Here is a 57,671-nt window from a genome sequence, read left to right on the forward strand (position 1 = left end):
GACCACTCGCTGCGGCTGCTGGCCCCTGGGCCTTGGCCGGACCCCTCGCCGCGATCGGGCGCCGTGCCGCGGCGGGGCGCCTGGGTGGTGGCGGGGCCCTCGCCGTGGCTGGGTGCTTGGCTGGTGGCGGGGCCTTCGTCGGTGGGTGTCTGGTTGGTGGCGGGGCCTTCGTCGGTGGGTGTCTGCCTGGTGGCGGGGCCCTCGCCGTCGGGTGTCTGGCTGGTGGCGGGTTCTTCGCCGTGGGGTGCCTGGTTGTCGCTGGGCCGCTCGTGGTGGGGTGCTGGGTTGTCGCTGGGCCTCTCGCGGCCGGACCTCTTGCCGAGGCCGGGTCCTTCGCTGCTGGGCGTCTGGCTGTTGCCGGGGCTCTCATCGCCGGGTGCCTGGCTGGTGGCGGGGCCCTCGCCTCGGCGGGGCGTCTCGCTGTCGTCGGGGTGCTCTCCGTCGTGGAGTGGGCCACCTACGCCGTGGGGAGCCCCGCCCCCGTCGCCGTCGTGGAGCGACCCGCTGTTCCGGGGGCGGTGCCGCGCCGGTATGTCCGTCCTCGCTATCTCGGCCCCAGCGTCGCGTACTTCGGCCGGGGAGTCCTGCTTGCCGTGCTCCGGGCGGACATACCGGCACGTCCCCTCGCGTGCGTCGCGCGGCTGCGGGGGAGTGGGGGCCGGCGCGTCGTCGGGGGGTGTGAGCTTTACTCCCACCGTGCGGACCGTGTGGAGGTAGCGAGGGGCCTGGGCCGTCTCGCCGAGTTTTCTGCGGAGCCAGGAGAGGTGGACATCGACCGTCTTGTCGGCGCCGCCGAGGGGCTGTTGCCATACCTCGGCGAGGAGTTCGCGGCGGGAGACGACCTGGCCGGGGCGGTGGGCGAGGTAGGCGAGGAGGTCGAACTCGCGGGGGGTGAGGTCCAGGGCGCGGTCGTCCAGGGTGACGTCTCGGGAGGCAGGGTCGATGGCCAGGCCCCCGACACGCAGCGGCTCCTCCGTCATCTCGACAGCGCCGAGGCGACGCAGGACGGCCTTGATGCGGGCGTCCAGCTGGGCGGCGCCGAACGGCTTGACGATGTAGTCGTCGGCCCCGTCCTCCAGGATCGTCACCATCTCCGGTTCGTCGTCGCGCGCGGTCGCGACGATGACGGGTACGTCGCTGACGGCGCGGAGCATACGGAGGATCTGGGCGCCGTCGACGTCCGGCAGCCCCAGGTCGAGCACGACGAGGTCGGGGCGGTGGGTGACCGCCGCGTCCAGTCCTGCCATGCCGCTGGGCGCGGTGGCGACGGCGTGCCCCTTGTCGCGGAGAGCCCGGACCAGGGCACCGCGCAGCTGGGGGTCGTCCTCCACGACGAGAAGATGGGCCATACATCCACCGTAGTCAGGTGCTTTGGTCGGCCCTTAACCGGGCGTTAGGAAACTGTGCGGCACAGTGGCCGGATGAGGAAGTGGCGGAGCGCGGTCGTGACCGCGGCATGGGTGGGGGTGGGAACGGCTGCCGGGGCGCTGGGCGCCTGGCAGTTGGCCACGTCGGACAGCGGGGGCGGCGCGGCGCACAGCCGTCCCCTGGACGAGGGCGCGGTGGAGAGGGCCTTGGCGGCGACGTCGGCCTCGCCGCAGACCTCCAGGCCCGCGTCACCGTCCCCGTCTCCGTCCGCGACGCCCTCGAAGACACCCCCCGAACGTTCCACTCTCCGGTTCACGGGCGGGACGGCGACGGTCGAATGCAGGGACGACGGGACGGTCTACCTCGTCTCGTGGAGCCCGGCGGACGGCTTCCACATCGACGACGACGTGGAACGGGGCCCGGCGGCGGTGGCCCGCCTTGAGGCGGAACCGAGCGATGACGACGACGGGCGGGACGATCTGCCGTACGAGATCAGGTGCGGGGAGGACGGGAAGCCGCGGGCGGGGGTCGTGGCGGATACGGACGACTGAGGGGGCGCCGGCCCGTCCGGCGTCTGGCTGTTCAGCCCGTCCGGCGTCTGACTGTTCAGCCCGTCCGGCGTCTGAGGACGAACTCGGCGGAGCCGGTGACGACGGCGACCAAGGCCCCCGGCCAGACGCCGCACCCCGACACACTGTCCAGTACCCCCCACCCCCGCGAAACAGGACGCCCATGTCGAGTCCACACCCTGGACACTTACCCTCGCCCACATGACCCCTCAGCCGAACCCGAACCCCCAGGTCGGCGCCGCCGTGAAGGCGGCGGACCGCGCGCACGTGTTCCACTCCTGGTCCGCACAGGAGCTGATCGACCCCCTCGCCGTAGCCGGCGCCGAGGGCTCGTACTTCTGGGACTACGACGGAAACCGCTACCTCGACTTCACCAGCGGCCTCGTCTACACGAACATCGGATACCAGCACCCGAAGGTCGTCGCCGCGATTCAGGAGCAGGCGGCGACGATGACGACCTTCGCGCCCGCCTTCGCCGTGGAAGCACGCTCCGAGGCCGCACGCCTCATCGCCGAGCGGACCCCCGGTGACCTGGACAAGATCTTCTTCACCAACGGCGGCGCGGAAGCCGTGGAGAACGCGACCCGCATGGCACGCCTCCACACCGGCCGCCCCAAGGCCCTCTCCGCCTACCGCTCGTACCACGGCGGCACCGCCACGGCGATCAACCTCACCGGCGACCCCCGCCGCTGGGCCTCCGACACGGGCTCGGCAGGCGTCGTCCACTTCTGGGCACCGTTCCTCTACCGCAGCCCCTTCTACGCCGAGAACGAGCAGCAGGAGTGCGAGCGCGCCCTCCAGCACCTCGAGGCCACCATCGCCTTCGAGGGCCCGCAGACCATCGCCGCCATCATCCTGGAGTCCGTCCCGGGCACGGCCGGCATCATGATCCCGCCGCCGGGCTACCTCAAGGGCGTACGCGAGATCTGCGACCGGCACGGCATCGTCTTCATCCTCGACGAGGTGATGGCGGGCTTCGGCAGGACCGGCAAGTGGTTCGCCGCCGATCACTTCGACGGCGGCATCGTGCCCGATCTCCTCACCTTCGCGAAGGGCGTGAACTCCGGTTACGTACCGCTCGGCGGTGTCGCGATCTCCTCCGCGATCGCCGAGACGTTCGCCCGCAGGCCCTACCCGGGCGGTCTCACGTACTCGGGGCACCCGCTGGCCTGCGCCGCGGCTGTCGCGACGATCAACGTCATGGAGGACGAGGGAGTGATCGAGAACGCGGCCCGCGTCGGCTCGGAGGTCATCGCCCCCGCCCTCGCGGACCTCGCGGAGCGGCACCCGAGCGTCGGCGAGGTCCGCGGCCTCGGCATGTTCTGGGCCCTGGAGCTGGTCAAGGACAAGGAGACCCGCGAGCCGCTCGTGCCGTACAACGCCACGGGTGAGGCGAACGCCCCGATGGCCGCGTTCGGCGCCGCCGCGAAGAAGCAGGGCCTGTGGCCGTTCATCAACATGAACCGCACCCACGTGGTCCCCCCGTGCAACATCACGGACACGGAAGCCAAGGAGGGCCTCGCGGCGCTGGACGCCGCGCTGAGCGTGGCGGACGAGCACGTGGCCTGACCCGGGGGTCCAACACTCACCCTGCGGCAACGGTCAGCCACCTCGCCGATCACCCCCCGCCCGCCCACCCATGACCCCCCGGGGCAATCGGATGGGCGGGCGGGAAAGAGCCTCCGCGCAGCGGCGGCACAGGCGCAGACGGCGCCGCACCCGAAAGCGTCCCCCGGCCCCCGGGAACCCCGACCGCGTAGTCTGACGTGCTCGTAAGCGAACGACGACCGCCAAGACGACTCCGCGAGGGAACCCAGATGCCCGGCACCGACGGCTCCGCCGTCATCCGCAGCACTCTGCGCCAGCAGATCGCCGACGCGCTGCGCGACGAGATCCTCGGCGGCCGTCTGGAGCCGGGCCAGGAGTTCACGGTCAAGGAGATCGCCGAGCAGTACGGCGTCTCCGCGACCCCGGTCCGCGAGGCGCTGGTGAACCTCGCCGCGCAGGGCCTCCTCGACGCCGACCAGCACCGCGGCTACCGCGTCCGCGAGCACTCCCTCGCCGACTACCGCGGCATGCTGGAGGCCCGCGGCCTCGTCGCCGACGGAATCTTCCGTGACCTCGTGAAGAAGGGCACTCCGCTCGGGCCCAAGGGCCAGCAGGAAGCCTCCGCCGCCCTCGTCTCCGTACGCCGCCGCGGCGAGGAAGCCGCACGCGCCGCCTGCGCGGGCGACCTGAACGTCCTCATCGGCTACGACCTGCGTTTCTGGCGCGAGCTCAGCGCCCTCTTCGGCAACCCCTACCTCTCGGACTTCCTGCACCGCATCCGCGTCCAGTCCTGGGTCTGTGCCGTCACCTACCTCCGCCGCGCCGTCGAACGCGGCGACGGCGACCTGCGCGGCACCCTCTGGGCCCGGCACACCGAGCTCGTCGACGCCCTCGCGCACCGCGATCCCAAGGCCGCGCACGCGATCGTCGAGGAGTACAACGCCCACTCCCTCGCCCTCATCGAGCGGCTGGCCGCTGCATGAGCGTGGATCTGACCGTCGTCGTCCCCGCCTACAACGAGGAGCGGCGCCTGGCCCCCACGCTCGCCGCGATACGGGCGTATCTGGAGGACGGAGCGCAGGGCGGCACGCAGGACGGGGCCGAAGGACGCGACCGCGGCACCCGGTGGGAGCTGATCGTCGTGGACGACGGCTCCACCGACGGCACCCTGGACATCGCCGCCGACGCCGAGGCCGCCGACCCCCGCGTCCGGCTCATCCACTCCGCCCGCAACCTCGGCAAGGGCCATGCCCTGCGGATGGGTGTCCTCGCCTCACACGGCGACCGCGTCCTGATCACCGACGCCGATCTGGCCACCCCCATCGAGGAGCTGGAGTGCCTCGACAAGGCGCTCACCGACGGCCACGCGGCGGCGATCGGCTCCCGCGCGGGAGCGGACGCCACGATAGAGGCGCACCAGCACCGCCTGCGCGAACTCCTCGGCCGCAGTGGCAACTTCCTGATACGAACGGTCGCCGTCCCCGGAGTCCGCGACACCCAGTGCGGCTTCAAGCTCTTCGACGGCGACCGTGCCCGTGAGGCCTTCGCCGCGTCGCGCCTGCGCGGCTGGGGGATAGACGTCGAGATACTGCAGTACTTCCGCCGCTCGGGCTGGCCGGTCGCCGAGGTGCCGGTGCGCTGGGCGCACCAGGAGGGCTCGAAGGTCCGGCCGTTGGACTACGTGAAGGTCCTGGCCGAACTGACCGCGCTCAAGGCCCGCGCCGTCCGCCCGATGGACCTGCTCGTCGCGGCACTCTTCCTGGCCATGGCGATCACCCTCTACTCGGGCCGCTGGGTGGCACCGGGCGAGCGCTATCTCCCGGACTCCCTCCAGGACCAGAACCAGTGGGAGTGGTTCTTCGCGGTGACGGCGGACAACCTCCGCCACCTCCAGAACCCCCTCTTCACGACCCTCCAGAACCAACCCGACGGCGTGAACCTCATGGCCAACACGGTCATGCTCGGCCTCTCCGTCCCCTTCGCCCCCGTGACCTGGCTCTTCGGTCCCGCGGTCGCCCTGAACGCGGCGATGACGCTGGGCCTGGCAGCGACGGCGGTCGCCTGGTACTGGCTGATCCGCAGGCGTCTCGTACGGCACCGGGGCGCGGCAGCCGTCGGCGCGGCACTGGCCGCCTTCGCGCCACCGATGATCAGCCACGCGCACGCACACCCGAACTTCATGGTCCTGTTCATGATCCCGCTGATCATCGACAGGGCGCTGCGGCTCTGCGAGGGCGATGGCACCAGGGTCGTACGCGACGGAGTCGTGCTCGGGCTCTTCACGACGTACCAGATCTTCCTCGGCGAGGAGCCGCTGCTGCTCGCGGCGGTGGGCATGCTGCTGTTCGCGGTGGCGTACGGGGTGGTGCGAAGGGACGTGGCGCGGGCGGCGATCCGCCCCCTGGCGCGCGGCCTCGGGGTGGCCGTCGCGGTGACCGTTCCGCTGGTCGCCTTCCCGCTCTACTGGCAGTTCTTCGGGCCGCAGAGCTACACGAGCGTGCTGCACGGCGACAACGCGGGCAACAGTCCGCTCGCGCTCATCTCCTTCGCCGAGCGCTCGCTCGCGGGCAACGAGGAGACGGCGAGCGCCCTCTCCCAGAACCCCACCGAGCAGAACGCGTTCTACGGCTGGCCCCTGGTCGCGCTGGCCTTCGCGATCGTCGTACGCCTCTGGGAGCGGGCGGTGGTGAAGGCGCTGGCCTTCACGGTCCTCGCGGCGGCCTTCCTCTCGCTGGGCCCGAAGTTCCGCATCCCCTTGACGGACATCGTGCTGCCCGGCCCGTGGGCGCCCCTTTCGCATGCCCCCCTCTTCGAGTCGGTCATCGAATCGCGGGTGGCGATGGTGTGCGCCCCGGCGCTCGGCATGCTGGTGGCGCTCGCGCTGGCCGGACTCGTCGCCTCAGAGCGCCGTTCTGCGCACCCTTCTCCGCACCCTCCCCCGCCCCCGACTGCGCACCGGATGACGGCCGCGCGGTACGCGGGCGTGGCCGCGGTCGTCCTCGCGCTCCTGCCGATCGTGCCGGCGCCGCTGCGGGCGGTGGAGCGGGCCGAGGCCCCGGCGTTCATCGCCGACGGGACCTGGCGGCAGTACCTGGGCGATGGCGAGTCCCTCGTACCGGTACCGCTGCCGGACCCGGCGGGCGCCGACGCTCTGCACTGGCAGACCACGGCCGACCTGGGTTTCTCCCTCCCCGGCGGCTACTTCAACGGCCCGTGGGGCCCGGATCGCGTGGGCATCTACGGAGCGCCGCCCCGCAACATGTCGAACCTCCTGCGGGATGTCCGCTCGTCGGGCCGTGCTCCGCAGATCACGGACGCCTGGCGCAGGGCGGCGCGTGCGGACCTGGCGCACTGGAACGCGGGCGTCCTGGTCCTCGCGCCGCAGGAGCACGACGCCGAACTGCGGGTGACGGTGGAGGAACTCCTTGACCGCCCCGGAAAGTGGGTAGACGGGGTGTGGATCTGGGATCTGCACAAGGGGAGCTAGGGGGCGTCCGCCCGCACTACGCTGCCTGAACGCGAGGCACATCCGACGTCCGATATGCCGTCCCGTACGAGCCTGCTTATGAGCCTGACCTGAGGAGCACCCTTGGCCTGTGACCTGTGGCTGGTCCCGCTCGTCGACGTGCTGTGCCACAGCCCCGACAATCCCTTCGCGGAGGAGATCGCGGCGTACGACAAGGCGCTGCACGAGGCAGGGCTGCCCCCCGTCCCCGTCTTCGCCTACATGCCGGGCCTCTCCGGGGACGTGGCCCCGGTCGCGGGCTTCGACTACGACGCGCTGCATTTCCTGCGCCGGGCGTATCTGCTCCAGGTCTGCGGCCTCGAGGTGACGCCGGTGGACGAACTGGGCGGGGACTACGAGCAGTTGCTGGAGATGTTCGACTCGACGGCGCAGCAGTCGCATCTGGTCTGGCACTACGACCATGCGGGGGCGTACGTCCCTGTCGACTTCCCCGCGCCGCTCTCGAACGAGGAACTTCTGTCGGGCGGTGGCCCGTTGGGCTCCTCCCAGGCGCTCCTGCGAGAACTGGAGTTCGTGGCCCCGTCGATCGGCATCGACGCCTCCAACCCACCTCGCCCGCCGACCCCGCCCGAGGCCCCGACGTCCCTGGAGGAACCGGCGGCCCCGGCTCCGCCGGATGACAGCCCCTTCGCGAGGGAACGCCACGTATGGCTGGGCCTGCACGCGGCGACGACGCGAAGCCTGGCGCAGGGCTCGATGATCATCTACAGCTAGCTTCTGGCCCCTGGGCCCTGGACCGCGGGGCCTGGCCCCTGGGCCTTGGACTGCGGGGCTGCCGGAATCTGGCCCCTGGGTCCTGAGCGCTGAGCGCTGAGCGCTGGGCCCGGGGCCGCGGGCCTGCCGGAAGCGCCCTCTTGCCCTCCGGCAGGCCCGCCCCTCTCCCACCCGCCCGCCCGGCGCCCGGCAGCAGCCCTCCCCGCGCCGAGCCCGCTGGCAGTCGAGCTGTCCCGCCGGGTCGGCCCGGTCTTCTCCCACCCGCCCGCCCGGCGCCCGGGGGGATCTTTCAGCCTCTCCGGCGGTTGAGGAGCGGGGTCTGGGGCGGAGCCCCAGTTTCGGGAAGGGGCGGGATTGGGGAGAGCCCCGCAGGGTCCCCCCCCACCCCGCAGCCGAACCCACACCTGCACCCACACCCGCACCCGCACGCGCCCCGCCCCTCAGCGAGGTTCAGGCGGCCGCTGCCGCGGCATGTTCGGCCGCGCCCCCGGCGGCAACGCGGCCCGTACGGGGGCAGCCCCCGCCTCCCCCCGGGAGGCCGGGACCATGGCCTGCATAGCCAACGGCGCGGGGCCCGACCGAAACTCCACCATCCAGTCCGCGGTCTCGGCCCGCACCAGCTCCGTCACATCCTCCGAGAACCGCCGAAGCACCCCGAGACACCGCTCGGCGGCCTCGCTGGCGGTCCCCTCGGTGGGCCCGAGGACCTCCCGCACACTCTCCGACGCCCAGTCGAACTGCAGCACCTGAAGCCGCCGCTGCACCGCCTGCGCGGTGGCCACGTCCCGCATCCACCCGGACGTCAGGCCGAAGAACCGGTCGCACGCCACGCACGCCGCCCCCGCGAGCAGCGAGACGAACCCCCAGGTGGCGACGCCCCCCACCGCCCCCGCCAGATCGAGCAGCGGAAACACCCCCGCGCCCACGGCCCCCACCGCCGCCCCCACCCGCGCGAGCCGCGCCAAGCGCCGCTTCCACGCCCGGTCGGACAGGTACCACTCCGCGGTGTTGAGCGCGCCCCGCTCCACCCACCGGTACAACTCGTCGAGCCGCTGCGCCGGCTCGCCCCAGTCCCCGAGGGGAAAGGCCCGCCCCGTCAGATCCCCGAGCCGAGAACCGCCCCCACCATCAGGCCCACCATCAGGCCCACCACCAGGCCCACCACCGGGAACGCCCTGCTGCGCACCCGCCTCGGCACCCTGCTCCTCATGGGGCACCCCCTCGGGCTGCATCTCCGGCTGGCTCACCCGGCACTCCTACCTCTACGAGATCCCTGACTGTCACCTGCGGTGTTTCCGTACGGTGCGCGCACTGTGACAGCTGGTACTGATTGGCGCTCTTGGTGCTGACGCGACTGATGTCATCTGCTCATGCGCATGCGCAGCCCCAGTCCTACCGCCCAATGGGTGGCCCTGAGCCCCTTTTCGCGGTATTTCCGCCCGGAAGTGGTGCTTGATCAGGTATAGGAGGACGGCCGATCTCACTCGAAAGAGTGCCGGGGCGAGGGCACCCCCGACCACGTAGGCTCATTCCAGGTGGAAAACCCACCGCGAATACCGTTCGAGACAGGAGCTGATCGTGATCCCCGGTGGTGGCCAGCCCGACATGCAGCAGCTGCTCCAGCAGGCCCAGAAGATGCAGCAGGACCTCGCGACCGCGCAGGAGGAGCTCGCGCGCACCGAGGTCGAAGGCCAGGCGGGCGGCGGCCTCGTCAAGGCGACGGTCACCGGCTCCGGCGAGCTGCGCGGCCTGGTGATCGACCCCAAGGCGGTCGACCCGGAGGACACCGAGACCCTCGCGGACCTGGTGGTCGCGGCGGTCCAGGCGGCGAACGAGAACGCGCAGGCGCTCCAGCAGCAGAAGCTGGGCCCGCTCGCGCAGGGCCTGGGCGGCGGAGGCATCCCGGGCCTTCCCTTCTAAGAGGGCCGCAGGCCAACTACCGTACGTACCAGAGCGTGATACTCGGCCAGAGCGAGACCGAGACCGAGAGTGAGAACAGGAAAAGGAAAGGCACCCCGTGTACGAAGGCGTGGTTCAGGACCTCATCGACGAGTTGGGCAGGCTGCCCGGCGTCGGTCCCAAGAGCGCGCAGCGGATCGCCTTCCACATCCTGCAGGCGGAGCCCACGGACGTACGCCGCCTCGCGCATGCACTCCTTGAGGTGAAGGACAAGGTCCGCTTCTGCGCGACCTGTGGGAACGTCGCGCAGGAAGAGCTCTGCAACATCTGCCGTGACCCGCGCCGCGACCTCAGCGTCATCTGCGTGGTCGAGGAGCCCAAGGATGTCGTGGCGATCGAGCGTACGCGCGAGTTCCGGGGGAAGTACCACGTACTGGGCGGAGCGATCAGCCCGATCGAAGGGGTCGGCCCGGACGACCTGCGCATACGAGAACTCCTCGCGCGCCTGGCGGACGGCACGGTCACCGAGCTGATCCTGGCCACGGACCCGAACCTGGAGGGCGAGGCGACGGCGACGTACCTCGCGCGCATGATCAAGCCCATGGGCCTGAAGGTCACCCGCCTGGCCAGCGGGCTCCCTGTCGGGGGAGATCTGGAATACGCGGACGAGGTCACCCTGGGCCGCGCCTTCGAGGGGAGACGACTCCTAGATGTCTAAGAAGCAGCAAGAGAAGTCCACGCAGCCGGGAGCGAAGGCCGCCGCCGACTCGACGAAGCCGCAAGCGACGCTCGCCCCCGAGCCGACGATGCCGCAAGCGACGCTCGCCCCCGAGCCGATCGCCGCGCCGGAGCCGCTCGTCGCCTCCGATCCGGTTCTCGTCCCCGAGCCGATCATCGCGCCTGAGGCGACGGTCCTCCTGCACGCTGCCGCCCAGGACCCGGACTCCTTCGCGGTGCAGATCTCGGACCAGATCGAGAGCTTCATCGTCGCGGTGACGGAGGTCGCGAAGGGCGACGAGCCCGACTCGGCCGTCCCCTTCCTCCTCCTGGAGGTCTCCCAACTGCTCCTGGCCGGCGGCCGCCTGGGCGCGCACGAGGACATCCTCCCCGAGGAGCGCTACGAGCCGGACCTCGGCCCGGAGCGCGACGTCGACGACCTGCGTGAGCGCTTGGCCGCCATGCTGGAGCCGATCGACGTCTACTCCGAGGTCTTCGACCCGTACGAGCCCCGCAAGGCCCCGGTGGCGGCCCGCATTTCGGACGACCTCGCAGACGTGGTCGCGGACCTCTCCCACGGCCTGGCCCACTACCGCGCGGGACGCACGACCGAGGCCCTGTGGTGGTGGCAGTTCTCGTACTTCTCCAACTGGGGCTCCACGGCCTCGGCCACCCTCCGAGCCCTCCAGTCCCTGGTGGCCCACGTCCGCCTGAACCAGCCCCTGGAAGACCTCAACGGCCTGGACACGGACGAGGACCTGGCCGAGGACGCGCTCGCGGAAGCGGCGGGCAAGGTGATGGCGGAGGAGATCGCCGGCCCTCTGGGCCTGCGCTCGGTGCAGTAGCCCCGGCAGGTCAAGTCGGGTCAGGGCAGGTCAGGTCAGACGCGGGCAGCGGCACTGAAGTCGCCGTCCACCCCGCCCACCTGTGCGGCGCGGCGCGGCGCGGCGCAACGCTGCGTACACAGCTGTGCAAGAAGGCGGTGGACGGTGGCGGACGACGCTGCTGGAGACACGCGATCGGGAGCGATGGGCCTTCACCGAAGGCCCATCGGCAAGCGAACTGACTTCTGAACCGCACCTGGCGGTCCCCGCCTCCGCCTGGTCCGCCTTCCTCCCCGCGGAGTGGTAGCCGCTAGACCGCGGTGACGTTGACCGCGCTCGGTCCCTTCTGGCCGTCCTGGATCTCGAACTCCACGGCCTGGCCCTCCGCCAACGTCTGCGCGACGCAACGGACCGATGATCTAGGCAACTTGGCCGGTTCGTAGGGGGCGTCCCGTAAAGGATTTCCGCAGTTCGGCCCGGAGCTCAAGTCCCGAGCGCCGGGCCTCGGGCCCCGAGCTGCCCCCTGGCCAAAACGGGCTACGGGAAGCGCCTCGCGGGTGACGAAGACCCGCACAGCGACGCCGATTTCGCACATCTGGGCCCCACGGCGGCGAGGTCCTTGTAGCCCATCGCGGCGCCGTCGGGGAGGTGGTCGATGAAGGTCGCGAGTTCGGCCTCGCGGGCCGCGGCCGGCCACCTCCGCTGTATCCCGAACAGGGGCTTCAGGTGCCCGCCTACCGAGCAGGGCGTGCCAGAGCGGATGAGGCCCTCGCCCCTCGCCCCCTCGCCCCCTCGACCACTTCGCGGACCAGGATGGCGAGTGGGGTGACGCTGCCGTGACGGTGTTCAGCGACCCGCACGACGGCGACTACCGGCAGCACCCCAGGTACGGCTCAAGGACTACGCCGACTGAGGCCGACGGCCACCGAAGGGCGCCGGCCGGCCCAGGTGCTGCTCAAGGCCCAGGGGCCAGATCCTGCGCCGGATTCTGTGACCCGCCCCACTTTCCGGAGTGTCCGACTCCCCGCTGGGCATGTGCCAAGCCGAGCGGTCGAAACGTACCTCCCGAGCAGCGGGGGCGTATGCCGACGGGTGATCACGTAGTGGGCGGGACATCTCACCATGTGATATTCGTGAGGCGAATTTCGGCCGCTCGTTAGACTGAGCCGACCGCAGCAGTGCGGTAAGAGACGGACTGAGCGAGGAGCGCACGTGAGCCTTGTCGTGCAGAAGTACGGAGGCTCCTCCGTAGCCGATGCCGAGGGCATCAAGCGGGTCGCCAAGCGGGTTGTCGACGCCAAGAAGAACGGCCATCAGGTCGTTGTCGTGGTGTCCGCCATGGGTGACACGACGGATGAGTTGATCGATCTTGCCGGGCAGGTATCCCCGATTCCTGCCGGGCGCGAATTCGACATGCTGCTGACCGCCGGGGAGCGGATCTCCATGGCGCTGCTTGCCATGGCGATCAAAAACCTGGGTCACGCGGCCCAGTCGTTCACGGGCAGCCAGGCCGGTGTCATCACCGACTCCGTCCACAACAAAGCGCGGATCATCGATGTCACCCCCGGGCGGATCAGGACATCGGTCGACGAGGGCAACATCGCCATCGTCGCCGGGTTCCAGGGCGTCAGCCAGGAGGGCAAGAACATCACCACGCTCGGTCGTGGTGGGTCCGACACGACCGCTGTGGCCCTCGCGGCCGCGCTCGACGCCGAGGTCTGCGAGATCTACACGGATGTCGATGGTGTCTTCACCGCCGACCCCCGTGTGGTGAAGAAGGCCCAGAAGATCGACTGGATCTCGTTCGAGGACATGCTGGAGCTCGCGAGCTCCGGGTCCAAGGTGCTGCTCCACCGCTGTGTGGAGTACGCCCGCCGATACAACATCCCGATTCACGTGCGTTCGTCCTTCAGTGGGCTGCAGGGCACGTGGGTCAGCAACGAACCGCAAGGGGACCGCAAGGTGGAGCAGGCCATCATCTCCGGTGTCGCGCACGACACCTCGGAGGCCAAGATCACGGTCGTCGGTGTGCCGGACAAGCCGGGCGAGGCCGCCTCGATCTTCCGCGCCATCGCGGACTCCGGGGTCAACATCGACATGATCGTCCAGAACGTGTCGGCCGCGTCGACCGGCCTGACGGACATTTCCTTCACGCTGCCCAAGGCCGAGGGCCGCAAGGCGATCGACGCCCTGGAGAAGACGCGGTCGGCCATCGGCTTCGACTCCCTTCGCTACGACGACCAGATCGCCAAGATCTCGCTGGTCGGCGCGGGTATGAAGACGAACCCCGGCGTCACCGCCGCCTTCTTCGAGGCGCTCAGCGACGCGGGCGTGAACATCGAGCTGATCTCGACCTCCGAGATCCGCATCTCGGTCGTGACCCGCGCCGACGACGCGAACGAGTCCGTGCGCGCCGTGCACACCGCCTTCGGCCTCGACTCCGACACGGACGAGGCCGTGGTCTATGGAGGCACCGGGCGATGACCGGAAAGCCGACGCTCGCGGTCGTCGGAGCGACCGGGGCCGTCGGCGCGGTCATGCTCCAGATCCTGTCGCAGCACGCCGACATCTGGGGCGAGATCCGACTCGTGGCCTCACCGCGCTCGGCCGGCAGGAAGCTGGCCGTGCGCGGTGAGGAGGTCGAGGTCATCGCGCTGAGCGAGGACGCTTTCGACGGCGTCGACGTGGCGATGTTCGACGTGCCCGACGAGGTCAGCGCGCAGTGGGCGCCCATCGCCGCGTCCAAGGGCGTCGTGGTGGTCGACAACTCCGCCGCTTTCCGGATGGACCCGGACGTACCGCTGGTCGTCCCGGAGGTCAATCCGCATGCCGCGCGCGTACGCCCGCGCGGCATCGTCGCCAACCCGAACTGCACGACCCTGTCGATGATCGTGGCCATCGGCGCGCTGCACGCCGAGTTCGGTCTGCGCGAGCTGATCGTCTCCTCGTACCAGGCCGTGAGCGGCGCCGGGCGGGACGGCGTGGAGACCTTGCGCCGCCAGCTGAAGCTGGTGGCCGGTTCGGAGCTGGGCACGAGCCCCGGTGACGTACGACGTGCTGTCGGTGATGACACCGGGCCCTTCCCGGAGCCCGTGGCGCTGAACGTGGTGCCGTGGGCCGGGACACTGCGGGACGACGGCTGGTCGTCCGAGGAGATGAAGGTGCGGGACGAGTCCCGCAAGATCCTCGGCCTGCCCGATCTGAAGGTCGCGGCGACCTGTGTACGCGTGCCGGTGGTGACCACCCACTCGCTGACCGTGCACGCCCGCTTCGAGGACGAGGTCACGGTGGACCGCGCGCGCGAGATCCTGGCCACCGCGCCGGGCGTCGTGCTCTTCGACAATCCGGCTGCCGGAGAGTTCCCGACCCCCGCCGACGTGGTGGGCACCGACCCCACGTGGGTCGGCCGGGTACGGCGTGCCCTCGACGATCCGACGGCCCTGGAGCTTTTCGTGTGCGGGGACAACCTGCGCAAGGGGGCCGCGCTGAACACGGCCCAGATCGCGGAGCTCGTGGCCGGGGAGCTCACCGGGCGTCATCAGTAGGTACAAAACCGGGCGTCATCAGTAGGTACAAAAGGGCGCAGAAAGGTGCAGGCGGGCGGGCAGAACAAGCTCCGAACGCCCTCGGAACGCCCTCCGAACACCCTCGGAACGCCCTCCGAACGCTCCCCGAGGCGGAAGTCTTTGAGGGGTCTGTGTAAGTTCTGTGTCCAACTTGGTGGCCAGAATCGCTTGATCTGGACCATTGCCGCGTTCGAAGATTCGCAATATTCGTCCCCGTCCACTGCAACCGGCAGCAGGGCGGGGCGCGTCTTTGCGATCGCCCTCCAGGGGGTGTGACCAGAGCGCTGCGGAAATTGGGCATAGGGGAAGAGCTGGTACGCATGGGGGCATTTGATGCATCGTCACCGACGTCGACGATGCCCGCCGCAAACGCGCCGCGCGATGCGTACAACCCTCCAGGGGGTAAGCGTGTCCAACAGGCGTGGCAGAGGTACTCGATTTCACAGCGGTTCAGGCGAGGGGCGCGGCCCTTCGCCCGCCTCGCCGTCCCCGTGCGCCCGCCGGCATGCCGGTGATCGCCCCCATGCCCACCACGAGATCGGCCCGCATTCCGACGCAGCGCGAGGGCGCTGAAGAGGCGATGAGCACGGGCACCACAGTCGACCACCTGACCGAGACCTACCGCGCCCACTACAGGTCGCTCCTCGGCCTGGCGGCGCTGCTTCTCGATGACACGGCATCCTGCGAGGACGTCGTGCAGGAGGCGTTCATCCGGGTGCACTCGGCGCGCAAACGCGTGCGGGACCCGGAGAAGACGCTCGCCTATCTGCGGCAGACCGTCGTGAACCTCTCGCGGTCCGCGCTGCGGCGCCGGATCCTCGGGCTGAAGCTCCTCTCGAAGCCGATGCCGGACATGGCGAGCGCCGAGGAGGGTGCGTACGACCTCCTTGAGCGGGACGAGTTGATCAAGGCGATGCGCGGCCTCCAGCGCCGCCAGCGCGAAGTCCTGGTCCTGCGGTATTTCGCGGACATGACCGAGGCGCAGGTCGCCGAGACCCTGGGCATATCGCTCGGGTCGGTGAAGGCGTACGGCTCGCGAGGGATCGCGGCTCTGCGGGTCGCCATGGAGGCACCGGCATGAGCAAGCACGAGTACGGGCGCGAGCATGACGAGAGCGCCGAGTTTGAGCAGCATGCTGGGGACGAAACTGTGAATCACGGCCAGGGCGAAGAGCCCACCGCGTCCGAGCGTGAAGAGCCGACCGTGGCTGAGCGTGCAGAGCCCACTGCGTCTGAGCGTGATGAGTCGGCTGCGTCCGATGAGTCGACTGCGGCCGAGCGTGACGAGGCCGTCGCGTCTGAGCGTGATGAGCCCACTGCGGCTGAGCGCGGGGGCGGCGAGGCGTCGGGCTCTGTATTCGGCGGCGAGGACGGCTCCGACGAGCTGGCGCTGCGCAGGATGATGCGTTCGGCCGTCCAGGAGATCGAGCCGGGAGACCGCGCCCTCGAGCGTCTGCGGCACGCGGTGCCCGCACGCCGCCAGCGCAAGCGCCAGGCCGTGGTCGGCATGGCCGCCGCCGCGCTCTTCATCGGCACCGCCATCCCCGCTCTCGTGCACGTCACGAACTCCAGCGGCGGGTCGGACGACCGGCCGTCGATAGCGGGCAACAGCGAGCAGACGCAGGGCGGTTCGAGTCAGGGCGGCAAGGGCCCCGACGGTGGGGAGAAGGGCAAGGACAGCGACTCCGGCCCCTCCAAGTCCAAGGACAAGAAGGACAAGAAGGGCAAGAAGGACGGCAAGGGGAAGGGTGAGGCCAGCGGCGGCGCGACCGGTGGTCCCGACCCGGCGGGCACAGAATCCGCCGACTCGCCTGCCTGCGCGGTGGACCAGCTCGGCGGGGCCAGCGGTAGTGCGGGTGCGCCGGAGGCCGACGGCAAGGTGTACGGCAGCTTCCGCATCGCCAACGTCTCCGGCAGCAGCTGTACGGTCAGCGCCCCGGGCAGCGTGAGCACGGCGACGACGGGGGCGGCCGACCCCGCGAAGATCCTCGTCACCGACCATGTGGCGGGAGACGCGGCGACGGGCCTTCCCGACCCGGCGCAGGCGGTCGGCTCGCTGGTCCTCCAGCCGGGGGCGGCGTACGAGGTGAAGTTCGCCTGGGTGCCTTCGGAAGCGTGTCCGACGGACAGCGGTGAGCCTTCCCCCGACCCGACCCCCACGGAGGGCGGCGGCGGCACGGACGGCGGCGCACCGGGTGGCGTGGAGCCCCAGATGACGCGCGAGGACGGCGGTGTCCTGGACGGCGGCGTGACGGTGTCCCTGACGGCCGCCGAGGGTTCGCCCGCGGCGGGCGCGACGATCACCAACGCGTGCGCGGGGACGGTCTACCGCACGGGGATGTTGTCGGCGTCGTAGGCGACGCGGTCGACTCCCACGACGGGCTGGAATATCCAGCCCGTCCGGCGTTCGCGGACATCGAGCAGGACAAAGCGTAAGAAGGAGTGCTCAGGGGGCTCAGGGAGTCCCGGGGCTACTCTTCCGGCAGAAGCCCCAGCGCGGCGTCCCGTGCGAACTCCCGCTCCCGCCGGAACAACCGGAACCACATGAAGACGACGAACCCCGCGAAGACGAACCACTCCCCGGTGTAGCCGAGGTTCTGGAAGGCCTTGAGGTCGAGCCCCGAGTTGGCCGGCTCGGACGCCGGCACCGCCTTCATCCCGGAGTCGCCCTTGTCCAGGGTGACCCAGGCGTCGTACACATCGCCCTGGACCAAGTTCACCAGCGAGGCCGCGCCGATGGCGCCCAGCTGCCCCTGCGGCAGCCCGCCGGCCGAGCTGACCCCGTTCGAACCAGGGCTCTCGGAGGCCTGAAGCGCGCCCGTCACGGTGACCTCACCGGAGGGCGCCGCGGGAGCCTTCGCCGCACTCGCCTTCCCGGGGAGCCAGCCGCGTACGACCGGCAGGTCCTTGCCGCTGTCGGTGTGCAGCAGCGTGAGGACGTAGTAGCCCGACTTGTCGTCCAACTCCCGGCCTGGAACCAGTAGTTGCTTGCCGTACTGTCCGGTGGCCGACACCTGTTCCCCGGATGTCTCCTTGTCCACGGGGAGCATCGAGTCCAGCGGCCGTGGCTTCTCCTGCGACCTGGCCGGTGACGCCTGCCGGTCGGCCTGTTCCTGTGCGGCGTCATGCGCCTCGACGCGGTCCTCGAACCGCCCCAGCTGCCATGACCCCATGAAGATGCAGAAGGGGATGGCCAGCAGCACGAAGACGTTGATCCCCCACCAGCGGGGCGTCAGCAGGAACCGGTACACACCCCCACGGTACGGGGCGCCCGTGGGAGGCGGGCCGCGGGGTTGGCGAAGCAAGCCACCGCCTCTGCGGTGCGGCCCACCTCCCCGCGGCCGGGCTCCGCGGCCAAGCTCCGCGGCCGGGCTCCGGCTAGCGAAGGTGGCGCTCGGCGAAGTCCAGTTCCAACCGCACCTGCTTGATCCGCTCGTCCACGACGAGCGAGCCGTGCCCCGCGTCGTACCGGTACACCTCGTGCACCGCGTCCCGCGCCTTGAGCCGGTCCACGTAGTTCTCGACCTGGCGGATCGGGCAGCGCGGGTCGTTCACGCCCGCGGAGATGTAGACCGGGGCCTTGACCGCGTCCACGTACGTCAGCGGGGACGAGGCCTTGAAGCGCTCCGGGACCTCCTCCGGCGTACCGCCGAGGAGCGTGCGGTCCATGGACTTCAGGGCCTCCATCTCGTCGTGGTACGCCGTCACGTAGTCCGCGACCGGGACGGCTGCGAGGCCCACCGCCCAGGAGTCGGGCTGAGTGCCGACGCCGAGGAGCGTGAGATACCCGCCCCAGGAGCCGCCGGCCAGGACGATGCGGTCCGGGTCCGCGAGGCCTGACGTCACGGCCCACTCCCGCACCGCCGCGATGTCCTCGAGCTCGATCAGGCCGACCCGGTGCTTGAGGGCGTCCGTCCACTCACGGCCGTACCCGGTCGAGCCGCGGTAGTTGACGCGCACCACCGCGTACCCGTGGTCCACCCAGGCCGCGGGGCCCGCCGCGAACGCGTCGCTGTCGTGCCACGTCGGGCCGCCGTGGATCTCGAAGACCGTGGGGAGGGGGCCCGTGGCGTCGGCGGGCTTCTGCACGAGGGCGTGGACCCGGCCGCCGGGGCCCTCCACCCACACGTCCTGCACCGGCACGGAGGCCGGGGCCTTCATACCGGGCGGATCGAGCACTACACCGCCCGTCGTCGAGCGCACCACCGGCGGCTCGGCGGCCGAGGACCACAGGTACTCCACGCTGCCGTCCGGCCGCGCTGTCGCCCCCGACACCGACCCCGTGGGTGTCTCGACCTCGATCAGCTCACGGGAGGCGAAGACGTACCGGAACAGCTCGCTTCGGGCCTCGAAGCTGTGCGCGATGAGCAGGGCGGAGCCGTCCGGATACCACTCGGCGCTCACGTCACCCGGCAGGTCGAGCGCCAGGTCCGTCTCCTCGCCCGACGCCACGTCCCACACCATCGGCTCCCAGCGGCCCCGCCGCTGATGCCCGACGAGCAACCGCGTGTCCCCGTCGACCGGCGCGAAGCCGAGGACCTCGAGGCCCGCCTCGACCGTGCCGCCCAAGGTGTCGTCGAGCTCGGCGACCGTGGAGCCGTCCGGCCTGATCACCCGGAGGGTGGAGTGCATCGCGTCGCCGTGCTCCGTGTGCTCGACGGCGATCAGTGTGCCGTCGTGGGAGAGGTCGCCGACGCCCGCGGACTCGCGGTGGCGGTAGATCTCGACGGGGTCCGCGCCCGGCGAAAGTACGACATGGATCGTCGAGCCCTCCTCGTCCGTCGAACGGCCGATGACGGACATGCGCCCGTCCCGCGCGAGGGCGAGGCCCGCCGGATACGACGCCTCGAGTCCCGCCACCGCGGGCTCGTCGGCGGCGCCACCCGCGAACGGCTGGCGCATCCACACGCCGAACTCGTCGCCGTCCGTGTCGCTGAACCACCAGATCCACTCGCCGTCCGGCGAGACCAGGCCGTCCGTCGTGCCGTTCGGCCGGTCCGTCACCTGGCGCTGCTCGCCGGTCGCGCGGTCCCATGCGTACAGCTCGTACGTCCCTGTCGCGTTCGACACGAACAAGGAACGGTCGGGGGCGTCCTCCGCCCAGTCGGGCAGGGAGACCCGCGGCGCACGGAACCGCTTCTCCCAGGCCGGCATCTCCGCGCCGCCGCCCGCATCGGTCGCCTTGCCCGCCGCATCGCCCGTACCCGTACCCGTACCCGTACCCAAGTCTGCACCCGCACCCAAGTCGCTCATGGACCCCATAGTGCACGTCCACGCCGACAATCCGCTGGCGAGGGTCCCCAGCCTGTGGATAACTTTCTGGACATGTACTCACCGACCCCGTCCGACTGGCGCGAGGCCAATCGAAAACGCTGGGACGAGCGCGTTCCCCTCCATCTCGCCAGCGACTACTACGACCTCGAAGCCTTCCGCTCGGGCAACGACCCGCTGCGGCCCTTCGAGCTCGCCGAGGTCGGTGACGTCACCGGGCGCTCGCTGCTCCACCTCCAGTGCCACATCGGCCTCGACACCCTCTCCTGGGTCCGGCACGGAGCCTCCCGGGTGGTCGGCCTCGACTTCTCCGAGCCCGCCGTGGACGCGGCGCGCGACCTCGCCGCCGAGCTCGGCCTCAGCCCCGACCAGGCGTCCTTCGTCGCCGCCGACGTGTACGACGCGGCGGATGCGGTGCCCGACTCCTCGTACGACATCGTCTACACCGGAGTGGGCGCCCTGTGCTGGCTCCCCGACATCCAGCGGTGGGCCGAGACCGCGGCCGCGCTCGTGGCGCCGGGCGGTTTCCTCTACCTCTCGGAGTTCCACCCGCTCGCGGACATCCTGGACGACGCGACGGGCTCACGGATCGAGTACGACTACTTCGCCCGCGACGCCTGGATCGAGGAGACCCCCGGCGGCTACGCGGACACGACCACCCCCACGGTCCACAACCGCACCGTGGAGTGGCAGCACCCGGTGGGCGAGGTCGTGTCGGCCCTGGCGGCCGCGGGTCTGCGGATCGACTTCCTCCACGAGCACGACACCACGCTCTTCGAACGCTTCGGCGCCCTCGAACTCCGCGACGGCGCCTACCAGTTCCCGGTGGACCGCCCGCGCATCCCCCTCATGTACTCCCTGCGGGCGAGCAAGGCGGGCTAGGCGGGCCAGGAGAGCCAGGAGAGCCAGGCGGGCTCGGGGCACGCGGGGTGTCGTCCGCCGCGCAGCTCTCGCCCTCAGGCAATCACCGGCCGCATCCACCCCTCCCACACGAGGCCGTCAGGCAACGCCGTCTCGCTCTCTCCCCGGCGGTGCGGCACCGGGGATCCCGGTGCGCCCGGATCGAACTCCCCGAGCTTCGTCCAGCCCCACGACCGCAGGACCTCGCGCCCCAGATCGTCGTCCCGCTTGATGACCGCGACGACCAGATCCGTGGCGTGCCGCACGAGCAGCAGCGTGCGCAGGCGCTCCGAGACGCCCTGCCGCCGGTAGGCGGGCACCACCATCAGCTCGGTCAGGACGAAGACCCGGCCCGCGGCCGTGCGTTCCTCCACCTCCGGGGGCAGGACGCCGCGGAACCCCTCCCACCAGTCGCCGGTACGCGCCGCGCGGTAGCCGTAGAGACAGCCGACCAGACCCCCGGCGTCGGCGACGACCATGTCGAAGTCGGGCCGCTGCACGGTGCTCTCGAACAGGCGCAGGAACCCCTGCCGGTCCCGGTACTCGGCCCCCGCGTCTCCTTCGTAGGCCTCGACATAGACGTCGGCGACCGCTTCCCGCTGCTGCTCCGCCTGCCACCGGGTCAGCCGCCGCAAGAACACCTCTGCCATACGTTCCTCCGCCCGCCCCCGTCGAGGGGACCCCCGACACCCCTCGATACCCCTGGACTCCGCATGGTGACACCACGGAACGATGAGCGGAACGGGGCGTGTCATGGCCGCTTGAAGTCGTCGCCTCTGGGGGCGACCTCCTCCAGGAACGGGACGACCGCATCGATGAAGTGTTCGTTCCGATCTCCGGCCACCATGTGTCCCGCGCCCGCCACATCGACGCGCCGCGCATGGGGAACCCGTGCACAGAACTGCTCGGCGATGTCTTCGCGCACCACGTCGCTCATCCCGCCGCGGACGAGCAGGATCGGCCCCTCGGTGCCGCGCGCGGCGTCCAGGAGGCGCTCCGCCATGCCGGGCGGGTCCATCCGCCCCTCGAAGCTGTCCAGCATCCGGGGGTCCCAGTGCCAGACCCAGCGATCACCCTGGCGTCGCAGGTTGTTCCGTATCCCCTCGGAGGCGGCCGGACGCGGGCGATGCGGCAGATGGGCGGAGACCGTCGCGGCCGCTTCCTCCAGGTCGACGAATCCGTCCGGCCGGCGACGCATGAACTCGACGATCCGGTGAAACCCGCGAGGGTCGGGCCGATGGGCGATGTCGACAAGTACCAGAGCGCGAATCGCCGCCCTGGGCGCCTCGCCGGCGGCGAGCAGCGAGCTCAGGCCTCCGAGCGATGCGCCGATGAGCACGGGCCGTTCGCCCAGTTCGGCCACCATCGCCCGGACGTCCTGGGCGAACAGGCCGAGGTCGTAGTCACCGTCGGCCGACCATTGGCTGTCACCGTGCCCACGCAGGTCAGGGGCGATGACCCGCCACCCCAGTGCGGCAAGGCGGGGGCCGGTCCGATCCCAGGCGTGCCGCGTCTGGCCGCCGCCGTGCAGCAGGACAAGGGGCGGCGCTGACGCCTCGCCCCACACATCGGCCGCGAGCAGGATTCCGCCGCCGCCCACGAAACTTCGGGACTGCGGCAGCGCGCTTGCCGTCATGTCGCGCCCCCGGTTCGCAGCGGCGCCAGCAGTCGCTCGCGAGAGGGGTCCGCAGCCGCGGCGGCGAGCGCGACGTCCAGCGCGAACAGAGCGCGAGCGAGGAACCGGTCGTCATCGATCAGGCCGGCGACCCACTGATGCAGCGCGCCCACGCACGAGGCGCCGACGACCGCGGCCAACGCGTCAGTGTCGATGTCGGCGCGCAGAATGCCGTGTGCCCGCGCGTCCGCCATCGCCTGCCGGAGCTGGGTGAGCGGACTGCGGTCGAACACGAGGCCGCTTTCCGCCCACTCGCGCACCATGCGACGCGACACGACAGGGTCACCGACGAACAGCTGGACCGTCGCCCTGACGACCTCCCGCGGATCGCTGGCTTCCGGGGCCGCCAGGCGGTGCTCGAGTTCGTCCATGAACCCGGCGGCGAGGGCCTCCCAGACCTTGTCGCGCGGCCCGATCAGGTTGTACACGGTGGCGGGCGCGACCTCCGCCCGCTCGGCGATCCGCTCGGTACTGATCACCGATTCCGGCCGCTCGCGCACGAGTTCGCGAGCAGCCTCCAGGATCCGTGACCGCCGCTGAGCCTTCCGCCGCTCACGCAGCCCGCCTTCGCCCGCTTGCATAGGCGCCCACTCCATCCCCAAAATTTAGAGAGCACTCTAAATTTAGAGGTGCCCCGGGGCGCGGGGCAAGGGCGCGGGGCAAGGGCGCGGCGGCGGAGTCAGAAGTGCATCATCGACATCACCTCGGGACTCCGTACGCCTGTCGACACGGCGGGGACATCCGCACCGGGCTGGATCCATCCGGCGCGTTCGGCTGCCGCGACGGCGGCCTTCTCCGCCGCGTCCGCCCGGGAGTTCAGCTCTTCGTCCGCTCCCAGGTACCTGGCTCCTGCCGCCGCTGACGCGGCCAGGGAGGCTTTGAGCGCGGCCTGGCACGCAGCCAGGGACGGTTCGGCGTCGCGGTCGACGAGCTGCCCCGTCTGGGAGGCCTGCGCGGCGGACGCGGCGGCGTTTCTGGCGCAGCGGGAGTCCGCGGCCGGATCAGGGGTGCTGCTCTCGGAGAGCACCGCGAGGGCCTGAGCCGCTACACGGGCGGCGTGCGCGGCCTTCCAGACGGCGTTCTCGTGGACTTCGGAGCCGCTCGGCTGCTCCCTGGCGCCACGCTCGATGTAATGGCTCACGGCCGCCGCCCGAGCCGCTGCGCTCTCGGCTCGCGCGGCGTGGCCTCGTCCGAGGGCCGCAGCCTCGGGCCCGCCCGTTTCCCGGTCGCTTTCGCTCATCGGCCTCTCCTCGTCTGCCAGAACGACGGTGCGCCGTACTCAAGCCGCCTACGTCGACGCCGTACTCAAGCCGCCTGCGCCGGCGTTGTCCCCGGTCGCCGGAAGGCGGACGTGCCGGGCAGGGTGGCATGCCGCGGCGCAACAGGCCAGACAAGCGCACGAGGCTTCGCGCCGCCGACTGGCGTACGCGGGCTGATCGCGTAGCTCGCCACCGGGGGCGGGGCGCCTTCGTCTCCGGCGTCCTTCGTGGTGCCTACTGGAAGATCCCCAACGCGTCATCCAGCGACCAGACTTGCCAGCTCATGGCGAAGAGGGCAACGAGGGAGATGAGAGCCATCATCAGGTTCTGACCCTGCTCGGCCCAGTCGTGGATCATCAACACGAAGTAGATGAGGTTGAGTACGAGTCCACCGATCAGCGCGATCGGCGTGAGGAAACCGAAGATGAGGCCGAGGCCCAGGGCCAGCTCCGCGTAGGCGACGATGTAGGCCATCAGTTGAGGTCGGGGCTTCACGGTCAGGTCGAAGCCGGCCCGGACGAACTGCCAGCGGTGCTTCTCGGCGATGCCCACGGCCCAGCCGATGCCCCCTCCGGTGAACCAGGTCTTCTTGTCCTTGTGGCGCCAGCTCTCCAGCCACCACAGGCCGAGACCTATCCGGAGCACGGCGAACCACTCGGCTCCGCTGAGCCACATCGTCTGCATCGAGCGCCCTCCCTCAAACGACCTGACGGTTCGTCAGTTCAGCGGATCCCGGCCGATCGCGCAAGGGGTCGAGTTTCCAGCGGACTGTTGCCGTCGTCGAAGCGAGCCCATAACCTCAATCTGATGGACCGTCAGATGCGTGTATGGGAAACCGGCAGGTAGTAGGGGGCATAGCAGTGGACAACAGCGAGGTCGGGGCCAAGGAACTCCCCCGCGTCATCAGCGTGGACGACCACGTGATCGAACCCGCGCACCTCTTCGAGAAGTGGCTCCCGAGCAAGTACCGCGACCGGGGCCCGAAGCCCTTCACCGCAGGTATCGGCGAGCTGGCGTACATCGGCGGCAAGTACAAGTTCACGACGGACCCGGAAGGGCAGGTCACCGACTGGTGGGAGTACGAGGGAGAGATCTTCCCGTACAAGCGCATCATCGCCGCCGTCGGCTTCTCGCGGGACGAGATGACGCTCGACGGCATCACGCGTGAGCAGATGCGCCGTGGCTGCTGGGACCCGAAGGCTCGCCTGGAGGACATGGACATCAACCATGTCGAGGCCTCCCTCTGCTTCCCGACGTTCCCGCGCTTTTGCGGGCAGACGTTCTCCGAGGCCAAGGACAAGGAGGTCGGGCTCGCCTGTGTGCGGGCGTACAACGACTGGATGGTGGAGGAGTGGTGCGGGGACAGCGGCGGAAGGCTGATCCCGCTGTGTCTCATCCCGCTGTGGGACGTGGATCTCGCCGTCGCCGAGATCAAGCGCAACGCCGCTCGCGGCGTGCGGGCCGTGACCTTCAGCGAGATCCCCACGCACCTCGGTCTGCCGTCGATCCACTCCGGCTACTGGGACCCGTTCTTCGCGGCGTGCGAGGAGACCGGCACGGTGGTGAACATGCACATCGGTTCGTCGTCACAGATGCCGGCGGCGTCCCCGGACGCGCCCCCGGCCGTCCAGGCGTCCCTGAGCTTCAACAACGCGATGGCCTCGATGATGGACTTCCTCTTCTCCGGGGTCCTGGTGAAGTTCCCCCGCCTCAAACTCGCCTACAGCGAGGGGCAGATGGGCTGGATTCCGTACGCCCTGGAGCGCGCCGACGACGTCTGGGAGGAGCACCGGGCCTGGGGCGGAGTCAAGGATCTGATCCCGGAGCCCCCGTCGATGTACTACTACCGGCAGATCTTCTGCTGCTTCTTCCGGGACAAGCACGGTGTCGCCTCGATCGAGACCGTGGGCGTCAACAACGCCACCTTCGAAACCGACTACCCGCACGTCGACTCGACGTGGCCGCACACGAAGCAGGTGGCCGAGGATCACGTCGGCCACCTCCCCGAGGACGTGGCGTACAAGCTGCTCCGCGGGAACGCGATCCGCATGCTGGATCTCCCGTTTGACGGAAACCGGTAGGAGCCGGCGGAAACCGGTAGGAGCCGGCGCTGAGCCGGGAACGGGCTCAGCGCAGGTCTCAGCGCAGGTCTCAGCGCAGGTCTCAGCGAAGGGTCTCAGCGTCCACCCGTGAGAACACCAGCTCGCTCTCGCCGACGATGGGCCCGCGCCATCGCACCGGCGGCTCCGGCCGGCGGAGCGCGCGGGGGTAGTTCTCGGGCCTGTAGTCGGTGGGCAGCCGGTAGGTGTGGAAGCCGTGCTGAGCCATGGTCTCCATCAACTCATCGATGGAGTCGCCCAGTTGGGTCATGCGGTCCGGGGTGACCTCCACGGCGATCTCCGCATCCGGGCGCAGCTCTCCCAGTACGGGAGCGAGCCCTCTGATGACGCCGCCCTCGGCGCCCTCGACGTCGATCTTGATCACGCGGGCCCTGGAGAGCTCGTCCTCCTCCAGGACCTCCGGCAAGGGCCGAGCCTCCATGTCGAAGCTCGACTCGGCCGGGCCGTCGTACGGGACGATCGAGTTCGCGCCCATGTTGTTCGAGCTCGCGAGCACGAAGGTCAGCGTCTTGTGGCTGTCGGAGACTGCCGCGTTGACGGCGCGGACGTTGTCGCAGCCGTTGAGGTCGATGTGCCGCAGCACGCGGTCGTGGAAGGTGGGAGATGCCTCGATGGCCACCACCCGGCCCGTGCTCCCGACGAGACGAGAGCCCAGGATCGCGAAGTAGCCGATGTTCGCGCCCACGTCGACGAACGTGTCTCCGGCGCCCAGGCGGCTCTGCAGCCACCGCGTCATGTGCGGCTCCCACACGCCGTACAGGCTGATGAACCGCTGGATGAGGTCGCGGGAGTCGCAGGCGAAGCGTGCGCCGAACCGCGCCTCGACGACGCGCTGACGCGGATGGTCGCGCAGGTACGGGTTGAGGTACTGGGCGCAGAGCGGGCCCTTGAGCAGCGAGCCGGGTGCGTTGCGCACGTAGCCGCGGCCGAGGGTGGCCAGGAGCTCCGACGTGCATCGGGGGGAAGCGGGAGGCATATCCGTGACCGTACGAGTCCGCCGCCGGAGACGGCAAGATCCTCGGAGCCGTCCCGGCCACGCGGCACCGCCCCGCTGACGCCTCCCGGAGAGTGCCGGGCGTCAACCAGATCAGTCCGAGCCGGCGGGATAGCGCCACTGGAAGTGCTCCAGTGCGCGCGCCCGTGCCTCGACAACGGCCATGCGCGCATCGCGCTCCGCCGAGTCGACGTGCGCCGCCTGGCCGGTCACCTGGCCTTCCCACTTGCGGTAGAGCAGGCCGACATCGGCCGAGAACCAGCCCCGCGAGGTCGAGTTCAGGGCGAGCAGGAGGCCCGTGTCCTCGGACGCCGGGAGAGCCATCCAGCCGCCCAGGGCCACGAGCAGGTCGCGGCGGACGAAGAGCGATGCCGGATGGACCTGCGCGCGGTAGTCGTGAGACGCCCAGTAGTTGAGCACTTCCCGGCGTTCGACCGGCCCGTGCGCGGGGTCGCCGGGAAAACCGACGGTGGAGCCGTCGGGGAGCAGGTCGAGCGCGCGTGACGTCGCCCAACCGATGGTTCGATCAGCTTCGAGAGCCGCGAGGTCGCGGGCCAGCACACCGGGCGCCAGCTGGTCGTCGGCGTCAAGGACCTTCACGTACTCGCCGTCCGCGTCGGCCAGGGCGATGGTCCGCGCGACCCCCGGCCCCCCGGGGCGGCCCTGCTTGAACGTGACCCGCTCGTCGTCAGGGACGTGCGGGGCGACCTTGTCGGTCGTGCCGTCCTCTTGGATCAGCCAGTGCCAGTCCCATCCCGCGGGCAACTCCTGCTCGCGGACGGACCTGTGGGCGTCGGCCAGAAAGCGCGCTGACGGGGCGTGGACTGCCGTGACGATGCTGATGCGCCGGCTCACGGCTCACCACCTTTCCAAGTGGGTCGTGAAGAGCATTTCCGTACGGTCACCGGGCAGCGTGGCGTCAGACATCTCGACGAGACGATGGTCCGTGTCGTACGAGAATTTGCGCACGACGAGAACCGCCGTGCCGGGTGGTAGTCCCAACTCCTCCGCCTCTTCCATGGTCGGGGGTCGAGCCGTCACGCGTTCTTCGACGCGGTCGATCTCGATACCCACCGTGTGCAGTTGGTTCCAAGTGCCGCCCGGCCAAGGCTCGTTCGTTTCGTCCAGGAGGTCGGGGTTTCCCTTGACGAGGTCGCGGATCAGATACGACGTGACCAGGTTGAAGGGGTTCCGCTCGGCGCTGTATCGCGTCCGATAGGTCCGCTGGATGAGCGCCGTCCCTTTGTCGACGCCCAGGGCCTCCGCGATCTCCTTAGGCGCCCCAATCTCGCGATAGGTGGCGTGAAAGATGAGGTCGCCGACCCCGAGACCCGTGTCGTGCTCGGTCGCGCCCGTCGCCTCTCGCTGCTGTTTGGGTGCGCGAGCCCGGTCCTTCTCCCATTGATGCCGTGAGTTCGTGCGTTGCACCAACAGGCGCGGCCGGCGGACGAAGCTTCCGCGGCCGTGCTGCTTCTCGATCAGCCCCTCGGTCTGGAGGACGCGCAGGGCCTGCTGGACTGTCGGTCCGCTGCGGCCGGTGCTCTTGATGAGATCCGCTTCAGAGGGCAGACGGTCGCCGGGACCGAGCCGGCCTGCGCGGATCTGTGCTCGGAGCTCGTCCGCGATTTTCTCGTAGGCCTTGGCCATGGGTGCCCACCGTCCTGTCGGTCAACGCACCTCAGCTTACGACTCCTAAAGAGGTCTTGATGAGTTGGAGAGTGCTGGTGGCGCGAAGTAGTGCCAGTGGTTCAGAGGTTCAGTGGTTCAGAGGTTCAGTGGTTCAGTGGTTCCGGGGGAAGCGGGAAGCCAAATGCGTGCGTCGCAGTTTCAGGCCATCATTCAGGCGCCTTATACAAGGCCGACTGTCGCGAAGCATGGCCCGACCACCCAGTTGTCCCGGAGATAACCGGCCGACGGTGACTCAATTTGGACTGCCTGGCTCGTCGAGCCGAAAAGCGGGGTGAGATCACGAAAGCGCCCGACCGCTGGCGACGGGGGATGCACCAGCGATCGGGCTATGGCCAACCGTAACAAGGCCGCTCGCGTAAGGGGAGTCAACTGCGGCGTCGAAATGTCGAGTTGTGATCGGGATCACGCAACGTGATCCGTGGGGGAGGGGTGGCCCGTTACTCGTCGCAGGGCGGCGCGTACGAGAGGCGTGGCAGATACTCGTGCCACTTATCCCGCGTAAGAACACCCCGAGTGGTCGAGCAAATGCGACGAATCGCCTCGTCGGTGTCCAAGTTCCAAAGCCGGACCGTATCCGTGCCGCTCGAAACCCCGAGCATCTCGCCCTTGGGGCTGAACGAGAGAAAGCTGCCCGTCTTGGCGTTGGGGCTCATCGACTGACCGATGGGGGAGGCACTGGAGGGGCGGGCGACATCCCAGAGCCGCACCGTGTTGTCGTTGCCGCCACTCGCCAGCGTGTGGCCGTCCGCGCTGAACGTCAGTGACACCACCGCGTCGGTGTGGCCCGTGAGGGAGGAGCCCAACTGGGTCGCCCCGAGGGGGTCGGTGATGTCCCAGAGCCGGACCGTGCCGTCGTCGCTGCCGCTGGCCAGCGTGCGGCCGTCGGGGCTCTGGGCGAGCTCGTTGATGGGGCCGAGGTGCCCCTTGAGGGGCCTGCCGATTCGGGCGGCGTGCCGCGGATCGGACACGTTCCAGAGCCGGATGGTGCCGTCCGCGCTCGCGCTGACGAGAGTGCGGCCGTCCTTGCTGAAGACGAGGGAGTTGACGTAACCCTCGTGGCCCGTGAGCGGCATGTCGAGGCGACGGAGGTGGGACGGGTCGCTGACGTTCCACAACTGGATGGTGCGGTCGGTGTCGGCGGATGCCAGGGTGCGCCCGTCCGGACTGAAGGCCAGCGCGGCCGCGAAGCGTGTCCTCAGCGCGACGGGCGGCCCGTAGGGGACCGGGCGGGTCGGTTCGGCGACGTTCCACAGCTGCACCGCGCGACTTCCCGTCAGGAGCGCGAGGGTCCTGCCGTCGGGGGAGAACACCGGCGAACGCACCTCCCCTTCCGCCGGTTTGAAGGGTTTGCCCAAAGCTACGGGCCGACTGGGACGCTCCACGTTCCACAGCCGCACCTTCTCCTCGCGCGTGGCCGTGGCGAGCACCTTCCCGTCCGGGCGAAACGATCCGGTTCTGCCGACCATGTCCGACGTCGGTATCGACCACAGGCGGACTCTGTTGTCGCCACTGCCCGTGGCGAGCGTTCGTCCATCGGGGCTGAAACCAAGGGCGTACATCTCCCCGCTGCTACCCGCGAGGGGCTCGCCGACCTGCGACGGGTGCGCCGGGTCGCGGACGTTCCACAGGCTCGCCGTGCTGTCCGCGCTGGCCGCCGCGAGCATCGTTCCAGCGGAGTTGAAGGCGACGGACCATACGGCGCCGGTGTGGCCGGTGAGCGGCGTGCCGAGCAGTTTCGCGTGGCGCGGGTCACTCACCTTCCAGAGCCGGATCCCGTTGTCGCTGCTGCCGCTTGCGAGCGTGTGGCCGTCGGGGCTGAAGGCCACGGAGTGCACCGTGCCCGCATGGCCGGTCAGCACCTTGTCGATCGGCTTCGGGCGTCGCGGATCGGCCGCGTTCCACAGTCTGATCGTGCCGTTGTCGCCACCGGCGGCCAGCGTCCGGCCGTCGGGGCTGAAGGCCACGGACCGCACGGCTGCGGTGTGGCCGGTCAAGGTGCCCAGTGCCTTCGGCCGGCTCGGGTCGCCCACGTTCCACAGACGTACGGTGTGATCGTCGCTGGCGGAAGCCAGAGTGCGCCCGTCCGGGCTGAAGGCGACCAGATAGACCGCACCGTCATGGCCGGTCAGGGGCGAGCCCAACGGGCGGGGGTGGCTGGGGTCCCGCACGTTCCACAGCCGGACCGTGCCGTCGTCCGAAGCGGTGGCGAGGGTGTCGCCGTCCGGGCTGAAGACCGCGCTGCTCGCCCAACTCCTGTGCCCGGTGAGGGGTTTGCCCAGGGGCTTGGGCCGAGACGGGTGCGACACGTCCCACAGCCGTACGGTCCGGTCGTAGCTGGCAGTGGCCAGGAGCCGTCCGTTCGGGCTGAACGAGGTGAGGTAGACGGCGCCCTTGTGTCCGAGGAGCGGTGTGGCCAGCGGCGCGTTCACGATCGAGAGCAACCGGTTCTGAGTGCCTTCGTCCCCTGGCCGCAGGTTGTGCGCGACCAGGTCGAGTTGGGCGGACAGCGACGGATCCGTGTCCTGGACGCGATCAGCCTCGGCCACCACCTGCTCGAACACCGCGTCGTCCCGCTGCTGCCACGCGACCACCGCCGCGGCGACGGCCACCATGGCCAGCACGACCAGGGCCGCCACCGCGCCGCGGGTGATCAAGACCGTGCGCCTGCGGAGTCTGGCCGAAGCAGCCAGGAACTCCACCGCGCCTCTGGTCAGAAACGTGCCGCCGGCTGTCTTCCGCCAGGCGCTGGCCTGCTCGAGACGGGAACCCCGGTAGAGCAGTGACGTGTCGCGGTCGGAGTCCTCCCAGGTCCTGCCGTCCTCTTCGAGGCGTTGCCGCAGCAGGTTGTCGTTCCTGTCCTCGTCGATCCAGTCGCGCAGACGGGGCCAGGCGTGGAGCAACGCTTCATGAGTGATCTCCACGGTCTCCGAGTCGAGTGTCACCAAGCGAGCGCGTACCAGCGCTTCGAGGGATTCCTCGGTCTTGCCGGGGTCCGTCGACTCCTCGGCCAGTTGGCGCCGCGCGCCCCGCCTGCGCGTGGCCTGGGTGTCCTCGCCGAGCCGTACCAGCCTGAGGAGGAGCAGGCGGGCGGCCGTGCGGGCCGCCGGGTCGAGGTCGGACCAGGCACGCTCGGCGCTCGCTGCCACCGCTCCCTGGATTCCCCCCGCCGCGCGGTAGCCGGCCAGCGTCAGCCTGCCCGTCTTCCGCCGCTGCCAGGTGGCGAGCAGGGCATGCGAGAGGAGCGGCAGCACTCCCGCGTCGTGCGCCCCGCGGGGTCCGTTCGTGCTCACCTCCCGGACGATCAGTTCCGCGAGTCCGGGTTCGAGTTCGAGCCCCACGGCCTTGGCCGGGCCGGTCACGGCCTCGCGCAACTCCGCGGTGGTCAGCGGTCCGAGGACCATGTGCCGGTGCTGCAGCGCGTCGGCCAGTTCGGGGTACCTGAGGCACTGCTCGTAGAAGTCGGCGCGTATGCCGAGGACCACGAGCGCGGGAGCCGGGCCCCCGACGTCCCCGGGGGAGCACGCGGCCTGGAGGAGCTGGATGAAAGTGCGCTTGACCGACTCGTCGCAGGAGAGGGTGAACGTCTCCTCGAACTGGTCCACGATGATGACCGGCCGGGCGGCGGAGGACGACTCGCGTCGCGCCCACGCCGTGACGGACTCCCTCACCGTGTTCGCGAAGTGCGGGGTACCGGCCTCTTTCGCCGCCGATTCCCGGGTGGCGACGGAGATGGCCTGCGCGAGCTCGGGTATCTGGCGGGTCAGCTCGGCGAGAGGGTCGCTACCCGGCACGAGCTGCAGCACAGGACCTGCCTGGCCGCCCTCTTCGCTCAGCGCGCCGTGTTGCAGTGTGGGGACCAGACCGGCGTTCAGCAGGGAGGATTTTCCCGCCCCTGAAGCGCCGACGAGCATGACGAGGCCGCCCGTCGGCCCCACCGCGCGCAGCTGAGCGACCAGGGCATCCGTGCTCCGCTCCCGTCCGAAGAACCACCTGGCGTCCTGCTGACGATACGAAGCCAGCCCTCGGTAGGGACACATACCGTGGACGGTGGTCGCGGACGCGGCCTCGGCCTGAAGCCGTTCCTCGTCTTCCGCCGCCGTCGTGGCGGCGCGGCCACTGACCGGGTCGGCCACGGCGCGCTCCCACAGGAGCTGCCACTGGGCCATGTCGTACAGGCCCGCGGCCGCGGGAGCGGGCTGCTCACGCCGAGCTTCGGGAATCAGCACATGAAGCACCGCTGAGAGGGCAGCGAACTGGGCGGGCACGTTCCTGGCCCGTCGCCAGTCGCTGATCCGCTGGGCGGAAACCCGCACGGTCCGCCCTCGTTCATCGACCCGCTGATGCCGGACGACCGCCTCGGCCACGCGCTGGAGGGGAGGGTTACCGGCTTCCTTGTACAGCAACGCGAGACGCTCCGCGAAGGCTGTGCGTGCCCCTGAGTCGGAGTTCAAGGCCTCCACCCGGTACTCCCCTCCCGCACCTGGACATCCGGACCGGAAAACTCACCCTATACGGCTGACCTGCGGTTAAGGGGTCCGGAGTGTGAGGGAACCTCCTCTTCCGGAGCCTCAGCTGGCAGGATCACAAAGCAGTAGCGAACAACCCCGCAGCGTCAGGGCAGGTCACCAGGTCGGGATACGCACAGAGCCGACTCATTGCACAGAGCCGACTCATCGCACCCACCACACTGCAATGACCTCGGCTGGTTTCCACCGATCACACTCGGACCGTTGTCGCGTCGACCGCGGATCCGTCGTTCCTCGATCCGCGCCGATACGCCGACATGGCGCGGATCGATGCAGCCCGCGTCGTTCGGTACCGGTCCCCACAGGGGAGGGACCGGTGCCGAAACGACGTGGTGCGAGAGCCCTTGGCAACGCGGGGCCAGGCGAGTCGGACAGGTCAGCAGGCCAGACGGGTCAGACAGGCCAGTCGGGCCAGACGGGTTACGTAACGCGCAGGCAGCTCCTTGGCCGACCGGGCGCCTTCTCAGCGCAGTTGCTCGGCCAGTCCGACGATGATGCCCTCCGGGCCGCGGACGTAGCAGAGCAGATAGCTGTCCTCGAACCGAGCGATCTCGCCGACGAGTACGGCGCCGTGAGGGCGCAGGCGGGCGATGGTGTCCTCGAGGTCGTCGACGGCGAACATGACGCGGTGCGTGCCCAGGATGTTGTGCGGTTGGTAGCGTGGCCCGGCGCTGATCGCCGCGGGGCTGCGGTACTTCGCCAGCTCGAGCCGGCTGTGACCGTCCGGGGTCCGGACCATCGCGATGTCACAGTGCACGCCGTCGAGTCCGGTGCACTGGTCGGCGACGGGGCCCTTGACCTCCGCCCTGCCCTCCAGCTCCATACCGAGTTCCACGAAGAACGCGATGGCGGCATCCATGTCCTCGACGACGATGCCGACGTTGTCCATCCGCTGAATCGCCATGCTGGTTTCTCCTTCTTCCTCGTACGGCTTCTTCTTCGTACGGTTTTTTCCTCGTACGGCCGAGGGCGGCCGCTGATGCTCCTGGGACGAAGCCGGGGGCACGTTCTCGACATCCTCGGACAGCCGACTACGAGAATTCTCGGGACGGCCTCAGGTGGGGTGCCCGATCTGGGCCTTGCGCCACAGATGCGGTGGCTCCGAACGAGTGGACTTCTCGACACGGGGGCGGGCGGTCGGGCCTGCGTCGCGGGCCGAGGTGGTGATGTTCGAGACGTCCGCCCCCCTGTCTGGAAGAGGCGCCCCCGAATGAGACGTTCCACCTCCCGCCGTACCCTCTGTGCAGCGCTGCTCGTCGCGTCCTTGTGGGCGCCGACGGCGGCCCATCCGGCCGCGGCCGATCAGCGGCCGATCGCGGCCCACCCCGACAAGGGTGACTGCCCGAACAGCCTGGGACACAAGCTCACGTCCCGCCTCGACAAGGCCATGAACGACGTCGGAAAGAAGGCGGACATCCCCGGGGCCGTCGTCGGTCTGTGGATGCGGGGCAAGGGCTGCTACGTCCGGTCCATGGGCGTCGCCGACATCAGGACCGGCAAGCCGATGGCCGCCGACTCCTTCGTCCGGATCGGCAGCGAGACCAAGACGTTCACCGCCACCGCGCTGCTCCAGCTCGTGGACAAAGGCCGGGTCAAGCTGGACGACCCGATCTCCACCTACGTCAAGGGGGTGCCCAACGGCCACCGCATCACGCTGCGCCACCTCGCGGAGATGCGCAGCGGTCTGTTCCCCTACACCGAGGACGCCGGCTTCATCCACGACCTGCTGAGCGACCCGCAGCGCACCTTCACCCCGCGCCAGTCCCTCGCGTACGGCTTCAAGCACCGCAACACCTCCGCCCCGGGCAAGAAGTTCCAGTACTCCAACTCCAACTTCGTCCTGCTGGGCCTGGTGATCGAAAAGGTGACCGGCCGCCCCCTGGCCGACGTCATCCACCACCGCGTGCTGCGCCCGGCGCACCTGCGCAACACGCTGTTCCCGCGGGGCAACGAGTTCCCCAACCCGCACCCGCGCGGCTACACGAACCAAACCCTGAGCGGTGAGGTCGCGGACTCGACGAACTGGAACCCCAGCTGGGGCTGGGCGGCGGGGGCGATGATCTCGAACCTGCACGATCTGCGTCACTGGGCCAAGTCCGTGGCCACCGGACAGCTGCTCAGCGAGAAGACCCAGAAGCAACGCCTCAAGACGCTCCCCACCGGCCTCCCCGGCACCACCTACGGCCTCGGCATCTTCAAAGCCAACGGCTGGATCGGGCACAACGGCTCCATCCCGGGCTACGAGACCGTGACGGTCTACCTGCCCTCGCAGAAGGCCACCCTGGTCATCATGATGAACACCGACATCACGAGCCAGGGCCAGGAGCCATCCACCCTGCTCGCCCGCGCGATCACAGCGGTAGCCACCCCGAAGAACGTCTACGACGGTTCAGCCACCGCGCCCTAGCCCACACCCGGACCCGGCACCGGAGCGCCGGCCACACGGACGGACACGCACACAGAAACAGGCGAGGCGCCTACCGAATCTGGTAGGCGCCTCACCTGGTGTTTCAGCTGTCGGGGTGGCGGGATTTGAACCCACGACCTCTTCGTCCCGAATGAGGTTCGGGTGTGATCGACACCTGCGAATCTTGTAAAATTGCAGGTCAGGTGGTTGGTCTGAAGTGGCGCGGCGAGGTTCCGGTTGGTCTCCGGGAGAAGATCATCTCCCGGAAATCTCCCGATGAGAGGGTGCAGTGCTCTCGAAGCCTTGGTTCCGAGCTGCGTAGCGCAAGTAAATTTGCTCGGTTCCCTCTCGGCTGTGTTGTTCAATCATGTGCCGCAAGAGAGCCCGGGGTTCCCGGCAGGAAGCAGCTTCACCTGTCCGGCCGGAACACGCAGTGGGCGGTCGGCTGCGGCGTTCCACAAGACCACGTTGCCTTCGGCGACGCCGAACGAAAGGTAGGGGGTGCGTGGTACGAACGCTCCACCCTGCTCGTTCAGGGCGTGAACCGAGACTGTGGGACGGACGCAGACCCAGTCCGCTGAGATACCGAAATACGGTGGGGCCTTGGTGTGATGAGAGGCTGCTCGCTTCAGCTTGTCGGCCGCGTGCTGTGGTGACGCGAAGGTCCACTCGGCGGCTGTGAGCAAGCCAAGGGTGAGGAAAAGCGCGGCCAGGGTGCCAGCGAAGACGCTCCGCGGCCGTATGAAGTGAAAGTAACGCAGGACGCCCCAAGCGGCTGCTATGAAGAGGATCGCCGCGAGGGTGGGCCACAGCAGTTTCACCGCCGCGAAGAGCTGGTACGCCCCGCTGACCGCCGTCTCTTCCGGTGACAGGGACAGCTCGTCCGCGTAGCCGTCCTGCAGGATCCTACCGGTGAGGGGTACAGCTGCCACGAGCAGTGTGGCGAGCAGAGGAAGCACCGTCGCGGCCAGTATCTGCCATCGCCAGCGCCGCCCCAGCAGGATCAGACCGGTCACGTAGAAGCCGATTGCTGCCGTCAACCAGGCGTACCGGGAGTCGACGCCGTCGAAGAGCCCAGGGATGCCCAGTGTGTAGACGGCCATTGCGAGGGTTGCGATGACGCAGACAACTAGACAGTGGAGCCGAGACTGGGCCATAGGCAGGGCGAAAGCCGTCCACCAGGCTGGGACGGCACAGACGACAGCGAGGAACCAGCACACTGCGGCGGCAACGGGTATCAAGTGCTGAGCTGTTGACAGGAAGAGGGACATAGCGAGCAGTGGCCCGCCGAAGAGCGCCAGAGCCCTGTTGAGGGCGTCCTCCCCATGATGGATTGTCCCGGTGCGCCCCCGTCCGTCGAGCGGCCGCACGTCGAGGTCGGCTCGGGGTCCGTCCGTGCGTAGATGCCGGGCCAGGTGTCGGGCGGCGTCCTTGCTCGCATGGATGCGCACGCGGACGTCAAGCAGCCCAGTGCGCGCCGCGCACCAGCGCGTGGCTGTTCGCCAAAGCCGACGGAAGCCCGGTGTGACGGTGCCTTCGGGTTCGTGATCTGCCGAGTGCACCTGCCACTCGGGCTCAAGGGCCCGATCGATCTCCTCACGCCGGAACAGCCGACCGTAAATCACAGTCTGTACCGACCGGCTCAACTCTGTGATCTGCCAAGCTGCTTCGCGGTCGGCACGCCAGGTGGAGCCCATGATCGGTACTTCCACCCACCAGAACTCGCTGAAATTGATATCGGAGTCGAATGCCCGGAGGACCGTGCGTCGTTCCTTCGGGCTGAGCTCGTGACACGTCCAGCCCAGCTCCCGTATCCGCCGCATGGCCTTGTCCCACTGCAGCCTGCCGCCTTGCAGCTCGATCAGGGTGGTCACCGTGCAGTCCGGTCCACGGGGAATCATCGAGCACCCTCGATATGGTCGGCGAAGGGTGTTTCTTCAGCCAGCATGGCGGTGTCCGTCCTCAATCTGTCTCGATCGTGGGAGTCCAGAGAAACGACGATATGGCTCAGCACTGACAGGCAGGCGGTGCCTTCAGCGGGTACGTCCCACTGTGGGTGCGTCAGGCTGACCTCCGCTGAGGCCGCCGACGTGGCGGATCCATCCGATGACTCGGTCTGACGAAGACTTCTCGCGTCCTGGCCCGTGGCTCAGGCCAGCAGGCCCACTGCGTTCGCCGCCCTCTCGCCCAGTTCGTCTGGATCACCGCCTGGCTCAGCAACATTCCGGTGGTGCACTGCTACAACTTCAGCCAGGCAGAGCAAGATCGGCTGGCACGCTGCGTGTGCGTAGCCACGCCTATTGGGCGAGCAGGATCTCGGTGATCGGTCCGCCGGTGACGCCTGGCTCAAGCACGAGAGCTGGGGTGTAGCGGCGCCTCCCAGGGGTCGCACCGTCCCACTCGTAGACGACGGTGCGCAGTGTGTTGAGGTATCGCCCTATGAGTAGAGCCATCGTGTAGGGGCCGTGGAAAGCGAGATGCACCTCCGCACGGCCGCTGTGTGCGGCAAGCGCTTTGATCTGTTGCGCGGCAGCCGTGCTGAGGCGTGCGGCCTCGCGTGGGTCGAGTCGGTCTTCGCCGGCGACGGAGATTACGGCGGCCGCGGCGAAGCCGTCGCTGGACTCGTGCAGGAGCTGCTCGAATGCGGTGTGATCTGGATTGGCAGTCAGGCTAAGGAAGATCGCGACGCGGGCGTGGCTGTCGGGTGTCTGCGCTTGTTCGAGGTCAACTCGTTGCGTATGAAGTTCGCTGGTCAGTGGGGCGTCGCCACTTTCTGCAGACGTCCAATGAGCGCCGCGGGTGTCGACCACCTCGAGATTTCCGATCTTGGTCTCGGGCAGGGCGGCTCCCAAGGCCAGGGCTACCGACAGGTGAGCTCCGCCAAAGACGCGTACGGTTTGCGCGCCAGCGGCATAGACGGCGTCGCTGGTCAGGGGCAGTGTGGTCTGCAGGAGCTGAAGTCCCTCTCGCAACGGCAGACGCCCCTCGCTGGCGGCCCTGATGCGGATGTGCAGATCGTCCTCGCCCGCGTCCATGGCGAAGGGCGCAGGGCGGGTCTGGACTCGGATCGTGAAGGTGCGGTTCTGGCTGTGAATGGCGGGCTTGCGTTGTTCGACTCGGTGCATCAGCAGGTCGCGCACGATCTCGCTCTCACCGGACGGCTGGAGCATGTTGCTTTGCTTCTTGTCGGCGAGGGGCCGGGAGGGAGCGAGTCTTAGGAGCCGGTCCGGTGCGTCGTAGTCGCACCGTGTATCGCTTCCCGCTCTGGCGGTCTTGTTCGCGATGCACAGGCTGAAGGCGGGGTCCTCGTCCAGTTGGAGCAGCCGAGGCACCTCACGTTCTCGGACGATGTCGCTGTGGACGATGTCCGGCGTCACGACGAGTACGGCTGCTGAAAGCCCTTCGGTCAGGGCTTGTTCGAGGCGATCGGTCGTTGTGCCCGCGCGCAGGTCGGTATGGTCTCTCCACACGACGAGACCGGCCGCCCTGAGCAGATTCTCGATCGACTCGGCCTGCGGGGACCCGTCCGACTGCCGGTAGGAGATGAACACCGCGCCGTCAGGCCGGACAGCGCCCTTGGGCAGTGGCCCCAGCGCCTTGAATCTCTGAGGTGGCGGAAGGACCGTTGCTGTCTTGCTGGTGACGCGTCCCCATCGTTGCCGCCGGGTGATCAGTCCGGAGAAGGGGTCCGTCCCGCCGGGAGCGTAAACGAGGAGTGCGATCGGGCCGTCGTGTTCCCGGGACATTGCCTGCATCGCGGCAAGGTCCGTCGGGCTCGGTCCGGACGGTGCGGGATGGCTGTGCCACTCGCCGACGTAGCCGGTTGGATCGTCGTCCGCTCGCTGGGCCAGGAACTCTGCGAGCAGCGTGTTCGCCCTGACGTCATCGCGCACGTACCTGTGGGTGGACGCTCCATGTCCATCGACCACGAGGGCATGGGTGACAACGACGTTGGCGTCTTCCTGATAGCCGAGGAGGATGCCACCCGTTTCCCGCGGCATCTGCTGCGCGGTCGCGGACGCGATGACCTCGTATGCCGCTTGGCGCAGCTCGATCCGTGGTGCCAGCCGGGTCACTGGTGGTGGCCCCCTCGTGGTGCGGAGTAGAGGTGGCGCATCTCCCCTGCAGGATGGAAGGGGCGGTCCACGAGGAGTCCGACGGCGTGGCGGACGGTTGCCGCTGCTGCCTCGATCACTGCGTGGGGCGGCGTTGGGGAGATCGGGCTTCCGCAGCCTGCTTCGAACAGTTGCGGTACCTCGGTGTCGGCTCTGATCGTCGAAGGCGGCAGCGGTGCTGCGGCGTCGATCGGTGGCAGTAGGTCGATGCGATAGGTCCTGCCGTCGCTTTGAAGCGCCGCAGACAGGACCCGTGTGCCCAGTGTCAGGGCGCTTACATGCAGGAGCGCGGTGGTGGTGAAGTCGGCGGTGGCGTTCACGACGAGGTCGTGGTTCCGCAAATGGTCGGCCGCGTCGGTGCCCGAGGTAAGGGCGCTATTGATGGTGTCGACGCCTGCGGCCGGCGCCTCGTTGTGCCTGACGAGGTGTCGCTTGACCGCTTCGGCTTTCGGCAGTCCGACTGCGTCGGGGCCGACGAGGTGGCGGACGAGGTTTCCCGGCATGACCACATCGTCGTCGATGAGAGTGAGGTGACGGATACCGGAGCGCACCAGCATGTCGGCGATGAACGAGCCCAAAGCGCCGACGCCGACCACGGCAACCTTGGATTCACGCAATTCGGCAGCGAGGACGCCTGCGCGAGCGGACCGGGCGGCCTCGGTGTCTGCGCCCGAGCGCAGACGTGTGACGGCCGTGCCGCCCTCCTTCGTGGGCGTTACGTCCAGCACGATCGCGCCCTCGTGGGTGCCTCGTCGGTAAACCAGCACGACGACCGCGACCGACCGCTGGCGAATTCTGCGGTCCAGATCCGCGTTCGAACCGAGCCGGGCACAGATGTCTGTCCAGGTTCGCGGCGGCACGTCGATCTCGCCGAGATCGGCCACGTACCCAAAGCGGTCCTTGCTGTGCTTGAGGGCCTTTTTGGGACGGATGCCGTGCCTGATCCGCATCGTGTTGTTGCTGGCAGGGCTGAAGCGGACGGAGCGGTTGATGTACTGGCCGAGGTCGTCGTAGAGGTAGAGGCGCCGGTCCGCGGACTGATGGAAGTACCGGTCGAGGTCGAGGTCGGGCCGATCGTCCGTCCATCCGGTGTCCGCGTGCTCGAACCATGCTGTGACGTGTTCGAGGAACGCCGGTGCCTCCATCCACCACAACCCGTCGTGATCTTCTTCAGCAACCAAGCACAGCGCGCCGTCCGAGTCACGGTGCCAGGACCAGGGCACCGCGTCGTGATCGACCGGCACCACCCTCGGCGGCCGAAAGGGGAAGCGGGGCGGCAGGTCGATCACTACACGGGTCGTGCCCGCCAAGTGCGGGACAGGCCCTTCCCACCCTGCTTCCACCTCGTGGAACCCGGCGCGGATCAGGCTCTCCTCGAAGTGCAGCCGTGCGTAGGCGACGTACTCGTCGAAGCTGACAGAGGTCACCCGAAGGTCCTCTCGCCAGCAGGAACGACGCGGGCACCGGGCGAGATCGCGGATGCCTTCTTGCTGCCGTCCTCGTTGAAGTTGGGGGGCATCGGGAAGACCGTATTTCCATCGCCGTTCTTTCCCAGCAGTTTCCGGAACGCCAGCGCAGCTTTGCCCGCGTCCTCCTCGGCGAGAGCAGCTTCTGCTGACGTCGCGGCGTCGGCGAACCGCGTACGCGCGGTGTCCAGTTCACCGTCGGTCGCGCGGATGTGGATGGTGTGTCCGGGCAGGGTCGGGTCGGTCACCGCCATGCCGTGGGTTACGAAGTTTTCTATGATCTTGCTGACCTCCCGGAGAGCGGAGACGTAGTACTCCGCCTGGTCGTTGCCCGAGACTGCGCCTGAGGCGAACGCCTGGTAGGCGGCCATTTCGATGAAGAATCCGCCGGGCTTCTTCGTGCCCAGCAGGGCGCGACGAGTCTGGCGAAGCAGTTTGACGGTCGGTACGTAGTACTCGTCGTGGTCCGCGTTCATCGTGCTCGAGAGATCCGTCAGCCCGTCGGGGTTGGTGCGCACCCACTCGTTCTCTTCGCCCTTCTGGGGGATCTCCCAGGTCCCGTCGCCATAGGGGCGGGCGGGCACCGCGTCGACGTAGAGGTCGTACTCCGGGAAGGAGACCTGCAGGCTCCGGTCCTGACGCTTGGCGCGCCGGTGCCCGTCGGCGTCCGTGCCGAACTCTGTATGCAGGACTTTGAAGAACCTGTCGAGGATGTCCTTCGATGTGACGTCGCTCGGAACATCGGGCAGGCGCACGAACACGTCGACATCCTTGATCCTGCGGATCGACACGTTGCGCTTGTAGGAGCCGATCAAGATCGGGCTGACGCCGTACTCGGCGAGCTTGGAGTCAGCTTTTAGGGCGTCACGGACGAGGCGATGTGCCTCTGGTGCGTTGGTCTTGTCGTCGCCGGGCTCGATGGAGCTCAGCGCATCTTTGAACTGCTGCTTGAGGTGAGCCATCGGGCCCTCCAGTCTGGTCGTGACTGCATTGGTCTGCTGAACCTGCCTCACACCACTGACAACGCGAGGTCCGTCGCGAGGGGCTGGCGGCCTACTTCTTCCTGCCGCCCTTGCCGGCGCTCTCATTGGTCGTTGTCTTCGGGTGCCGCTTCACGGTGGCCTGCTTCACGAACCGGCCCGTGATGGCGCTGCGGCCCCGCTTGCCGTTGGATGCGCTGCTCTTGCCTGCCATGAGCTGTCCTTCCGATCTTCTGCGGTGGCCTGCAGTAGCACAGGCCACACGCTACTCCAAAGTTTCATTTACCCAGTAGGTGCATGAAATCTCGCGATCCTTGATCGGGAGGATAGCATGGAAGCAGTAGGTACACGGAAGAGGATTCTGAGGTCGCTGGTGGAGATCGTCTTTGAGGACGCCGAGCTCGCTCGTGTCTGCAACAGCGGCCCTGCCCGCAGGGACCGTTTAGGCCCCGACGGGGCGACCACCCTGCTCCGGCGTCTTGGCCAGATGGTGGCCGCCCACCACCTGGCCGACCTGCGCCACGTTGCGGCCGCGCGGCTGCGGCCCGCAGTCAACGGGGACTGCTTCACTCTGCTGGTGTCGCTCGGTGATCACGGCGATCTCGTGGTCCGCCCGCGCGACGACCCGCCCAGCACCCTCGACGACGGCACCCTCAACGAGCACGCCGTACGCGCTGTGATCGTCGCAGCGATCCACCGCCCCTGACCCTGCCACCAGGCCCGCCCCGCAGCCTCGCCGACCGAGAGGCACTCACGTGACTCCGCCCTCCGCCCAGCACCCGTTCGCGCCGGATGAAGCCCTGCCACCGGGCGACACGCTGAAAGAACAGCTCGACGCCCTTGGTATCCCCCAGGCTGACCTTGCCCGCCGCACCGGGCTGTCGACCAAGCACGTCAACCAAATCGTCCAGGGCAGCGCTGTCCTCACCCCCGAGAGTGCCCTTCTGCTGGAGCGGGCTGTCGGAATCCCGGCTTCGCTGTGGAACCAGATGGAGGCCGCCTGGCGCACCCATGTCAGCCGGACCCAGAGCCGTGAAGCCCTCAGCCACCGCCTCGACTGGCTCGACCGCTTCTCCCTGCAGGAGTTGGCCAAGCGCGGCATCCTGCCGACCAAAGAGCGCACGGTGGACAATCTCGAGCATCTGCTGGCGTTCTTCGGGGTTGCCGACCCCGAGGTTGCAGAGAACGTGTGGGGCAGCTACCGGATTGCCTTCCGGCGTTCCACCGTCCTCACGCCGGATGACTACGCCACCGCCGTCTGGCTGCGCGAGGCCGAACTCAGAGCACGCGAAATCCCTTGCGCACCCTACGACCGCGCGGTCCTGCTTGAGCTACTTCCCCAGCTGCGCGCCCTGACCGTTAAGGAACCCGCCGTCTGGCGCACCGAAATCCCGCGCCTGTGCGCCCGAGCCGGCGTCGCGGTGGTGTTCGTTGCCGCGCCCCCCAACAGTCGTGTGTCCGGCGTCACCCGATGGCTCACCCCGGAAAAGGTCGGAGTCGCCCTCAGCGGCCGGTTCAGGAAGGACGACCACTTCTGGTTCACCGTCTTCCACGAGCTCGGCCATGTCCTGCTGCACGGCAAACGCCTCACCTTCATCGACAACACGAGCCGTGACGACGACACGACCCCCGAAGGAGACCGCAGCGAGGACGAGGCAGACGCCTTCGCCAGGGAAACCCTCATCCCGCCCGAGCACGCGGCTGCTTACAAGCAACTTGCCCAGCGCCCCATGCCCTTCACCAACATCACAGCCTTCGCCCGCCGGGCTGGCATCGCCCCAGGCATCGTCGTCGGACGCCTCCAGCACGACGGCGTCCTGGACTGGAGATACGGCAGCAAGCTGAAGCGCCCCATCGAGATCAGCCTCTCCGGCGATCTCACCGCGGGCTAGCCACGCCTGCACGTTTCACGGAACCTCCACCCACCGCGCAAGCCGGCAAGAACTGCATGCATCAGGCGAAGGTATGCGCCCTGAAGGCGTTGCGGACCTCGGTGAGGGGCTGCCGATCGCGGGTGTAGTAGAGCTTGTTCGTCAACAGCACCGCCCATCGGCCTTGCAGAGGTGAGATCCACATGCCGGTTCCGGTGAAGCCGTAGTGGACCCAGATGTCGGTGTCGGAGTCGCTGCCGGGGGCCGGGTGCCAGAACAGGCCACGTACCGGTTCCAGACTGCCGGTCTGGCCGGTCAGCGACTCCTTGATCCAGGCGGGGCCGAATCCGGTCCGGTCCGGGGTGGAGGCGAGCATGTGGCGAAGGAAGATGCTGACGTCGTCGAGGACGGTGAAGGCGCCGGCGATGCCGCAGACTCCGCCCAGGAGCCGGGCGGAGAAGTCGTGGGCGACGCCCTTGAGGTGGGTGCCGGTGTCCTGGTCGAGTTCGGTTGGTGCGCAGCGTGCGGCGACATCGGCGGGCAGTGGCCCGAAGCGGGTGTTGTCCATGCCCAGGGGTTGCCAGGTCCGTTGCGTGACGAGCTGGTCGAGCCGTTGTCCGGAGAGGTGCTCGGCCAGGTATCCGAGGATGAGGGCGGCCCGGTCGGTGTACTCGACGGCCTCGCCCGGCGGCCGGTGCAGGACCTCGTGCAGGACTCCGTCGCGGACGTCCTGGGGGTCGGTGCCGTAGAGGTTCTTGAGCTGGGCTCGCAGCGGTAGACCGGCGGTGTGGGTCAGGAGGTTGCGAGCGGTCACGGCTTCCAGCGGGTGCCCGTCGGCCTCGGGCCAGAAGACGCCGAGCGGGACGTCGAGGTTGAGCTTGCCCTCTTCCCACAGGGTCCCGATCGATGCCCAGACGGCCAGGATCTTGGTGAGGCTGGCGGCGTCGAAGACGGTGTCGAGTTGCATCGGCACTTCCGGCTCGGCGGGGTCGAGGACTCCGGCGGTGCCTTGAGTGTGGGTGCCATGGGCGTCACCGACAGCCCATACGGCACCGGGATAGACCTTGTCCCGGACGCCTTCGCGCAGGAGCAGTTCGATGCGGTCGGTGCGGTGCGTCATGGTCTCCCTGTTCGCAATCGGTGTCCCGCCGCGTCAGCGTAGTGACGTGGGTGGGGCTGGATGGGCAATGGCGCGTCGAGACCGGGCGATGGCCGTGTTCAGGTGAGCTGGCGGCCGAGGTCGGCCAGGGTTCCGGCTGTCGCCGAGAGCGGGTAGCGGGCGGCGTTCGCGTAGCCCGCTTGCTGGAGAGCGGGGAACAGGCCCGGTGCGGCTCGGAGCCGGTCGAGTTCGCGTGCGAGTGAGGCGGGGTGCGTGAAGTCGGTGGCCACCCCGGACGCGGCGAGGACTTCGTTGAGGCCGGGTACTGCCTGGTGCAAGACGGGCAGGCCGCAGGCTTGGGCCTCCAGCGCGACCAGGCCCATGGCCTCCAGCGTCGTGGAGGGCATGACCAATAGGTCGTGCTCGGCGAAGGCTTTCCACAGTTGTGGACGTCGGAGCCAGCCGAGATATCGCGGTCGTACCCCGACCCGTTTGAGGAGCGGAGCCATGGCGTGGAACTGGGCTTTGGGGGCGGCGATGCTCAGTTCGACTCCTGGAAGGGCTGACACGCTGGTGATCAGGTGCCCGACGCCCTTCTCGGCGGTCAGGCGACCGGCGTACAAGAGTCGTAGATGGCTGGTCGGGGTTCGGTCGGGTCTGAACGGTGGATCGGTGAGCAGGTGGTCGGGTATGCCCCAGGGGACGTGGACGAGCTTTCGGCAGTCGGTCTGCGGGGCGAGCTGCAGAAGGTGGTCCGCCATCGCCTTGGTGGGCACGACGACGGCGTTGGCTGCCCGCGCTGTCTCGCGGAGCACTTGGAGCTGATCGCGGTGTGCTTCGGCGAAGATCAGGTCAGTGCCGTGGACGAGGGCGATCCTGGGGCGCGATGGCAGGGCCCGGAGCAGTGCGGGGGTGGCGCCGAAGGCGAGGTGCTGCAGGTGAAGGACCTCGATCTGGGCCGGGTCGACCGCGGCCACTAAGGCGCGTCGTAGGGCTGCGACGTAACGGGCGAATGCTGGACCCTCCAAGCATTTGCCGGGTGCCGTCAGCAGGCCGAGGTTGGCGGGGAGGCGAGGTCTGCCCCCGGCAGGGGCCAGCATGAATGCTCGCGCGGGGATGAGCGGCTGATCTCCGGTGTAGAGGTCGAGGAAGAGTTCGACGCTGCCGCCAGGGCTTCCGGCTGGCAGGTCAAGGAAGGTCGCGGCCACCGGACCCGCTTCCCGGCATATGGCGGGGTTCACAGCACTCCTTGAGGGGTCTCTTCGTACAGGCGGGAGATGTCGATGCCATTCGTGGCCGCGTACTTGGCTTGCTCCTGCTGGTAGCTGACAGGGGCACCGAGGGAGGTGAGGAAGACGAGCTTGCCGAAGGTCATTCCCGGATAGACCCGGGCGGGTCTGGCGGCGCGGATCTCCAAGGTCCAGCGGATGGCGTGACCTTGGTGGCCGAGTGGGGCTGAGACGTGGACCCAGATGCCGAGGGCGCCGATGGTGCGATCGCCATTCAGTAACTGCGCGTACGTCTCCGAGCCGGTCCGCTCCAACGTGGCACCGAGATACAGCACGCCAGGCTTCAGGACCAGGCCGGACGCCGCGATGGGGTGCTCGGTGAAAGCCGTGGGGATCGCCGCGTCCAGGTCGCCTGCGCAGACACGGATGGTGTCGCCCAGACGCCAGTCGTAGGCGTTGGGCGAGAGGCGTGCGGGGTCGTAGGGGGAGATGGTGATCTCACCCGTGCTGACGGCGGCGGCGATGGCGGGGCCCGTGAGGATCATGACGCGACCGCCGGGATGCGGGCCGTATCCCGCCAGTAGCGGGAGGGCTGGGGTCCTGTCGCGCCCTGGTACTTGCCGCGGTACAGATCGACGTCACCGGTGGAGACGAAGAACATGACCTGCCCGATCTTCATGCCCGCGTACACCCGCAGCGGACGGATGGGCGAGAGCATCAGCGTCCACTGACCGTGGAACCCGATGTCGCCGATAGGCGCGGTGATCTCGACGAACAACCCGAGCCGCCCGACCGACGAACGACCGAACAGCAGCGGGACGAAGACGTCCGAGCCGACCTCCTCGACTGTGTGGCCCAGGTACAGCTCTCCGGGCTGGAGGACGTACCCGTCCTTGCCGATCAGGACGGAGCGGGTGGGGTTGGCGCGGTGGGCGTCGATCACCTTGGAGGCGTACGTCAGCAAGGTGACCCCGAGGCGGACGTCGTAGCTGTTGGGGTTCGTCTGGTCCGGGGCGAAGGGGGCGATGCGCAGACGGCCGTCTGCCACGGCGGTGTTGATCTCAGGCCCGGTGAGGATCATTGCTCGCCTGCTTCCTGGGGATCGGCGGAGGTGTGGAGCGCGGCAGTCAGGACGTGGCATACAGCCTGTCCAAGCTGTATGCCTGCTTGATGAGTTCGCCCTTCGAGGTAACTGTCGGCGAGGTAGTCCGTGGTCAGTACGGTGCGGACCGCCGACGGCAGGGGAGCGGGGGCGACGACGAGAGGGCCGACGCGGTCGGTGAGGAGGTCGAGTAGCTTGCCGTGGTCCTGGGCGTGAGGTTCGGAGAGGAAGGCGTGCACGAGCTGGTTGCCGAAGGGCTCGATGGCCAGTAGGTCGCCGAGGGTGAGAGTGGTGCCGAGCTGCACGGGGCGCAGTGCGGTCTCGTTGAGGACGACCGCGTCAGCGCCGAGGCCGGTGTGCAGTCGACCGGCGATCTCTTCGAGCAGCTGGCGGCGGTCCAGGTGCGTGTTGCGGAGGGGCTCGGCCACGGTGCCGAGGGGGCTCTTCAGCTGCTGTCCGATGGTCGAGATCTCTGCCAGCAGGGCGGCGAGGTCATCGGGAACGGTAGGGGCGTCGGGGAAAGTGCTGGTGCGGGCGGCCCAGCCGCTGCCGACGGATTCGGCGGCGGCGTATCCGGCGCCGAGTTCGCGTCCCTTGACCACGAGGGTGTCGCCGACGTGTGCGGGGCCGAGGGTGTCGCTGTGGCAGTGCCCGGCGAAGATGACGTCGGCGAACGGGCAGGCGGCGGCCAGCTTCAGGTCCTCCTCGAAGCCGGAGTGGGACAGCACCATCCAGGCGTCGGCCCGGTGGTGGTGCTCCAGCATCACTTCGCGCAGGGCCTGGGCGGGATTGGCGACGCGGTGGCCGGTGCGTTGATCGACGGGAATGGCGTTGAACGCCTGCGATCCCATCACCGCGGTGACGGCGACTCGTCGTCCGCCGATGTCGCGGATGCGTACGCGGTCGAAGAGCGGATTGCCGCTGTCGTCGGTCGTGTTCGCGCACACCGTCATCCGGTGCAGCTGGGGCTCGAAGTAGTGCGGCCAGCCGTGGTTTCCGGGCGCTAGCAGGTCGTAGAGGGTGGTGAGGGCCTCGCGCTCGATGTGTCCCTTGCCGAGTTGGTAGTAGCCGCTGCCCTCGAAGAAGTCTCCGCAGTCCACGATCAGGCTGTCGGGCCTGGCGGTGTGGAGGTAGGCGAGCATCGGGATGGCCGAGCCGAAGGTGGAGTGGGCGTCGGTCGTGGCGATGATCTGCCGTAGCTGCCGGTTCACGGGATCACCTCGCAGATGTCGGCGCCCAAGGCGTGCAGCTTGACGGGCAGGTCGGCGTGGCCGCGTCGGAGCTGTTCGAGGCCGCCGAGAGTGGTCACGCCGCGAGCGGTGAGGCCGGCGATGAGCAGGGCGGAGCCTGTGCGGATGTCGGTGGCCTCCACTCCGGCACCTGTCAGCTGCTGCGGCCCGGCGAAGCGGCACTGCGTGGACGACAGCTCGTCGATCGTGGCCCCGAGGCGGACGAGCTGGGGCAGCACGTTGCCGTGGCGGCCGGGATTGATGTCGTCGGAGAACAGGTGGGTGCCGGGAAGGGTGAGCGCCAGGGCCATCAGCGGTGGTTCGAAGTCCGCGTCCAGGCCGCCGGGGGACAGGGAGGCGATGGCTCGCAGCGGCCGACCGGTGGGCTGGGCGTCCTCGGCCTGGACGGCGAGGGTGCCGTCCTTCGCCTCGGCGGGTACACCGAGCCAGCGCAGCGCGCTGACGAGGGGCGCGACGTCGTCGCTGCGGACACCGACGATGTGTGCGTTGCCGCCGCTCACCGCGACCGCGCAGGCCAAGGTGCCGGCCTCGATCTTGTCGCCGGGCACCCTCCACGCGAGCGTGTCGTCGGTGACGGACCGAGGCGGCTGGAGCGTGAGGATGGTCTCGCTGATCCGGCACTCCCACCCGGCGGTCTTCAACGCCTCTACGACACTGAGCACTTCGGGCGACAGATTCGGTTGGCCCAGGCGTAACGGCCGTCCGGCAACGACTGCGCGCAGGACAGCGGCGATGCTCGCTCCGCGGGACCGGAAGGGCAGCATGATCGACACCGTGCCGCGTCCACCCGTGGCCGCCTCGACGACGTAGCCGTGGTCATCGACGGTCGTGCGGTCACCGAAGCGCTCGTACACCTTGAAGTGCTGCTCCATCCCGCGCTGCCCGATGGCGCAGCCGCCCGGCCACGGCAAGCGGGCCCGTCCGTAAGCACCGAGCAGCGCCGGGACCAGGTAGTACGAAGCCCGGATGCGTGCAGCGACCTCGGGGTCCGGATCCGGCTGCGGTTTGTCGCTCGGCAAGATCACCGTGGTGTGCGGATCGCTGACCGGACGGGCCGCGTGCCAGCCCGCCTGCTGGAGAAGGGTGAGCAGCGTCTCGACATCCGTGTTCGCCGGGACATTGCTCAGGCGCACCGGGCGGTGCATCGCCGCAGCGGCGGCCAGCAGGGGCAGGGCCGCGTTCTTCGATCCGTCGACGGTCACTGCCCCGGAAAGCGGAACACTCGGTCGCACGGCGACCACTTCGGCCGCGACTGGGGGAATCCGTATGGCAGGCAACAGTCGACTCCTCTGCTGGGGAAGGTGTGTTGCGAGGACTGGGGGCGGGGCACTGAACTCGAACTCGGCCCAGCAGCGCTTGCCGGAAGGAAGCGGTTCGAATCCGTGACGATCCGAGAGCGCGGCGACGAGGAACAGACCACGGCCGTCTTCCCCCTCCGCATCCGGCAGACCGACTTCGGGGATCTCGGAGCTGGTGTCGACCACAGCGATCCGCAGCGCCTTCTCGTGCAGGTCGGCGTCGGCCGTGATCGGGCCTTCGTGTGCGTGCCGAACCGCGTTCGTGATCAGCTCCGAGGCCACCAGCTCTGCCGCATGCAGGAGTTCAGACCCCAGGAAGGCTCCCCAATCCCGTATCTCATCCGCGATCTGCTGGCGTGCGGTCGCGGCGCCGGCAGGCGAGCCGGAGACGGAAATCCGGATGTGGTGCGCTTCCATGAGCGGCCTCCTGGATCGGTACGGCCACTCCACGCAACCGCCGCACGGGCCTCTCGAACCAGGACATGTGCTGGTGCTGCATCGTCTATGCAGGAGCTGCATCACGGTGAACTGTCAGTCCATTACGCTCGGTTGAGAAGGCAGGATCGGCGACGGCAGGAGGAGCCGTGGCACAGATGGCCGAAGCGCAAAGTGAAGCGAGACGGATCGGTGAAGTGATCCGTCAAGCACGCGTATTACAGCGGTGCTCGCAGAAGGATGTCGCCTCTGCCCTGGGCTATCACCAGTCCAAGGTGAGCCGCCTGGAAGCAGGCAGAGGCACGGAGGACGTCCGCATGCTGCGCAAGGTCGCGCAGGTGTTGGCGATTCCGCCGCACCGCCTCGGCCTCGCCGCCGCTTCGGACATCAGCCCCTGCGACCCTGAGACAGAGGACATGCGCCGCCGTACCGTTCTCGCCGCTGGCATCGCTGCGCTCGCGGCCCCGACCATCCCCGGCACCGCCCACCAGGACCTGGTCCAGTCGCTGCTGCCAGGAGCAGCCCGTGTGACTGCCGAACCGGTGCCGGATCTCCAGAGCCTGCGCGACCAAGTCGCAGGCGTACGACGCCTCTTCTGCACCTGCGATTACACGCAACTGGAGGGCACGCTGCCCGTTCTGATCGGGCAGCTACGGCAGGCCATCAGCGAAAGCCCCGGCTCGAGCGACCTGTCCGGTCTCCTCGCCACGACATACCAGACCTCGGCGAGTCTGCTGCTCAAACAGAGCGACCAGGGCAATGCCTGGCTCGCGGTCGGACGCGCCATGTCCGAGGCCGAACGCTCCGGCGACCCCGTCGTTCTCGCCTCCAGCGTCCGCGTTCACGCCCACGCCCTGGCCCGCGACAGCCACACCGCTCAGGCCGTCACCCTCGTCCGGCACACCGCCGACCAGCTCACGGGGTCGTACGACCAGCGGTCCCCGAGGTACCTCGCGGCGCTCGGACTGCTGCTCCTGCGCGGTGTCACCGCCGCCAGCAGCGGCGGTGACCGCTCGGCCACCCGTGACTTCCTCACCGAGGCGAAGGAAGTCGCCTGCTACGTCGCGCTCGACAGTCCCGACGCCTGGGCCAACTTCAGCCCGACCAACGTCGCCCTGCACGGACTCAGCGCGGCCGTCGTCTTCGGCGACGCAGGCGTCGCCCTGGACACCGCCCGACCGCTCATGCGCCGGCACATCCCCGTCCCCGAGCGCCGCGCCGCCCTGTGGATCGAGGCTGGCCGTGCCTACAGCCAGCAGGGACGCCTGGCCGACGGGTACCAGGCCCTCCGCATCGCCGAGAGCTGCGCGGCCCAGGACATCCGCCGCCCGGCTGTCCGCGAGTTGGTGGCCGACATGGCCGCCCGCGACCGCCGCCGTACGCTGCCTGAACTGCACCGCTTCAGTCGCCAACTGGGAGCCCCCGCGTGAGTGATCAGCCAGACCCGCAGACCAAGAAGCCCTTCCTGTACGTCGTAGTGTGCGCCTGCGGCATTGCTGGGGACGTCGGCAAGCTGATCACCGCGGCCCAGGAGGTGAACTGGGATGTCGGCGTCGTCGCCACTCCGCAGGGCCTTGGCTTCATAGACGCCGAGGCCGTCGAGGCACAGACCGGCTACCCGATCCGCTCGGCCTGGCGACAGCCCGGTGACCCGCGTCCGCTGCCGCCACCCGACGCCATCGCGGTAGCGCCGGCCACCTTCAACACGATCAACAAGTGGGCGGCCGGGATCTCCGACACCTTGGCGCTGGGCATTCTCTGCGAGGCGTACGGGATGGGTGTCCCAATCGCTGCCTTCCCATACCTGAATGCGGCCCAGGCCGCCCACCCGGCGTACGCACGCAGCCTCGACGTGCTGCGCGAGATGGGCGTCCTGATCGGCTCGTACGAGCCCCACAAGCCGAAGGCCGGCGGCGGCGCCGATCGCTACCGCTGGGAGGAAGCGCTGGAGCTGCTCACTCCGAAGCTGTCCGCATCGGCCTGATCAGAAGGTGTACCGCCTACTCTTTGGTCAGCGCCGGTGCGACGGTGACCGCGGTTGGAGTGGGGCAACGGCCGTCGGGAGGACTGTGGCGCCCTGACCTTGTGCAGCGCTGCGGGTCTTGGCTGCTTGGGCCCGGGGACTGGGGGCATGACGCTCGCCGAGGCGGCGGATGCGCCAGGTCAGCGCACGGGCGGGGCTGTGGGCGTCGTCCAAGGAACGTTGGCCGAGCGCCTGGTCCAGGACGGAGGCCGCGTTGTGCCCGGCGGCCTCTGCCTCGGCGAGCACGGTGGTGAGCGCGTCCCAGGCGGGGTCGTTCAGGATGCGTTCGGCGTGATCGGGGACCGTCTGCTGGAGGTGCCGGGCGAAGCGCTGGTTTATCTGGATGCTGGGGGCGCGTTGCGCGAGGTTCGCCAGGACAGGCTCGGCGATCTGCTCGTACGCGATCTGAAGGTGTACGAGGGCCTGCTCGGCGGCTGCTTCTTGCTGGGCGTGCTGGTGCGTGCGGTGCCAGTGCATCGCGAATGCCACCGCCGTGAGCGCGGTGTCCAGGAGCATTGTGAACCCGGACCCATCGCCGTCCGCGGGCCTTTCACGCAAGATCGCTTGGATGCTGCGGCGCAGGACGCGGGTGCTGTCCAGGTCGGCAGCAATACGGGAGCGAGTGGCGCGTTCGAAGGTGAGGGCGGCCTGTTCCAGCTCGGTCCTCACCGCGGCCGGTGCAGTGATCGACAGGATGTCGAGTGTCGTGCCGAGCGCTACCAGTTGGCCTTGGCCGGTCGGGTCGGAACTGTTGATGAGGTGGTGAGGAATGCGCTCGGCGGCGGCTGTCGCCTGGTGCCACGGGTCACCCGGCCGGACAGCGATCGGCTCAGGGCTTGTGGTGGCGAGGCTCTTGCGGATCTTGGGCAGGGACAGGTCGGGGGCGAGGGTGGAGCCCGCGTAGAACACCGGCTCGCCCCTGTCGTTGGTGTCGTCGGGCAGGGCGAAGTTACAGCCGAGTGCGTCGCCGGAGGGGCCGAGCTTGAGGCGCACCGTCACGCCTGTCGCCTCCAGCAGGGCGAGGAACTCGGCCTCGTCGGATGCGGCTGCGACCGCGCGGCGAACCCGCATCCGGAGGACGTCACGAGTGGCGGCGTCCTGACCCAGGCGCTTGGCCTTGAAGTGCTCCTTGCTGGTGGGGCGTTTGGCGCCGGTTCCGTCGCCCTGCTTCAACCGCCGAAGCCCATAGTCGACTTCGATCTCGCGGGCCTCGCGCTGGACAGCGCGCTGGTCGTAGCCGCGCTCGGGGCGCCGGCCGTCCTGCCGGACGAGGGTGGCAGCGATATGGATGTGGTCGTCGGCATGCCGAACTGCCACCCACCGGCACCCCTCCTCGTCCCCGTCGGGAGCGATGCCGGCGGCGGCCACGATGCGACGGGCGATGTCGGCCCACTGGGCGTCGGTGAGGATCGGGTCCTCGGGTGCGGCTCGGACGGGGCAGTGCCACACGGTGTCTCTGGGTGCCTTGTCGCCGAGCATCTTCACGGGCTGGTCGAGTTGGGCGACGAGCTGGGCCATCGCGTCCTTCGGATCACGGTGGGAGCTGCGGCCGGGGTCGGGGGCGAAGCCGTTCCAGGAGGCCACGAGGTGCGGGTCAATGTGTTCGTTGGCGCGGCCCTTGCCGAAGAGGTAGCCGATCGTGCGGCGTGTGGCGTCCGGTCCCGAGCCGAGAATGATCTTGGGTATCACCCGCTCACCGCCCCTCGGTGACCTGAGCGATGGCGGTGTCCAGCTCGGCGACCGACGCCTCGACGCGGTCCAGAAGCCGTTGGACGGTGTCGGGATGGGGCCAGGCGCCGTCCTTGTGGAGGTGCCAGGTGAGCTGGTTGAGGTTGTTGCCGATCTGGCCGAGCTGCCCGTTGGCGGCCATGAGTGCCTTGATCATGGCGCGGTAGTCGGCGACGGCTGCGGTGGGGTCGTCGGAGCGGGCGGCGGCGAGCGAACACTCGGCCACATAGCCACCGAGCGCCATGTGGCTCAGGGCGGCGGCGTTCTTTACGAGGGTGAACTCGTCGTCGTTGTAGCGGGGGTGGACGCGACGATCGCGCAGCTGCTTGTCACGCAGACGGCGACGTTGCACGGGCTTGCGCGACGCGGACAGCGACGGCTTGCCGGTCCTCATCTCGGTCGGCTCCCCCGGGCCGGCCGACCCCGGTGCCGCCTCGGCGCCGGATGCCTCCGCCCCCTGCGGGGTGGAGGTCGGGTAAGGACTCCTTACCCGACAACTTGCTGCGCTGTTGAGGCCGGTGATGTGTCGTTCTTGCACGAGAAGCTTTCTGATGGTGGGTCTGAAGAAGTCAGACGAACCGGCCTTCACGCCAGGGAGGTTCTGGGACGAGCGGCCGGTTCGCGGTCGGAGATGGGCCTAGAGGGCGTCGGTGCGAGGTCGGTCAAGTTCGGCCTGGAGGGACTCCTTGACCTCGTCGAGTCGTTCGCGACCCACACCCAGTCCCTTGTCGCGGATGGCCTTCTCGATATGGCGGCGGGAGACGCGGCCGCCACGTCCGAGCGGAGCGGTCCGACCGATCTCGATGGCCTGGGCGAAGGTGGCGCTCGGTTGCCGACCACGACGTGTGGCTGGCGGCTCCTCGGGATGAGCCACTTGATCCACGGTCTCCTTGGCCACGTTCTTGTCGGACGCCGGTTCCGTTGTGGCAGCCACATCACGTTCTGGACCGGTGTCTGTCGTGGTGTGGCGGTCGACGTCGGGTGGCTCCGTGTGCGTGGGGCGGCGTTGGACGAGGAGGTAGAGGTGGACCGCACCGGCCAGCGCCAGGGGAGCGATGGCGGAGATGATCCCGACGGTGATGTCGTCGAGCGCGAGCCCTGGACGGCGGGCTTGCTGGTTGAGGCGGATGGCATGCAGCACGTTGGCCCAGATGCTGGTGGCGGTGGCGGTACCGACCAGCGCCGAGACGTACAGCCGAGGGCGCAAGGGCGCGGTGCGCAGGACGAGAAGAGCGCCGATGCCGATGGCGATGAAGCCGTCGATCACGAGAGGGAAGGCGTAGGTGAGAGCCGGGTGGATGTGGCTGGCGGCGGCCATCTGACGCAGGGCGTCATAGGAGAGCGCGAAGGCAGCCACGGCTAGGAGCGCCACACCGGTGCGGATCGCCGCGGCCAGCGTCGCCGGTACGGAGGTGGGGGCATGGGTGAGCGAAGACAAGGGCGGAATGGCTCCAAGGGGAGGACGGAGGGCTGGTGCGCCCGTGGAGGGCCGGGACCCGTCGCGACTCGTCGCATGCCTGGTCAGAGCAGATGCGGGAGCGGTGATGATGTCGAGTCGACCCGTTGCGGGAAGCTGACCCGTCACGGTGCTGACCTGCACGGCGACGAGTCGCGACGGGTCGTGGCGGGTCAGGCGGCGGTCGTGGAATCCGGCTCGGATTCGGGGCAGTAGCGTGCCCAGGCGTCGGCGAACTGCAGGCGCGTGAAGCCGCGTGCCTGGACGCCGCCGGGGAATCGGCGGTTGGTCGCGCCGCTGGTGTAGTCCTTCAGCAGGATCTGCAGGCCGCGCGGGGTGAGGCCCTTGTCGGTGTATCCGGGCCAAGGGGACTCGTCATCCTGGTTCAGGATGTCGAGGAGGCGGCTCGTGCGGAGCGCCGATGGGTTGCCCTCGGCGGCGAAGGCACGGCGGATGTCGCCCAGGAGGCGGATGCCGAGGCTGCTGTTGTCCTGGTCCTGCTCGGCCTCGTGCTTTGTCATCGCCTGGCAGGCAGCACGGGCGAGGTGTGGCCATTGGCCGCCGGCGAGGTCGGCGACGGCGATCAACGGCTGCCAAGTGTCGGCCGCGCGGTCCTCGACCGGCATGGTCGGCGTCAGATCCATCGCTTCCGCGTGGAGCGGGGCCAGCCAGCCCACGAGCCTGTCGCGCAGGGCGTGCAGCATGGGGGTGTCCCGTACGGTGCGGAATTCTGCGACCCTCTCGCCCGGCCTACGGCGGCGCATCCGGACCACGACCGAACGGTCCATGATCGTGTCGGGCAGGTCACCGATCCCGGCGAGAGCTGCCATGGCGAAGGTGGGGAACTTCGACACTTCGTGGCTGGGCCCGGAGACCCGCAGAGTGGGCCGGTTGCGCTGATGACCTGCGTTGAGCAGGCCGCGCATCTCCTCGTTCTTCTCCGCGACCTTCACCGAGCCGAAGAGGGTGTCGGCCTCATCGACCAACAGGGTCGGCGGGTTGTCGGTAATCGACCGGAACACCGCGGCGGCTGAGGCGTTGACCGTGATCAGCGGGTCGTGGACAGTCTCGGTGATCACGTCCAACAGGCGGGACTTGCCGCACCGTTTGGCGGGGCCGACGATCGCGAGACGCGGGGCGTGCTGCCACGCCGTCTGCAGGTGGGTTGCCGCCACCCACAGTGTCACCGCCGTGAGGGCGTCGTCGCTCGGCAGTACGACATAGCGCCGGAACTGCGCCCGCAGGTCGGCCAAGACCTGCTCGCCCTCGGACAGCGAAGCGGGGTCGGACGGGGATATGGACGACCCACCTATCGCGAGCTGCGGGCAGGTCGGCTGAGCGCCTTCGGGAGAGGGCATCGGGATGTCGGCTTCCAAGGGGCGGCTCCTTCACTGACGGTCGCCGGCAGGGGCGACCAGATATGGAAAACGGGGCGGGGAATCCGGCAGCGCCGGGTGTGTGGACAACACAGCCACACCTGGTGCGCGAAAGTCCAGACTTGGTTCTGAAACCCTTCACGACTTTTTCGGCAACCCCATGACGGTAGAGCCGAAATCCCGGTTGACGAAATCGCCACCAGAATTCGTCGACACCGCCATCGCTCACAGCAGACAGGGAAACGCTTCCCAAGCGACCGGCGCGCAAGCTACAACACACCAATGCCGCCACGCCCCCTCGAAATCGGACCCGCCGGACAGGCCGCCGCCCAAGCCATCGAGCGCATCCGCACCGCACGCGGTCACTCCCAGCGCCAGCTCGCCGCCCTGGTCACCGCGCGCGGCCGACCCATGACTTTCACCGCGCTCTCCCGCATTGAACGCACGGTCCGGCGCTGCGACATCGACGATCTCGTCGCCATCGCCGCCGCCCTTGACATCTCCCCCTGCACGCTCCTCGGCGGTCCCGCCGAGCCCCTGGAGTCGGTCAGCGAGGGCGCAACATAGCCGACGATCGCCGGTTACCCAAACCGGCGATTCTCTGGACCATTGATGCTTCCCGGGACGCCCGCCGTGCCGATCCATGCCAGAAGTCTGGCAATTTACGTGAGG

Annotated in this window: 49 protein-coding genes and 2 pseudogenes; 20 read left to right on the forward strand and 31 right to left on the reverse strand. The window is 69.1% G+C overall.

The window, feature by feature from the left end:
- Positions 1-656: 656 nt before the first annotated feature.
- A pseudogene (locus ACZ5WE_RS12780) lies at positions 657-1,349 on the reverse strand (response regulator transcription factor); the annotation flags it as partial.
- 72 nt (positions 1,350-1,421) lie between these two features.
- Between ACZ5WE_RS12780 and ACZ5WE_RS12785 the strand changes: the two are divergent.
- The 5 genes from ACZ5WE_RS12785 to ACZ5WE_RS12805 all read left to right on the forward strand — a co-directional run bounded on the left by ACZ5WE_RS12785 (position 1,422) and on the right by ACZ5WE_RS12805 (position 7,725).
- Complete coding sequence (locus ACZ5WE_RS12785; RefSeq protein ID WP_467685856.1) at positions 1,422-1,919, forward strand: hypothetical protein; 498 nt, start codon at positions 1,422-1,424, stop codon at positions 1,917-1,919.
- Between the two features lie 219 nt (positions 1,920-2,138).
- Positions 2,139-3,506: an aminotransferase class III-fold pyridoxal phosphate-dependent enzyme gene (locus ACZ5WE_RS12790; RefSeq protein WP_467685858.1), complete on the forward strand. Its 1,368-nt coding sequence runs from the start codon at positions 2,139-2,141 to the stop codon at positions 3,504-3,506.
- 248 nt (positions 3,507-3,754) lie between these two features.
- The gene (locus tag ACZ5WE_RS12795) at positions 3,755-4,468 is read left to right on the forward strand and encodes a GntR family transcriptional regulator (protein ID WP_467685860.1); all 714 of its coding nucleotides are present in this window, start codon (positions 3,755-3,757) and stop codon (positions 4,466-4,468) included.
- Positions 4,465-6,972: a dolichyl-phosphate beta-glucosyltransferase gene (locus ACZ5WE_RS12800; protein ID WP_467685862.1), complete on the forward strand. Its 2,508-nt coding sequence runs from the start codon at positions 4,465-4,467 to the stop codon at positions 6,970-6,972. The genes ACZ5WE_RS12795 and ACZ5WE_RS12800 overlap by 4 nt, the downstream gene beginning before the upstream one ends.
- A 102-nt stretch (positions 6,973-7,074) precedes the next feature.
- On the forward strand, positions 7,075-7,725 hold the full coding sequence (locus ACZ5WE_RS12805) for a hypothetical protein (RefSeq protein WP_467685864.1): 651 nt from the start codon (positions 7,075-7,077) through the stop codon (positions 7,723-7,725).
- A 440-nt stretch (positions 7,726-8,165) separates the two neighbouring features.
- On the opposite strand, the gene ACZ5WE_RS12810 is transcribed toward ACZ5WE_RS12805, so the two are convergent.
- Positions 8,166-8,972: an SLATT domain-containing protein gene (locus tag ACZ5WE_RS12810; RefSeq protein WP_467685866.1), complete on the reverse strand. Its 807-nt coding sequence runs from the start codon at positions 8,970-8,972 to the stop codon at positions 8,166-8,168.
- 331 nt (positions 8,973-9,303) lie between these two features.
- Between ACZ5WE_RS12810 and ACZ5WE_RS12815 the strand changes: the two genes are divergently transcribed.
- The 3 genes from ACZ5WE_RS12815 (at position 9,304) to ACZ5WE_RS12825 (ending at position 11,186) form a co-directional block, all read left to right on the forward strand.
- Positions 9,304-9,645: a YbaB/EbfC family nucleoid-associated protein gene (locus tag ACZ5WE_RS12815; protein WP_190084082.1), complete on the forward strand. Its 342-nt coding sequence runs from the start codon at positions 9,304-9,306 to the stop codon at positions 9,643-9,645.
- 97 nt (positions 9,646-9,742) lie between these two features.
- A complete protein-coding gene (recR, locus tag ACZ5WE_RS12820) occupies positions 9,743-10,342 on the forward strand; it encodes a recombination mediator RecR (protein WP_030781910.1) in 600 nt (199 codons plus the stop codon).
- 175 nt (positions 10,343-10,517) lie between these two features.
- Positions 10,518-11,186: a DUF5063 domain-containing protein gene (locus ACZ5WE_RS12825; RefSeq protein WP_467686243.1), complete on the forward strand. Its 669-nt coding sequence runs from the start codon at positions 10,518-10,520 to the stop codon at positions 11,184-11,186.
- Positions 11,187-11,475: 289 nt separating this feature from the next.
- Here the strand turns inward: ACZ5WE_RS12825 and ACZ5WE_RS12830 are convergent, their stop codons facing one another.
- Positions 11,476-11,592: a cold shock domain-containing protein gene (locus ACZ5WE_RS12830; RefSeq protein ID WP_467685868.1), complete on the reverse strand. Its 117-nt coding sequence runs from the start codon at positions 11,590-11,592 to the stop codon at positions 11,476-11,478.
- Between the two features lie 785 nt (positions 11,593-12,377).
- Here ACZ5WE_RS12830 and ACZ5WE_RS12835 point away from each other — a divergent pair.
- The 4 genes from ACZ5WE_RS12835 to ACZ5WE_RS12850 all read left to right on the forward strand — a co-directional run bounded on the left by ACZ5WE_RS12835 (position 12,378) and on the right by ACZ5WE_RS12850 (position 17,086).
- Positions 12,378-13,649: an aspartate kinase gene (locus ACZ5WE_RS12835; RefSeq protein ID WP_399397004.1), complete on the forward strand. Its 1,272-nt coding sequence runs from the start codon at positions 12,378-12,380 to the stop codon at positions 13,647-13,649.
- Complete coding sequence (locus ACZ5WE_RS12840) at positions 13,646-14,710, forward strand: aspartate-semialdehyde dehydrogenase (RefSeq protein WP_467685870.1); 1,065 nt, start codon at positions 13,646-13,648, stop codon at positions 14,708-14,710. The genes ACZ5WE_RS12835 and ACZ5WE_RS12840 overlap by 4 nt, the downstream gene beginning before the upstream one ends.
- A gap of 442 nt (positions 14,711-15,152) precedes the next feature.
- Positions 15,153-15,812, forward strand: coding sequence for a SigE family RNA polymerase sigma factor (locus tag ACZ5WE_RS12845; protein WP_467685872.1), 660 nt, complete (start codon positions 15,153-15,155; stop codon positions 15,810-15,812).
- Between the two features lie 122 nt (positions 15,813-15,934).
- Positions 15,935-17,086 carry a hypothetical protein gene (locus tag ACZ5WE_RS12850; RefSeq protein ID WP_467685874.1) on the forward strand — a complete coding sequence of 384 codons (1,152 nt, stop codon included), beginning with the start codon at positions 15,935-15,937 and terminating at the stop codon, positions 17,084-17,086.
- Positions 17,087-17,201: 115 nt separating this feature from the next.
- Here the strand turns inward: ACZ5WE_RS12850 and ACZ5WE_RS12855 are convergent, their stop codons facing one another.
- Entirely contained in the window at positions 17,202-17,981 is a 780-nt protein-coding gene (locus tag ACZ5WE_RS12855) for an SURF1 family protein (protein WP_467685876.1), read from the reverse strand.
- A 127-nt stretch (positions 17,982-18,108) separates the two neighbouring features.
- Positions 18,109-19,884 (reverse strand): S9 family peptidase, encoded by a 1,776-nt coding sequence (locus ACZ5WE_RS12860; RefSeq protein ID WP_467686245.1) that lies wholly within the window; start codon positions 19,882-19,884, stop codon positions 18,109-18,111.
- Between the two features lie 171 nt (positions 19,885-20,055).
- Between ACZ5WE_RS12860 and ACZ5WE_RS12865 the strand changes: the two genes are divergently transcribed.
- On the forward strand, positions 20,056-20,883 hold the full coding sequence (locus ACZ5WE_RS12865; RefSeq protein WP_467685878.1) for a class I SAM-dependent methyltransferase: 828 nt from the start codon (positions 20,056-20,058) through the stop codon (positions 20,881-20,883).
- Positions 20,884-20,957: 74 nt separating this feature from the next.
- Here ACZ5WE_RS12865 and ACZ5WE_RS12870 read toward each other — a convergent pair whose 3' ends face one another.
- The 5 genes from ACZ5WE_RS12870 to ACZ5WE_RS12890 form a co-directional block, all read right to left on the reverse strand.
- On the reverse strand, positions 20,958-21,551 hold the full coding sequence (locus ACZ5WE_RS12870) for a GNAT family N-acetyltransferase (protein WP_467685880.1): 594 nt from the start codon (positions 21,549-21,551) through the stop codon (positions 20,958-20,960).
- A gap of 101 nt (positions 21,552-21,652) precedes the next feature.
- On the reverse strand, positions 21,653-22,537 hold the full coding sequence (locus ACZ5WE_RS12875; RefSeq protein WP_467685882.1) for an alpha/beta fold hydrolase: 885 nt from the start codon (positions 22,535-22,537) through the stop codon (positions 21,653-21,655).
- Positions 22,534-23,157 carry a TetR/AcrR family transcriptional regulator gene (locus tag ACZ5WE_RS12880; RefSeq protein ID WP_467685884.1) on the reverse strand — a complete coding sequence of 208 codons (624 nt, stop codon included), beginning with the start codon at positions 23,155-23,157 and terminating at the stop codon, positions 22,534-22,536. Before ACZ5WE_RS12880 ends, ACZ5WE_RS12875 begins: the two co-directional genes overlap by 4 nt.
- Before the next feature lie 98 nt (positions 23,158-23,255).
- Positions 23,256-23,816 carry a hypothetical protein gene (locus ACZ5WE_RS12885; protein WP_467685886.1) on the reverse strand — a complete coding sequence of 187 codons (561 nt, stop codon included), beginning with the start codon at positions 23,814-23,816 and terminating at the stop codon, positions 23,256-23,258.
- A gap of 253 nt (positions 23,817-24,069) precedes the next feature.
- Positions 24,070-24,519, reverse strand: coding sequence for a DoxX family membrane protein (locus ACZ5WE_RS12890; RefSeq protein WP_467685888.1), 450 nt, complete (start codon positions 24,517-24,519; stop codon positions 24,070-24,072).
- 176 nt (positions 24,520-24,695) lie between these two features.
- Between ACZ5WE_RS12890 and ACZ5WE_RS12895 the strand changes: the two genes are divergently transcribed.
- Positions 24,696-25,916, forward strand: coding sequence for an amidohydrolase family protein (locus tag ACZ5WE_RS12895; RefSeq protein WP_467685890.1), 1,221 nt, complete (start codon positions 24,696-24,698; stop codon positions 25,914-25,916).
- An 82-nt stretch (positions 25,917-25,998) separates the two neighbouring features.
- Here ACZ5WE_RS12895 and ACZ5WE_RS12900 read toward each other — a convergent pair whose 3' ends face one another.
- From ACZ5WE_RS12900 to ACZ5WE_RS12920, 5 genes are all read right to left on the reverse strand, one after another.
- Complete coding sequence (locus ACZ5WE_RS12900) at positions 25,999-26,931, reverse strand: FkbM family methyltransferase (RefSeq protein WP_467685892.1); 933 nt, start codon at positions 26,929-26,931, stop codon at positions 25,999-26,001.
- 111 nt (positions 26,932-27,042) lie between these two features.
- Positions 27,043-27,804, reverse strand: coding sequence for a glycosyltransferase family 2 protein (locus tag ACZ5WE_RS12905; protein ID WP_467685894.1), 762 nt, complete (start codon positions 27,802-27,804; stop codon positions 27,043-27,045).
- A 3-nt stretch (positions 27,805-27,807) separates the two neighbouring features.
- Complete coding sequence (locus ACZ5WE_RS12910) at positions 27,808-28,596, reverse strand: GntR family transcriptional regulator (RefSeq protein WP_467685896.1); 789 nt, start codon at positions 28,594-28,596, stop codon at positions 27,808-27,810.
- Between the two features lie 479 nt (positions 28,597-29,075).
- Entirely contained in the window at positions 29,076-33,098 is a 4,023-nt protein-coding gene (locus tag ACZ5WE_RS12915; protein WP_467685898.1) for an NACHT and WD repeat domain-containing protein, read from the reverse strand.
- A 529-nt stretch (positions 33,099-33,627) separates the two neighbouring features.
- Positions 33,628-34,068, reverse strand: a complete 441-nt coding sequence (locus ACZ5WE_RS12920) for a VOC family protein (protein ID WP_467685900.1) — start codon at positions 34,066-34,068, stop codon at positions 33,628-33,630.
- A gap of 306 nt (positions 34,069-34,374) precedes the next feature.
- On the opposite strand from ACZ5WE_RS12920, the gene ACZ5WE_RS12925 reads away from it, so the two are divergent.
- Complete coding sequence (locus ACZ5WE_RS12925; protein ID WP_467685902.1) at positions 34,375-35,571, forward strand: serine hydrolase domain-containing protein; 1,197 nt, start codon at positions 34,375-34,377, stop codon at positions 35,569-35,571.
- A gap of 365 nt (positions 35,572-35,936) precedes the next feature.
- Here ACZ5WE_RS12925 and ACZ5WE_RS12930 read toward each other — a convergent pair whose 3' ends face one another.
- The 5 genes from ACZ5WE_RS12930 to ACZ5WE_RS12950 all read right to left on the reverse strand — a co-directional run bounded on the left by ACZ5WE_RS12930 (position 35,937) and on the right by ACZ5WE_RS12950 (position 42,346).
- Entirely contained in the window at positions 35,937-37,445 is a 1,509-nt protein-coding gene (locus ACZ5WE_RS12930) for a hypothetical protein (protein WP_467685904.1), read from the reverse strand.
- A gap of 423 nt (positions 37,446-37,868) precedes the next feature.
- A complete protein-coding gene (locus tag ACZ5WE_RS12935; protein WP_467685906.1) occupies positions 37,869-39,647 on the reverse strand; it encodes an SAVED domain-containing protein in 1,779 nt (592 codons plus the stop codon).
- Positions 39,644-41,113, reverse strand: a complete 1,470-nt coding sequence (locus ACZ5WE_RS12940) for a ThiF family adenylyltransferase (protein WP_467685908.1) — start codon at positions 41,111-41,113, stop codon at positions 39,644-39,646. Before ACZ5WE_RS12940 ends, ACZ5WE_RS12935 begins: the two co-directional genes overlap by 4 nt.
- Positions 41,110-42,114: an SMODS domain-containing nucleotidyltransferase gene (locus ACZ5WE_RS12945; RefSeq protein WP_467685910.1), complete on the reverse strand. Its 1,005-nt coding sequence runs from the start codon at positions 42,112-42,114 to the stop codon at positions 41,110-41,112. The genes ACZ5WE_RS12940 and ACZ5WE_RS12945 overlap by 4 nt, the downstream gene beginning before the upstream one ends.
- 91 nt (positions 42,115-42,205) lie before the next feature.
- Positions 42,206-42,346, reverse strand: a complete 141-nt coding sequence (locus ACZ5WE_RS12950) for a hypothetical protein (RefSeq protein ID WP_165951458.1) — start codon at positions 42,344-42,346, stop codon at positions 42,206-42,208.
- A 159-nt stretch (positions 42,347-42,505) separates the two neighbouring features.
- On the opposite strand from ACZ5WE_RS12950, the gene ACZ5WE_RS12955 reads away from it, so the two are divergent.
- On the forward strand, positions 42,506-42,838 hold the full coding sequence (locus ACZ5WE_RS12955; RefSeq protein ID WP_467685912.1) for a hypothetical protein: 333 nt from the start codon (positions 42,506-42,508) through the stop codon (positions 42,836-42,838).
- 49 nt (positions 42,839-42,887) lie between these two features.
- Positions 42,888-44,024, forward strand: coding sequence for an ImmA/IrrE family metallo-endopeptidase (locus ACZ5WE_RS12960; RefSeq protein ID WP_467685914.1), 1,137 nt, complete (start codon positions 42,888-42,890; stop codon positions 44,022-44,024).
- Positions 44,025-44,085: 61 nt separating this feature from the next.
- Here ACZ5WE_RS12960 and ACZ5WE_RS12965 read toward each other — a convergent pair whose 3' ends face one another.
- The 7 genes and pseudogenes from ACZ5WE_RS12965 to ACZ5WE_RS12995 form a co-directional block, all read right to left on the reverse strand.
- Positions 44,086-45,123, reverse strand: a complete 1,038-nt coding sequence (locus tag ACZ5WE_RS12965; protein WP_467685916.1) for a serine hydrolase domain-containing protein — start codon at positions 45,121-45,123, stop codon at positions 44,086-44,088.
- A gap of 98 nt (positions 45,124-45,221) precedes the next feature.
- Positions 45,222-46,310 (reverse strand): glycosyltransferase family 4 protein, encoded by a 1,089-nt coding sequence (locus ACZ5WE_RS12970; protein ID WP_467685918.1) that lies wholly within the window; start codon positions 46,308-46,310, stop codon positions 45,222-45,224.
- Positions 46,311-46,339: 29 nt separating this feature from the next.
- A complete protein-coding gene (locus ACZ5WE_RS12975) occupies positions 46,340-46,876 on the reverse strand; it encodes a dCTP deaminase (RefSeq protein ID WP_467685920.1) in 537 nt (178 codons plus the stop codon).
- A complete protein-coding gene (gene dcd / locus ACZ5WE_RS12980) occupies positions 46,873-47,412 on the reverse strand; it encodes a dCTP deaminase (protein ID WP_467685922.1) in 540 nt (179 codons plus the stop codon). The genes ACZ5WE_RS12975 and dcd overlap by 4 nt, the downstream gene beginning before the upstream one ends.
- Positions 47,409-48,644 carry a bifunctional UDP-sugar hydrolase/5'-nucleotidase gene (locus ACZ5WE_RS12985; RefSeq protein ID WP_467685924.1) on the reverse strand — a complete coding sequence of 412 codons (1,236 nt, stop codon included), beginning with the start codon at positions 48,642-48,644 and terminating at the stop codon, positions 47,409-47,411. The genes dcd and ACZ5WE_RS12985 overlap by 4 nt, the downstream gene beginning before the upstream one ends.
- Positions 48,641-49,924 carry a UDP-N-acetylglucosamine 1-carboxyvinyltransferase gene (locus ACZ5WE_RS12990; protein WP_467686247.1) on the reverse strand — a complete coding sequence of 428 codons (1,284 nt, stop codon included), beginning with the start codon at positions 49,922-49,924 and terminating at the stop codon, positions 48,641-48,643. Before ACZ5WE_RS12990 ends, ACZ5WE_RS12985 begins: the two co-directional genes overlap by 4 nt.
- A gap of 147 nt (positions 49,925-50,071) precedes the next feature.
- Positions 50,072-50,500: pseudogene (locus tag ACZ5WE_RS12995) on the reverse strand (ATP-binding protein); the annotation flags it as partial.
- 74 nt (positions 50,501-50,574) lie between these two features.
- Here ACZ5WE_RS12995 and ACZ5WE_RS13000 point away from each other — a divergent pair.
- Both ACZ5WE_RS13000 and ACZ5WE_RS13005 read left to right on the forward strand, forming a co-directional pair.
- Positions 50,575-51,846: a helix-turn-helix domain-containing protein gene (locus ACZ5WE_RS13000; protein ID WP_467685926.1), complete on the forward strand. Its 1,272-nt coding sequence runs from the start codon at positions 50,575-50,577 to the stop codon at positions 51,844-51,846.
- The gene (locus ACZ5WE_RS13005) at positions 51,843-52,400 is read left to right on the forward strand and encodes a flavoprotein (protein WP_467685928.1); all 558 of its coding nucleotides are present in this window, start codon (positions 51,843-51,845) and stop codon (positions 52,398-52,400) included. The genes ACZ5WE_RS13000 and ACZ5WE_RS13005 overlap by 4 nt, the downstream gene beginning before the upstream one ends.
- 27 nt (positions 52,401-52,427) lie before the next feature.
- Here the strand turns inward: ACZ5WE_RS13005 and ACZ5WE_RS13010 are convergent, their stop codons facing one another.
- From ACZ5WE_RS13010 to ACZ5WE_RS13025, 4 genes are all read right to left on the reverse strand, one after another.
- Positions 52,428-54,128: a relaxase family protein gene (locus ACZ5WE_RS13010; RefSeq protein WP_467685930.1), complete on the reverse strand. Its 1,701-nt coding sequence runs from the start codon at positions 54,126-54,128 to the stop codon at positions 52,428-52,430.
- A 4-nt stretch (positions 54,129-54,132) separates the two neighbouring features.
- On the reverse strand, positions 54,133-54,561 hold the full coding sequence (locus tag ACZ5WE_RS13015; protein WP_467685932.1) for a plasmid mobilization protein: 429 nt from the start codon (positions 54,559-54,561) through the stop codon (positions 54,133-54,135).
- 243 nt (positions 54,562-54,804) lie between these two features.
- On the reverse strand, positions 54,805-55,605 hold the full coding sequence (locus ACZ5WE_RS13020) for a DUF2637 domain-containing protein (RefSeq protein ID WP_467685934.1): 801 nt from the start codon (positions 55,603-55,605) through the stop codon (positions 54,805-54,807).
- Positions 55,606-55,796: 191 nt separating this feature from the next.
- Positions 55,797-56,981 (reverse strand): DUF3631 domain-containing protein, encoded by a 1,185-nt coding sequence (locus tag ACZ5WE_RS13025; RefSeq protein ID WP_389902995.1) that lies wholly within the window; start codon positions 56,979-56,981, stop codon positions 55,797-55,799.
- Between the two features lie 300 nt (positions 56,982-57,281).
- Between ACZ5WE_RS13025 and ACZ5WE_RS13030 the strand changes: the two genes are divergently transcribed.
- Positions 57,282-57,566, forward strand: a complete 285-nt coding sequence (locus tag ACZ5WE_RS13030) for a helix-turn-helix domain-containing protein (RefSeq protein ID WP_467685936.1) — start codon at positions 57,282-57,284, stop codon at positions 57,564-57,566.
- The last annotated feature ends 105 nt before the right edge of the window (positions 57,567-57,671 follow it).

The sequence above is a fragment of the Streptomyces sp. NPDC033180 genome (genome assembly GCF_055577645.1).

Coding starts and splice junctions, on each gene's coding strand:
- ACZ5WE_RS12785 (WP_467685856.1), top strand. CDS start 1,422: ATGAGGAAGTGGCGGAGCGCGGTCGTGACCGCGGCATGGGTGGGGGTG.
- ACZ5WE_RS12790 (WP_467685858.1), top strand. CDS start 2,139: ATGACCCCTCAGCCGAACCCGAACCCCCAGGTCGGCGCCGCCGTGAAG.
- ACZ5WE_RS12795 (WP_467685860.1), top strand. CDS start 3,755: ATGCCCGGCACCGACGGCTCCGCCGTCATCCGCAGCACTCTGCGCCAG.
- ACZ5WE_RS12800 (WP_467685862.1), top strand. CDS start 4,465: ATGAGCGTGGATCTGACCGTCGTCGTCCCCGCCTACAACGAGGAGCGG.
- ACZ5WE_RS12840 (WP_467685870.1), top strand. CDS start 13,646: ATGACCGGAAAGCCGACGCTCGCGGTCGTCGGAGCGACCGGGGCCGTC.
- ACZ5WE_RS12860 (WP_467686245.1), bottom strand. CDS start 19,884: ATGCCGGCCTGGGAGAAGCGGTTCCGTGCGCCGCGGGTCTCCCTGCCC.
- ACZ5WE_RS12865 (WP_467685878.1), top strand. CDS start 20,056: ATGTACTCACCGACCCCGTCCGACTGGCGCGAGGCCAATCGAAAACGC.
- ACZ5WE_RS12870 (WP_467685880.1), bottom strand. CDS start 21,551: ATGGCAGAGGTGTTCTTGCGGCGGCTGACCCGGTGGCAGGCGGAGCAG.
- ACZ5WE_RS12875 (WP_467685882.1), bottom strand. CDS start 22,537: ATGACGGCAAGCGCGCTGCCGCAGTCCCGAAGTTTCGTGGGCGGCGGC.
- ACZ5WE_RS12880 (WP_467685884.1), bottom strand. CDS start 23,157: ATGCAAGCGGGCGAAGGCGGGCTGCGTGAGCGGCGGAAGGCTCAGCGG.
- ACZ5WE_RS12885 (WP_467685886.1), bottom strand. CDS start 23,816: ATGAGCGAAAGCGACCGGGAAACGGGCGGGCCCGAGGCTGCGGCCCTC.
- ACZ5WE_RS12890 (WP_467685888.1), bottom strand. CDS start 24,519: ATGCAGACGATGTGGCTCAGCGGAGCCGAGTGGTTCGCCGTGCTCCGG.
- ACZ5WE_RS12900 (WP_467685892.1), bottom strand. CDS start 26,931: ATGCCTCCCGCTTCCCCCCGATGCACGTCGGAGCTCCTGGCCACCCTC.
- ACZ5WE_RS12910 (WP_467685896.1), bottom strand. CDS start 28,596: ATGGCCAAGGCCTACGAGAAAATCGCGGACGAGCTCCGAGCACAGATC.
- ACZ5WE_RS12920 (WP_467685900.1), bottom strand. CDS start 34,068: ATGGCGATTCAGCGGATGGACAACGTCGGCATCGTCGTCGAGGACATG.
- ACZ5WE_RS12925 (WP_467685902.1), top strand. CDS start 34,375: ATGAGACGTTCCACCTCCCGCCGTACCCTCTGTGCAGCGCTGCTCGTC.
- ACZ5WE_RS12945 (WP_467685910.1), bottom strand. CDS start 42,114: ATGGCTCACCTCAAGCAGCAGTTCAAAGATGCGCTGAGCTCCATCGAG.
- ACZ5WE_RS12950 (WP_165951458.1), bottom strand. CDS start 42,346: ATGGCAGGCAAGAGCAGCGCATCCAACGGCAAGCGGGGCCGCAGCGCC.
- ACZ5WE_RS12965 (WP_467685916.1), bottom strand. CDS start 45,123: ATGACGCACCGCACCGACCGCATCGAACTGCTCCTGCGCGAAGGCGTC.
- ACZ5WE_RS12975 (WP_467685920.1), bottom strand. CDS start 46,876: ATGATCCTCACGGGCCCCGCCATCGCCGCCGCCGTCAGCACGGGTGAG.
- dcd (WP_467685922.1), bottom strand. CDS start 47,412: ATGATCCTCACCGGGCCTGAGATCAACACCGCCGTGGCAGACGGCCGT.
- ACZ5WE_RS13000 (WP_467685926.1), top strand. CDS start 50,575: ATGGCCGAAGCGCAAAGTGAAGCGAGACGGATCGGTGAAGTGATCCGT.
- ACZ5WE_RS13015 (WP_467685932.1), bottom strand. CDS start 54,561: ATGAGGACCGGCAAGCCGTCGCTGTCCGCGTCGCGCAAGCCCGTGCAA.
- ACZ5WE_RS13025 (WP_389902995.1), bottom strand. CDS start 56,981: ATGCCCTCTCCCGAAGGCGCTCAGCCGACCTGCCCGCAGCTCGCGATA.
- ACZ5WE_RS13030 (WP_467685936.1), top strand. CDS start 57,282: ATGCCGCCACGCCCCCTCGAAATCGGACCCGCCGGACAGGCCGCCGCC.